We start from the raw sequence: 55915 nt of genomic DNA, 5'->3' as shown, positions 1-55915 counted from the left end.
AAACCGTGATTGGCAGTGATTGCAAATGGAGTCAGACACCGACTGGTGGCCGTCGGTGTCTGGTGATAATTAGACCTGAGCAAACAGGATATGAACGAGTTAAAGCACATCCGTCACAAAGTACTGCACCACCTCTGTCAAGTCATGCCTCAGATACTCTTGCGTGTGAGGTTGCTCAAAGTGATATTTGAAATCATCTTCGCTGTTAAACCTTTCCCACAGCAAGAAACGGCTCTTATCATCTACACATTGATGAAGTGTGAAAATAGAGCAACCAGGCTCTTTTAGAGTCTCTTCGCAAAGTTCTTTCAAATGTTGGCGAGCTTTATCGATATTTTCAGGAACTTTGACCTTTAGCTCGGCAGTAATGTAATAACCGGGATTAAACATAAATGACTCCTTTCAGTGGAATCTGTACGCTAATCCCTTGAGTTCACTCTAGGTCAAGCATTTTTTGTTCGTATGCATCTATTTTGTAAAGCACAATATTAAGTTCACCATTGAGTCTTGCTATCTCTTGTTCAAGGTTGGTTTTATGAGCGACAAGCAAAGACTTCCTTGCTGACAAGGTTGTAGAGCCGGCTTGGCGTAGCTTGGCAAATGACTTTATTTCCGCTAGCGGCATTCCGGTAGACTTTAAACGTTTAATCCAAGTTAGCCATTCAATATCTGTTTTATCGAAAATACGTTGGCCGGATTCATTTCTACGGATATTAAGTAATAGCCCTTCTTTCTCATAATATCGCAGTGTATGAATGGAAATATTTGTCATCTCTGCGACTTCAGAAATCTTCATGATATCTCCATGAAATTTTATGCAAGGTTAATCTATGGGATAATGAAAGCCTTGGGATAAACTAAAAAAATAAAAATGGAGCTGGTTATGCATTGTTTTTAAGTGCGCTGTTATTTTTTAGCCTAGCATCTATATTATTCGAGAAATCTGAAAAGCCATCCAAGTCAAAAGGGGCATAGATTTTCTTGCGACTGTTGGTGCGAATAACCAGGCAATTTACTATTAGTAACATTTCCATGCTCACGCCGACCATCTCTGCATATGGTATGGAGACTTTCCGAAAGAAGCGGTTTCTACCTACCACATCATCACTTCTTAATTCGACAGAAAACAATCTGGAGGCTTGGGCCATTGCGAACAATACAACGAAGCATGCTAGCAGGATTTTTAAATATTGGTAAAAGAGCCAATAGCCCAACTCCATGTCGAGTTGGGTTTTGTATGTACTGAGGACAACAAACCCGGCAAAAATCAATGTGATAAATATAAAGAACCGCTTACTCATGGAGAGTAATGGTTGTTGCCAATTTAATGAATATTTCATGGTTTATTCCAACTGGTTAAAAATAAAATTCACTTAATAAGCGAATGGCAGAGGATCCCCACCTCGTCAGGAACGTTTGCTATAGCGATAGTGGATTTTTCGGCCGGTTTATTCGCAATTATCCGAATACGCTTCGCTATTCTAATCTACTGGCAATATAACTCTCAATTATAAATATCTACTCTAACATTTTTACTTTACGAGCCATCAACTGCGATCTGCTTAACAAGATCTCGTAGTATTTTTCACATGGCTTAATGTCAATGAAGCGATAGAGCTCTCGTCCAGCTTTAGTTAGAAACTCAGTGCGATTTTCACGATGTCCATTCAACGTCATTGCAAACCTATAGCTACCATATTCGATTAGATAACGCTCATTCTTGGTAAAATGGAATTGTTGCTGAGGTTGTATCAAACCAAGGTCTTGAAGATGGCGAATATCAGACTCTCTTATTCCGCTGTTTTCGATATGTTTGTTAAGTGATGAGTATTTAAAACGCAATAACTCACCGTTAACATGAAAAAGAAACTGACAGTAACGATTAAATAAATTTATATCATTGTTGCTTAGAGATTGCAGGACAAGCAATGTAGCTCTACTGCACGCTTCTGGTTCCAAAACCTCACCCGCAAGTATTTTAGCCCAAAGATTTTGGACATTTTCTATAGAAACATCTTGGCATTTATCAAAATAGAACGACAACCAATCAGCATCTAATGCTACACCATCAGCAATATCATTATTATCAAGGTAGCTAATTGATTTGTCGACAATGCCTTCGATATTTTCTTGTCGACGCGTCTCTTGTGTTGAAATCCGTCGAGCAGCCCTAATAGCAAGTGCATCAGACTCTGCTTTAGCCATAATAACGAGTGAATCAGATTCAGCTATAGCTTTTCGGCGAATTCTTGTCGGCTCATATAAAACACCAATTGTGTTACTGATCGCATCAATCAACTTACATGCAGGTTCAGATAGAGCTTTTAAATCAATAAGACTTGTTTCTGTCATTATTACTACCACCAAGTATCGATTATCTAGTATTTATAATGCCATTGTTCAGCGGCGTCATTTTTTAGCTAAGTGGAGAAGAGTGTGTCCGGAGTAGGTCCTTCAAGGCCGGAACGAACTGAAATTTCTGGTTATGAGTTTTGCTGGCGGCTAAACAATTTGGCCCAAAAGCCTTTTTTCTCGTGCTTCATCGCATCTTCGATGAAATCTATGTTGGGTTTGCGTCTATCGGACTCTTCTATCAGATCCATCACCACATTGCCGGAGCTTGTATAGGTGGTGAGATGGTACTGGTCTGTTTCGTAGCACTTGCCGAATAGATCTTTGAAGATATCCTTCCAGACCGAGTAATACTTCATGCATTGCTTCTCAGTACCGAACATCACCCCGTAGTTTCCAACGACAAGCGCATGGGTTATCTGCTTACGCTTCCCATTTTCATCTTTCGCTTTGGCTATCTGCTCTGCATCCAGCGCCACTAATACGAGGTCATCTTTCATTGGAGATCCATAGATTCATAACAGTGATTAGATAGAAGGTGGTACTAACACATTAATACCACCTTCTATCTAACTCCACTCCTGCCCGATATGACACTCCACAAATTATATTTTAAATCAATTGGTTAAGTCCCTGCCTCTGAAGCTGGTCGTATTCGATGGACCTCTTCTTTTTACACAACAATTGCGACTGTATAGAAAATCAGTATGACGTTGGTCATGGCAAGCGTTGACATGGCTACCGCCCCTGAATTTCAGCCTCCAGTCTGCTGCGTTTCACCAACGGGATGGGGTTGGCATGGCTCATGGGAGACTCCGACGAGGCAAGTGTTGCCAAATGGCAATATTAACCATGGCGCTGTGGAGAGAAAGCTCAACATTGGGATTTTCTGTGCAAGATCAATAAATTAATCAAATGTCACCCGCGATTGATGACGCGCCGAGATAGCGTGAACAACCATTCTTGAACTATCTCCATAGAATATTCATGGTCATATCTGGCTTGAACCAGCATAAAACTCTTTGTTATTGTCCATATCCCCCGCTGAAGTAGCTTATTTATCTATAAATCAACAAGATAGCATTATGCGGTGGCGTCGCGGGGGCATCTGCTATCGGGAAGGAGAGTTATGAAGTCGCAGTTCAAAGTGGCGCTGGCCATGTTGGCCCTGTTCGTCGTCCAAGGCTGCACAGCCCCGGATTCATCCACCAAGCGCAATGCACCCGGCCCGGTGCTGACAGTGCATTACGAAAGTGCCCCCCTGATCCCCGTCACCATCGCCGGTGAGCAGTACCAGTTTTTGCTGGATACCGGGGCCAGTATCACCTTTATCGATCGTCGTCTGGCCAGCCGTTTCAAGGCGCTGACCTTAAGCGAATTGCCCAGGGCCTATCAGGCTGATTTTGCCAGTGTGAACAGCGTTTCGAGCCAACTGGGCAGCGAGCAGCTTGGCTTTGTTGAGCCGCAACCCTTCTCGGTGGGGTCGGTCACCATTGATGACAGCGATTTGTGGGCAACCGTTGATTTCGATCTTTTCTCCCAGTCTCTCGGCAGCCGTATCGATGGCATCCTCGGGATCGACACCATCCGCCGTTTCAACTGGGTGTTTGATCGCGACAGGCATCAGCTCACGGCTTCGCTGACGGCACCGTCGGCAGCCACCTTCGAGCGTTGCATCGGCTATGAAGACAGCTACAACCGCTCCCCGGCCGTGTATCTGACCCACGGCGAGAGCAGCGTGCGCATGTATCTGGATACCGGGGCCGATCAGAGCTATGCCGATCATGCCTTTATCGACTTTATGGCCAGCCAGAAGGCGATCTCTGGCGAAGATGCGATGCCACGCAAAGGGGTGGATGCCAGCGGTATGGTGGAGGGGCGTGAACATATCCTCACCGGCCTGCACTTTGATGAGCGCCAGCTCGGTGAGCTGCGGGTGTCGGAAAACAGCAATGAGCAGTATGGTCTTGGGCTGGATTTTGTTAACCGCTTCAATCGCTTTGCGATCATGCCCGGGCGGATGATGCTCTGCTACGACGCCGACAGCCTGGCGCGCAAAGTGCCGCCAATCCTGCGCAATATCGGGGTGCGTTTTGATGGCGAGCATTTGCAGGTCTACTACAGCGACGAACGGGATCTGGCCCCCTATGGTCTGGCCAACGGCGACATTCTGGAGCAGATCAACGGGGTGGCTTATCGTCCCCTCGATATCGACAAGGTGCGTGAACTGCTCAGCACCAGCAAGCCGGGGTCGCTCAAGTTGCGGATTGTGCGGGAAGGAAAACCGCTGGATATCGCTATCTAGTCAAGGTGGGGGGCGGCAAGACGAGCCGCCCCCATGAGCCTCAGCCCTTGGTCGGATTTTCCATGCAGGTGAGGGTTGGCTGGCCGTAACGCTCCAGCGTGGCGTCGTCCCCCTTGGTGAAGAAGGTGAGGTTTTGCCCTTCATAACGGGCGCCGCTGGCGCTGGGGGCTTCATAGGCGAGCACTTGTTGCTGCTTGTCGCCCTCGCTCAGGTTGATCACCGCGGCGGGCAGCTTGGCATCGTTATAGAAGTAGGTAGAGAGCATGACGTTCTTGCCGCACTTGTAGTTGACCGGTGCCGGCACCATCAGCTGGCCGCCGCTGATCTGCAGTTCGGTGATCCGCAGCAGGTAGTTATCCTCCACACACTGGCGCAGATCCTGCCCCTTCCAGCAGTCGTTACGCCCCTTGATCCAGCCGCGCTGCATGGTGCGCTCGGTCTTGAGCTGTTCGGGAGAGAGCGCGGCAATCGCCTTGGGGTAGAGGGCCGCCAGTTCGTTATCAAGGGCGGCCAGTCCGGCATCCTTGCAAATCAGGGTTTCGACCGATCCGGAGGCTTTGGTGCAGTCAAAGGAGGGGGTTGCGGCACTGGCCAGCAGAGGGGCAAACAGCAGGGTGGCAAGCAAGGTCTTGTTCATCGATAGATTCCAGCAATGAGGAGGGCATATCTGCCTACTACAGCACACTCTACAGGGCAATGCAGCAGGGGAGCTGAGCCCACTTGCACTGCTGAATGGCTGCCAAACGGAAAAACCCGACACTCCTGGCCGGAATGTCGGGTTTTTTGTTGCCGCGATAAAGGGGGAGGCGGGTTGCCCGGTTGATCAGGCCAGCGCCAGTTGCTGACTGCGGGCGCGCCACAGCCGCTCGTGGAAGAAGAATACCACGGTATTGATGGCCGGTTCGATCATCGCCATCACACCGCCGGTGAGCAGCTCGCCGCTCAGCAGGAAGGCCACCCCGAAGGCCACCGAAAAGTGGACCACCGCGAAGCTGCTGGTCTTGGCCTGCAGGCTGTGCTTTGGCTTGAGCTTGTGCCAGCCAAGGTCATGAAAGTAGAAGGCGACCGTGTTGACGGTGGGCTCGATCAGGGCGATCAGGCTGGCGGTCAGCAGCTCACCGGTCAGCAGGTAGGCCACGGTAAAGGCGACACCGAAGTGCAGGATGGCAAAGCTGATGGTCTTTTTCATGATGGCGGCTCCCTTGGTTGATGGTGAGAGTATCCGCCGAAATGAGATTAAATGAAAACTATTCTCATCTATTGCCAGAATAGAGAGAACCTATCAACGGGCGAGTGGCCGGTGCGGTTCAGCGGTTGCCAATCGCAACCAAGGCGATAAAGTACAGGTTCTTCACACTTGCCCATGAAAAAGGATCTTTCATGAATATCAATGCCACCCTGCTTGGCCAGTTCATTGCGTTGCTAATGGTCATCGTCGGCGTCATCGCCTGGCGACTGGCGCGCAGCAAGAGCGAGCATCCGGCGCTGATCACCCTTATCTGCTCCCTGCTCTGTCTGTTTCCGCCCTTTGGCCTGCTGGCCCTGTTGCTGGTTGCGCTGAAACAGGATCTGCCCGCCCGCTCATAGGGCGCGCTGCGGTTGACGCACAGGTTCAGGCTGCCGCGCACACCGGCCGCACCAATAGAAAAAGCCCCGTGATGGGGCTTTTGCTTTTGAACCCGGTGAGCGCCGTAGGGGCGGGGGATTAATCCTCGGCCTTGTTGAGTTGTGTTCGTGGAACACCCATCTTTTGGATTCGGGCTATGCTACGCTTTGCTCAAAAAGGTGGGTGTCCCAGATTTGCTGCAACGAAAATCTGTCGCTGTGCTTGGCCTTGTTAAATTACGGCATTTGACGCTCTCGGTCTAAATTCAATATTCAGTTTTTCTTTAAGGTAATATTTTAAGCAAAAAACCTCAATTTTGTGGGCTTTTTTCGGATTGTCTAAGAAATACCGTGTGTAGTCATTTTCGTCTTCTGGTGCAACAATTTGCATTTTTCGTTCTTCATTATTGATATCACTAAGAACGTCATCATGCTTGATGTCTGTATCCCAGCAAACAACGCTATGCAAATTTTCAAATGAATGATTGAATCCTTTGCTAAGCGTTCGCTTGAATTCTACATAAAATAATTTGGCACTCGCGATAGGCGTAGTGTTGTCTCCTTTTGCGATTACGTCTATACCGTCATGAGTATCATAATCAATAACAACAAAGGGGAATAGTTTCTTCTCTAACTGAGACAACATTATAAAGATAGAGAAAACCCCACTTTCGCGCTCCGGCTCTACCAACTGAATTCCCTTATACTCTGCGACGTTCGCTCGATTAATTTTCTTTATTCGCCACTCAAAATTCTTCTTTTCTTTCTCGGTCGTCTGATAGGATGATGCTTCTTCTTCTAACCATTCCATTGCCGTCCATTCATCACTTTTAATAACATCGTCATAAATCTTTTTAACTTCGTCTTTAATATCCTGGAGAACTTCACTCGGGGTGTTGTCTACAGAGCCTCTATTTGCAGTCAAACGCATTTCTTGGCAATTAATAAAGGCATGAAATTTTGTATACTCAGAACCTTTGTGCGTAATCCACTCATTTTTTCTTTGAATTGGCATGTAATCTTTACAGAGCCACAACCCATACCGCTCCTGTATAGTGTAAGCTCCTTCAGGGGCGCTATATCCTCTGCGTCGCAACATATCGTTGTATCTATATTTTGCGTACTTTCCTTCTATGCAGAAAATTGCTTGGTAGCTTATTTCTGGATAATTTTTCAAAAAGCCTTGTCTAATTATTTTTTTAGAGTAGAAGTCGGGTGCTTGCGTGAGGTGTTCTTCGAATAGCTTGTTAATGTCCTTGCTATCATCAGGAAAGCGATGGCCCTGATCAATTTCTTCAAAGTCTTGGCGCCCTAGTCCTTTTAGAAAAAGCGCTGCTTTTTTATATGAATCAGAGAACTGGTTTTCAATAGTGCCGTGTTTAGTAAACCAATTTATATAGTCTTTCAATATTGAATGAGTAAATCTATCTCTTCGGTTATTGTTGTAACCAAAAACTACTATTTCTGTACCTTTTTCAATATCGTCAACACTCTCTACTTCTACACTTGGAATCTGGCGGTCAAAAAGTTTCTTAAATGGCTCATCCATTACAGCTAGAAAGCCAGTTTCTCCGCAAGATGTTCTCACTTCGATTCTATTACTATTGAAGTAAACTTTGGTTCCATGACCTTTTTCGCCGATACTGCCGCTGTCTCCACGGCGCGTTGAATTACCAAGATCAAAAAAGTTTTGAAGCTGCTCTCGCGTCATTCCAGAGCCATCATCCTTAATAACTATTTTTAATATCGACTCACCGTACTTCTTTACCACTTCAAAAGAAACGTGAATTGTACTTGCGCCAGCGTCATAAGAATTGCTAATTGCCTCGCGGACTAAATCAAGAGGATTAGAGAAGTCGTTCGCTATCTCGATGAACTCTTGGGTTTCATCTACTTTTGGTGTAATTATAAAGGAGCTCATTTATTCCTCTGAGTCTGATTAACGTGAATAGTAATTTAACAGTGATTAGATGGAAGGCGGCATTAATCCGTTAGCAGAGCATTCCATATAACTCCGTAACATTTTCATTGCCGCCAAGTAAAAACAATCATTAAATCATAATGTTACTCATTTGCTTCTTATGCTGAGCGTATTTGCTTGACTTCCTCTTTTTGCGCCACCGTTCATACTGTGTGAAAAAACAGTGCTCAGCGCACTCTTGGCAAGCGCCGCCAAAGCACGCCTGCGTGAGCGGGTCAGAAATCAGCATAAGGCTGTCACCATGTTGACTGGGTAGTCGTGGGCAACGTTCGCTTATCCATTCCATCCGGCATGGCTACCGCCCCTGAATTACAGCCTCCAGTCTGCTGCGTTTAACCAACGGGATGGGGTTGGCATGGCTCATGGGGTGACTCCTACGAGGCTTTGTTGCCAATCGGGTATATTAGCGGCGGGTAGGCGGAGGGAAAGGACCAGATGGCCGATTTCTGATCTGGATCGGCTAATTAGTCAATAACGACTGATCTGGTGTGCAGATGGGGCGGGTGCTGCCATTGGTGAGGAAAATGGTGAGGAAAACAGTTAGTGAAGAAAAGAGTTAGTGGGTAAAGCGGTAGCGGGTAATAAACAAGAAGCCCCTGAACGAGGCTTCTCTTTGCTGGCCATGCCGCCAGTGTGAACGGCTTGGGTGAGCGACTTGCTGGCGCCTTGACCGGGCACCAGAGCGTGCCGGAACCGGCCTACTCTGCGACCTTGTTGAGCCACTCGACCTTGTATTGGGCGCCGGCACCCTGTGCCAGCTTGGCACACAGCGGTTTGAGGAAGGCTTCAATCTGCTCGTCTAGCATCCAGGGCGGACTGATGATCAGCATGCCTGAGCCGTTCATGCCCCAGTCGGCAGTCTGACCGGCCACTTCCAGCTCGGCCACCAGCACGTTGCCGAAGTTTTCCCGCTTGATGGCGCGCAGCATGTCGCGGGATTTGTCCGCCTCCTGCCCGAGGATCGGATACCAGAGGGCGTAGATGCCGGTCGCCCAGCGTTTCTGCGCCTTTTTCAGGGTGTCGACCACGGCGAAGTAATCTTCTTTGAGCTCATAGGGCGGGTCGATCAGCACCAGCCCGCGGCGCGGAGTGGGCGGCAGCAGGGCGATCAGCCCCTCGAAGCCGTCGCGGTGGTGTACGGCCACGCGGGGGTCATAGCCCATGTTGGCGCGCAGATCGTCCACTTCGTTGTTGTGCAGCTCCATCAGCGCCAGCTTGTCCTGCTCGCGGGTGAGGCGGCGGGAGAGCTCCGGCGAGCCGGGGTAGTAGTGCAACTGGCCATCGCTGTTCATCTCTTCGATGACGCCGAGATAGGGGGCCATGGCAGACCATTGGGCCCGCTCGTCCCACAGGCGGCCGATGCCGTCGGCATACTCGGCCTTCTTCTGGGACCAGTCGCCGCGCAGGTCATAGAGACCGCCACCAGCATGGGTGTCCAGCACGATGAAGGGTTTCTCCTTCTTCTTGAGGGACTCGATGATCAGGGCCTGAACGGCGTGTTTCAGTACGTCGGCATGGTTGCCGGCGTGAAAGGCGTGGCGGTAGCTCAGCATATTAGATCTCTGAGGGGGCCCTGCTGGGCACCCAGTAACGATAGATAGTTCAACAAATTGCGGCTGTTGCCGCGAAACAGGGAGAGGCTGCGCAGGGTCTGCAACAGGACGCCCTGTTGCAGCCGCTCCAGCTCCAGTTCGTGGGCCAGCATCGACTGATACTGCTGTTCGTCGAGTCGCGTCTTGGCGCTCTGGCGCAGGGCGCGCCACGGGGTCAGCACCGCTTCGGTCTGCACCAGCGCCGGTTGCAGGTCGGTGAGATCGACCACGATGCCGAGTTGATCGAGCCGGTGCAGCAGCAGCGCCAGATTGACGTTGCCCCCCTGCTCCTGCACGGTGAGCCAATCCTGGCTGCGCTCACCATAGACCTTGCCGCTCCAGTGCCAGAAGCCGATCGGCGTCGGCAATTCGTGGACCGCGACCCGCTCGCTGGCCATCAGCTGTTCGTCACGCAAAGAAGGCTTGCTCCATGGTTTCCAGCTCTTCGGAGAGGCTCATCCACTCAAGCTCTACCTCTTCCAGCTGCTCCTTGAGGGGGCCCTGGGATTTGAGCAGCTCGGAGAGCTTGGTTTTAGCGCTCTCTTCGTAGATGGCGGGGTCGGCCAGCTGGCTCTCGATGTCGCCAAGCTTGCCTTGCAGCTTCTCCATGCTCGCTTCGAGCTTTTCCAGCTTTTGACGCAGGGGACGGGTCGTTTGCCGGAACTCCGCCTCGCGCCGCTTCTGATCCTTGCGTGCCACCGCCGAGTTGGCAGAGACGGGACCATCGGCCGGTTTGGCGTTGGCCTCTTTCTCCTGCTCGCCGAGCCACTTGTGGTAGTCGTCCAGATCGCCGTCGAACGGCTCGACCCGGCCACCGTGCACCAGATAGAAGTCATCTGTGGTGGTGCGCAGCAGGTGACGGTCGTGGGAGACCACAACCATGGCCCCTTCGAAGCCTTGCAGCGCCATGGTGAGGGCGTGGCGCATCTCCAGATCAAGGTGGTTGGTCGGTTCATCCAGCAGCAGCAGGTTGGGCTTTTGCCAGGTGATCAGCGCCAGCACCAGCCGCGCTTTTTCGCCACCGGAGAAGGGGGCTACCTTGTCGAGTGCCTTGTCACCGTGAAAACCGAAGCTGCCCAGATAGTTGCGCAGCTCCTGCTCGGTCTTGTCCGGCGCGAGGCGGGCCAGATGATCGAGCGGGGAGTCGTCGAGACGCAGGGTCTCCAGCTGATGCTGGGCGAAGTAGCCGATGCTCACCCCGGCGCTCACTTCGAGCTTGCCGGAGAGCGGCGGGTTGGAGCCCGACAGCATCTTGATAAAGGTGGACTTACCGGCGCCGTTGCGACCGAGCAGACCGATGCGCGAACCCGGTACCAGATTGAGTTTGATCTTCTCCAGGATCACCTTGTCACCGTAACCGGCAGAGAGGTTTTCCATGGCGATGAGCGGGGTCGGCAGGGCCGACGGCTCGCGAAACTCGAAGCTGAACTCGGAGTCGGCGTGGGCGGGCAGGATCTTCTCCATCCGCTCCATCGCTTTCAGGCGGCTCTGTGCCTGGCGGGCCTTGGAGGCCTTGTAGCGGAAGCGATCCACATACGCCTGCATGTGGGACATCTCCCGCTGCTGCTTCTCGTACATGGACTGCTGCTGGGCCAGATGTTCGGCGCGCTGCAGTTCGAAGTCGGAGTAGCCGCCGGTGTATTCGTTGAGCTTGCCGTTCTCGATATGGATGATGCGGCTGATGACCGAATCGAGGAAATCGCGGTCGTGAGAGATCAGCACCAGCGTGCCCTGATAGCCCTTGAGCCACTTCTCCAGCCAGATCACCGCATCGAGATCCAGGTGGTTGGTCGGTTCATCGAGCAGCAGCAGATCGGAGCGGCAGAGCAGCGCCTGGGCGAGGTTGAGGCGCATGCGCCAGCCACCGGAGAAACTGCGTACCGGCGAGCTCAACTGCTCGTCGCTGAAACCGAGGCCGTGCAGCAGCTCGGCGGCGCGGGCGCGAATGCTGTAGGCGCCGATGGTATCGAGGCGACCGTGCAGTTCGGCCACCAGCAGACCATTGTCATCCTGCTCGGCCTGCACCAGCTGGGCTTCCAGCGAGCGGAACTCCTTGTCGCCGTCGATCACATACTCGAGCGCGGAGCAGTCGAGCGCCGGGGTCTCCTGCGCGACGCCTGCGATCTGCCAGCCTGTGGGCAGGCTGAAGGTGCCGCTGTCGATGGCCAGCTCGCCCCGTACCAGTGCAAAAAAGGTGGACTTGCCACAGCCGTTTTTGCCCACCAGACCCACTTTGTGGCCGGGATGAATGGTGGCGGAGGCGTTGTCCAGCAGCTTGCGGCCGCCGCGGATCAGTTCGATTTGACTGGCAACTATCATGGGTGGGATCTGCTTGCTCAAAATGGAGGAGAAAAACTGGCGCGGATCTTACGTGAAATGACGCTGATTTGCACTGTAGCGAAGGGCTGGCCACTGGCTGGCGCTGCAAAAACATGCCATAACAGAGAAACCAGTTTGGTTACGGGAGGTTAGCATGCATATCAGGGATATTATGACGACCCGGGTCGCCACCGTTTCAATGGATGATCGACTCCGAGTCATCAGGGATATCTTCGAGCAGGCTCACTTTCGCCACCTGCTGGTGCTGGAAGAGGAAGAGCTGGTGGGGGTCATCTCGGATCGGGATCTGTTCCGCGCCATCAGCCCCTATCTCGACTCCGAAGCCGAGATGAGCCGTGATACCGAAACCCTCAACAAGCGGGCCCACCAGATCATGAGTCGTCAGCTCGTCACCATCGCACCCCATCTCACCGTGCGCGACGGCGTCAAGCTGATGCTGGAGAAGGGGGTCTCCTGCCTGCCGGTGCTGGAGAATGGCGCCCTGGTCGGCATCATCAGCTGGAAAGATTTTCTCAAGGCGGCGCTGGAGAGTGACGCGCTGGTTTGAGCCCAACGCTCATCGTCATCAGCTGACAGAGAATCAACATAGAGAGAGGGGAGCCAAGGCTTCCCTCTCTCTATGTTGGCTTTGCCGACAATGCCGGTTTGCACGCCGCCAGCATCATCACGGCTCGGGCTGCCCTGCGACAAGGCAGGAGGGGCCGCTGCCGGAGAGGTGCGGCTGAAGATGGGTGCGGATCTCCTGCAGGGTGCGCTGGTACTGCTGGGCATGTTGATCGAGAAACGCGGGGCTGTGCTTGAGGCGCCGCTCCAGGGTATCGACCAGCAGCGCCACCCTGGGGGCGGCCATACCCGCTGGCCAGCAGTGTTGCAGCAGCTCCAGCAGTTGCCAGGCATCTCCCGGCAGGGCGGGGAACTCCTCCAGCAGCTGCAAGCCCGCTTGCAGGGCTGTCTGATACTGGCTGGCCTGCATCGCCTTGTGGCGCAGCTGGCGCAGTTCGCTCAGCCGTTGTTCTCTCGCCGTCAGACGCTGGCCCAGCTCGGCCACCAGATGGTGGAACAGCTGGCGGGTGAGCGGGTGGGGCGCCACCCTGACGCGGTATTGGGTCAGCTGGGTCAGGTAGCGCTGGGCGTGGTGGGGCAAACCGCAGAACTGGCTGACCGCAAAGCCGAGCAGCAGGGTGAGGTGGTTGTCGCTCCCCTCATCCGGCTGGTGGTGGGCAATCAGGATCAGCGCCTCGTCGAAGCGGTAATCCAGCCCCAGCATCAACGCCTGCAGCAGCTCATATTCGTGGGGTTGCAGGTGGACGGTGCGCTTGAGGTGCGCCCACTCCTGTTGCAGGGAGCGGATCCGGTTGCTGGAGGGGGCGTGCCACAGCACCGCCAGACTGGCATTGAGCATGAAGCTGTCGATGGCGAGCCGGACGCGCTGTTCGCTGAAGTGGCGCAGGGTCAGGCTGTTGGCCTGCTCCAGCACCTTCTCCTCATCTTGCAGGACCAGCCCGAGCAACATCGCCAGCTGATGCCAGCGCGGCTGATGGGGGCGGATCTGCAGCAGCTCTCCCATGGTCTCCCATGCCGCCAGCCAGTGATGCTGATGCAGCTGGCTGGCGAGTTGCAGCTCCAGCCGGGTGGCCATCGAGACGCTGGCTTGATGGCGCTGCAAGTCGGTCCGGGCGCTCTGCAATTTGCCGAGCCCCAGCATGGCGTAGAAGAGCCCGGCCCTTGGCCAGCTCGCCTGATACTCGTTGGCACAGAGGGCATAGTGCTGGGCGGCGGTGATCCGTTCGGCTGATTGCAGCAGAAGGTAGCCCTTGAGTCGATCCAGCCAGGGGGTCAGCGAGCGATTCTCCCGTTGAAACAGCAGGTCTTCACAGAGGGCGGTAGCCAGTTGCCACTCCCGCAGCAGAATGGGGGCGGCCAGCGTACGGGTCAGGTTGCTTAACTTCACCAGCTGGCCGAGCACCGCGGTGAGCTGCTGGGTCATGAAGGGGAGGGGCAGATAGAGGGAGAAGTAGAGATCCGAGGGGAGAAACTCCTGCTCGCTCTGGTCGGCATCGAGCAGCAGCAATACGCAACCGGGTTGCAGCAGGCCGAGATAGTGCGCTTCGTGCAGCAGCCGGGCTCCGTCAAGATCCTGCTGCTTGTCCTGCTGACAGATGATGGCGTCGAAGGCGTGCTGTTGCAGCAGGGCCAGCAGGCCACTGCGCTCGTGGTTTGGATGGCTGTGGTAGTGGATCCGGTCAGCGGGCACCCCCTGTTCGGTCAGTTCCCGGGTGATGGCGCTACGGAGCAGGGGATCCTCTTCGAGCAGCAGTATCGTCATGCAGGTACTTCCTGTGAGCAAACCATTAGGTTGATTATGGTAGACCCAAGAGGAACATAGGCACAGCACTCGCTGAGTGAAAAGCTGACAGTAGCCAGCAGGGTGCTGGAGGCGCACTATGGGCTGTTATTTCAATCGGTTATGCCATCTATCAGGGCTGCAACCTGTTATTGCCGAGGGCGGGCCTGTGCCCCGAAGGGGCAGTCGCTCTGGCGGATCAGCCGTGACCCCTTGCCCTGTTCCCCCAGCCAGCTTAATTCCAGTTTGCCGAGGCGGCCCAGATGGCGCAGCTCGAACTCGTAGCGCTGGCAGAGGTTGTCCTGGGGCAGGCTCGCCATCCCCGCTGGCAGTCGGTATTGATAGCGCAGGAGTGGCCCATCCTCCAGCGTGCTGGTCACTGGCACCAGCCCCTCTGGGGTGGGCTGCGGCGCCCCGAGTGCACGGCGCAAACTGAGCGGCGCATCGATCGCCTTTTGATAGTGCAGGCCATTCATCGCCGCCAGCTCCTCTTCCAGTCGTTGCAACTCCCCTTCCAATCCATTGAGCGCGGCCCCCAGCTGCTGGTGGGTCGTTGACGAGGCGCAGCCACCCAGCAACAGGGTGGCAAACAGCAGGGCGGCTCTGATGGGGGGCACGGCATCTCCTTGGCTATGACGATGAAGCGTGAAGGTCAGGTCGGCTGGCCCTGACTATAGCAGGGGATTGCTGGGGGGCGTCCCCTGCAGCAGTTGGGCCAGACGGGCCAGCCCCTCGCCGACCCGGGCGTCGGTGGCGGGTTGGCTCAGGCTCAGGCGCACCCCTTGCGGAGCGGCAAACTGGCCGGCGGCGAAGTGTTCCCCGCTCGCCACGCCAACGTCAAGGGCATCGGCGGCGGCAGCAAACTGCTGGCTGCGCCAGGGCTCCGGCAGCGGTAGCCAGGCGTGCATGCTGCCCGGCTGCCAGCGGGCGGCAGGCAGCAGGTGGCGCAGCAGTTCGCCACGGCGTTTGAGGATCTCCCGCTGCTGCTCGACCAGCGGCATGATCTGGCGCTGACTGACCATTTTGCAGGCCAGCTCGATCAGCAGCGGGCTCACCATCCAGCTCGACAGCCGCATGGTCTGGGCGAAGGCGCTGCGCAGGGCGGGGGGCGTCAGCACGAAGCCCACCCGCAGACCGCCGCAGGCGATCTTGGCCAGACTGCCCAGATAGATGACCCGCTCCGGCGCCAGATTGACCAGAGGGATCACAGGTTGCTGGGGCAACAGGCCGTTGACGTCATCCTCGATGATCAGCAGATCGTGGCGACGAGCGATGGCGACGATGGCCTCCCGCCGCGCCAGACTCATGATGGCGGTGGTGGGGTTTTGCAGGGTCGGGGTGAGGTAGAGCAGCTTGGCCCGGCGGGTACGGCAGGCGGCGTCCAGTGCCTCGGGCAGCAGCCCCTCCTCATCCATCGCCAGCCCCACCACCTGATTCTTCAGCTGGCGAGCGTTACCCAGCATGCCGGGGTAGCTCAGCCCCTCGCACAGGATGGTCTCCCCCACGCAATTGGTAGCCAGCAGCGCCAGCATGATGCCGTGCTGGGCGCCGTGGCTGAATAGCAGGCGATCCTCACTGCAGGCCACCCCTTGCTCCGCCAGCCAGTTGACGAACTGCTGGCGCTGATCCGGTCGTCCCGCCTCCTTGTCATAGCCGAGCAGGGCGTTGAGATCCCCGTCCGCCACTTCCCCCAACATGGGGCGAATGATGGCCGCCCGATCCAGCTGCACCGGCAGGTTCTGCCACAGCTCGATGCGATGCCCCTCCTCCTGGCGGATCACCCACTCATTGGCGGGATCCGTGTTCGCTCCCTTGACCCAGGTGCCGTGGCCCACCCGGGCGGCAAGCAGGCCGCGCCGCTCCGCCTCGCTGTAGGCGCGGGTGACGGTGCCGACGGTGACACCCAGACGATCCGCCAGGGATCGGTGGGTAGGCAATCGGGTCTGCAGTGGCAGCTCGCCATTCGCGATCCCCTGTTCGATCGCTTTGACCAGCTTGAGGTAGAGGGGGCCATCGAAGGCCGTAAGGTCGGGCGTCCAGATTGTCATGGTGACAATAAATCCATTGATCAAAACTTGTTGTCAATATAGCGTGAATTTCAACCTGATAACAACTAAATAGCACACATTGTATCGATACAATGTGGCGAGCAAGGAGTCACAATATGACGATGGAGTGGTATGTCACCCTGTTCGGTTTTGCCGTACTCACCTGCGGTACGCCGGGGCCCAACAACCTGATGCTGACGGCTTCCGGTGCCAACTTCGGGGTGCGTCGCACCCTGCCACATCTGCTCGGGGTAGGGTTGGGGCAGCCGGTGTTGCAACTGGTGCTGGCGCTGGGGCTCTATCCCCTGTTCGAGCGCTGGCCCTTATTACGCCTCGGTTTGCAGATCTTCGGCAGCCTCTATCTGTTGTGGCTGGCGTGGCGTATCGCGGTGGCCGGGGCGCCGGGGGATCCGGCCCGGAGGGCCCGTCCGCTGACCATGCTGGAGGGGCTGGGCTTTCAGTTCCTCAATCCCAAGGCGTGGATGATGGGGATCTCTGCCATCAGTCTGTTCAGCCTGCCCGGCGCCAGTTACTGGCCGAGTCAGCTGGCGGTGATGGTCATGTTTGTGCTGGTGGCCCTGCCGGTCTGCTTTGTCTGGGTACTGTTCGGCCATCAGCTGAGCAACTGGATCAGCTCGGATCGGGGCTGGCGGCGACTCAACGGTTCTCTCGGTCTGCTGACGGCGCTCTGCGTGGTGATGCTCTGGTATTGAGCCGTGCTGCGCTGATGGGGGAGGTGGCCGAGAAAGAGGCATTTCTGACTTGTCGCCACGGGGTTGGCTCTGCATATTAGAAGGCTTTCCCCATAACGGGGGCGTTGTATCGACAAGAGGTTGAGATGGATCTGAACTGGTTACTGCCCCTGGCGGGGTTTGCCCTGGTTACCTGCGGCACGCCGGGGCCCAACAATATGTTGCTCACCAGCGCCGGGGCGGCGCAGGGTTTTCGCCGCACGATTCCCCTGCTGGTGGGGGTGGTCGGGGGGATCAATCTGATGATCCTCGCTACCGCGCTGGGGCTTGGCGTGGTGTTCGAGAAGGTGCCGCTGCTGCACGACGGCCTCAAGCTTATCGGTTCGGCGTATCTGCTCTGGCTGGCGTGGAAGGTGGCGACGGCCAGCGGCCCGGCCGAGGGCAACCGGCCGCTTATTCCCGCTCATCAGGGGGCCATGCTGCAACTGCTCAATCCCAAGGCATGGATGATGGCGCTCTCCGCCATCAGCGGTTTCACCCTGGCGGGGGAGGCTTACTGGCCCTCCGCGCTCTGGGTGTTGGTGATCTTCTTTATTACCGGCCTCTATACTGGGGCGTTCTGGGTGCTTTTTGGTGCCCAGGTGCGGCAAATCATCCGCACTGCCCGGGGCTGGCGGCGTTTCAACCTTGGCATGGGGCTGGCGACGGCCGCCTGTGTCGGGATGATCTGGATTTAGCCCGAGGTTGACCCGGGCCTTTACCGGCTGTCTTGTTGGCCCTGCGGGGCCTTTTTTATCTCGCCCGCGTGACCTTGCCTGCAAGGTGGCGTGGTTCTGCCCTCCCTTGGAATGAAGGAGTTCCTATGAAATGTATCGGTCTGTTGGGTGGCATGAGCTGGGAGTCCACCGTCAGTTATTATCAGGCGCTCAACCGCGGGGTGCGCGCACAGCTCGGTGGCTTGCACTCGGCGCGGGTGCTGCTCAACAGCGTCGACTTTGCCGCTATCGAGCGGCTGCAGCATGCCGGTGACTGGCCCGCCACTGCCCGCCTGTTGGCGGCCGAGGCGCGCAAGTTGCAGGATGGCGGCGCCGATTTCTTGCTGATCGGCACCAACACCATGCACAAGGTGGCCCCCGAGATTGAGGCAGCCATCGATATCCCGCTGCTCCATATCGCCGATGCTACCGCGGCCAAATTGCAGGCGGACGGGATAACCCGGGTCGGCCTGCTCGGCACCCGCTTCACCATGGAGCAGGATTTTTACAAGGGTCGCTTGCAGGAGCGCTTCGGGTTGGCGGTGCTGGTACCCGATGAGGCCGGACGGGAGCGGGTACACAGGATCATTTATGACGAGCTCTGTCTGGGGGAGATCCGCGAATCATCGCGAGCCGAGTATCTGGCGATTATCGAGGGGCTGGCAGCCGCTGGCGCCGAGGCGGTGATCCTTGGCTGTACCGAGATTGCCCTGCTGGTGGGGGATGCCCGGGCGGCGGTGCCGCTCTACGACACCACTGCCATCCATGCCGAAGCGGCGGTCGCGCTGGCACTGGCAGCTGATTAATAAACTGGTCAGATCTCACTATTCATGCTTGTCTCATACCCCTTGCCATAAAAGCGTGTAAAATTGCGCCCTGAATTTTCCCCGGCCAACGCGGGTTGGCTGCGGTTTCCTAGCATGCAAGGCTGACATTGTGACTGAAGTAGATAGATTCGCGGATATTCGCCCCTACCGCGATGAAGAAGTGCCGGCAGCCATCGAACGGCTGATCCAGGATGATGAATTTATCGGCGCCATCGCCAAGTATCGTTTCGGTTCCCTGATGAGCTGGCTGGGTTGGGCCATCCGCCCGATGATCCGCCTGTTCCTGCGCCGCAAATGGTCAAAAGTGACCACTGTGCATCAGGTTCAGATGGGGGTCACCCGGTACATGTCCCGCATGATCGCCACCTCCACCAAGGGGGTGACCTTCTCCGGGATCGAGCATCTTAAGAAAGAGCAGGGCTATCTGTTTGTCTCCAACCACAGAGACATCGCCATGGATCCGGCGTTCGTCAACTGGGGGCTGCACACCCACGGTTTCGATACCGTGCGCATCGCCATCGGTGACAACCTGCTGCGCAAACCCTGCGCCACCGAGCTGATGAAGCTCAACAAGAGCTTTATCGTCAAACGCTCCGCCAAGGGGCCGCGAGAGATGATGAAGGCGCTCGGCGAGCTGTCTGCCTATATTGGCAACTCGGTCCACGAAGGTCACTCCATCTGGATTGCCCAGAAGGAAGGACGCGCCAAGAATGGCGATGACAAGACAGATCCCGCCATCCTCAAGATGTTTTACGTCGACGGCAAGAAGCAGAAGATCGACTTCGTCGACTACATGCGCAGCCTCAATATCGTGCCGGTCAGCATCAGCTACGAGCTGGATCCGACCGACAAGGCGAAGGCGCGCGAGCTCTACGAGAAGTCGGTCAACGGCAGCTATGAGAAGGGCGAGTTCGAGGATATCGAGAGTATCGTCGCCGGTATCGTCGGCATGAAGGGGCGGGTACACGTCTCCTTCGGCGCGCCGATCACCGAGGGCTTCAGCGATCCGGACGAACTGGCCGCGCTGATCGACAAGGCGATCTGGAGCAGCTACCACCTGTTCCCCAGCAACTATCTGGCGGCCGATGTCTCCGGCAAGGCCAATACCATCGAGCAGGCGGCCTTCCTGACCCGTCAGTCAGAGGTGCCGGAAGAGCACAAGGCGATCTGGCGTGCCATGTACGCCAAACCGGTGGAAAACGCCAAAAAGGCTTGAATGAAACCGGTTGTTAAACGGTTTTGCGAAAAAAACGGGCGCTGATGCGCCCGTTTTTGCGTCTGGTCAAAGTCGAGGGGGAAAGGGTGGTGAATAATATGGTTTCAGCTGGTACGATCACTATGAAAATGGGATTATGTCTCTTGGCAAGGTGCTGACGAGTGTGTAACAGTGCCCATATAGCTGAACATGAGCAAAAGCTCTAAACCGGTTTGCACGGATTGCAGACGGCATTATTGAAGGACCTGTCACAGGTCCTTTTTCATTGGCTGGCAAAGATGCCGCCCAGATATACCTAACAGGAAACAGACGCCATGATCACCGGTAGCCTGAACACCCTGCAGCGGACGCCGCTGCCCGCCCCGCTGGCCCGCATCATGGCCGAGGTGGTGAAGAGCGTGGCTTACTGGGGTGACGCTCCGCTCGGCAAGACCGAGATTGATGGCCTCAACCTGTTCTGTCTGGTGAGCGAGGATCTGACCGAGCCAGCCGCGGATCGCCGTGGCGAATTCCATCAGCAGTATCTCGATATCCAGTTGCTGCTGCGCGGTGAAGAGTGGATAGGTGTGGGCCCCCACGACTACGTGAGCGACGGCGCCGACCATCCCCATCCCGACCTCTGGTTTGTCGATGACGAGCAGACCAGCTATCTGGCGCTGCAACCGGGCGATTTCGCCATCTTCTGGCCGGGCGAGCTGCACCGCCCGCTCTGTACCATCAACCAGCCCGCCAAGGTGAAGAAGCTGGTGGTCAAGGTACACAAGGATCTGCTGGCTATCGCCTGAGCACTCCCATTGAGGCGAGCCCTGTGCTGCTGATGCGTTGAGGCTCGCAAGCATTGAAACCAGTGATACGCACCACAAGTTGCGATCACTCTTTCAAGAGCAAGAATTGAAAAATTGGACGCACCCTCCTGCGACCATAAGCCCCCGGCAGGGGAATCCCATCCTCTTTTGGATGACACGACACTGTCGGCATAAAGCCGAAGCACAGGAAGATGTAGAAAATGAGCAAGTTGGTATTGATCCTTAACTGCGGTAGCTCTTCCCTGAAATTTGCCGTAATGGACGCCGAAACAGGTGAGGACATGCTGTCCGGCCTGGCCGAATGCTTCAATCTGGATGATGCACGTATCAAATGGAAACTCCACGGGGTCAAGGGCGAAGCCATGCTGGGAGCGGGTGCCGCTCACCAGGAGGCCCTCGACCATATCGTGGGTCACATCCTGCCGCAGGATCCGACTCTTGCCGAGCAACTGGTGGCCATCGGTCACCGAATCGTACACGGTGGCGAGCAGTTCTCCCGCTCTGTGCGTATCGATGACGGCGTGATCGCCGGTATCGAAGCCGCCATTCCGTTCGCCCCGCTGCACAACCCGGCGCACCTCATCGGTATTCGCGCCGCGCTGAAAGTGTTCCCGCAGCTGTCCGAGAAGAACGTGGCCGTCTTCGACACCGCCTTCCACCAGACTCTGCCGCAAGAGGCCTACCTCTATGCGCTGCCGCACAAGCTCTACCGCGAACACGGCATCCGTCGTTACGGTGCCCACGGTACTTCTCACCGCTACATTGCGGAAGAAGCCGCAAAAGAGCTGGGCAAGCCGTTGAATGAACTGAACATCATCAACTGCCACCTGGGTAACGGTGCCTCTGTCTGCGCCATCAAGAACGGCGAATCCGTAGACACCTCCATGGGTCTGACTCCGCTGGAAGGTCTGGCGATGGGTACCCGCTCCGGTGATATCGATCCGGCCGTGGTCTTCTTCATGCACGACCAGCTCGGTTACAGCGTTGAGCAGATCAACCACACCCTGACCCGTGAGTCCGGTCTGCTGGGGATGACCGAAGTGAGCAGCGATTGCCGCTACGTCACCACCAACTACGCCACCGACGCCGGTGCCAAGCGTGCGCTGGATGTCTTCACCTACCGTGTGGCCAAGTATGTCGGCGCCTATGCCGCTGCGATGGACGGTCGTCTGGACGCCGTGGTCTTCACCGGTGGTATCGGTGAGAACGCCGCCATGGTGCGCGAGATGGTGCTGAACCGTCTGGCCCTGTTCGGCTTCAAGGTGGACAAAGAGGCCAACAACGCCGCGGTACTGGGTGGCGAAGGCCGCATCACCACCGCCGACAGCCGTTGCGCCATGGTGATCCCGACCAACGAAGAGCTGGTCATCGCCCGCGATGCCCTGAGCCTGGTCTGCTAAGTCAGCCTCGCTTTGAAACAACGCCCGGCCTGTGCCGGGCGTTGTCATTTCTGGCGTACGCCGATTTGACATGGGGGAGGGGAGCGGTACCCTGACCACCACTGTTTTGCAGCCAGCGGGCTGCCAGGTTCGGGAGAGAGCAATGAAAGAGGCGTTTTTTAACTGGTTGTCGGGCCTTGGGGTGGAAGTGACCAGCATGATGGCGCTGGTGATCGCGCTGGGCTTTATCGTCATCACCTCGTTGCTGTTGCACATGGCGCTGCACCGGGTGCTGCTGGTCCGGCTGGTGGGGATCCTCGGCAAGGCCAAGCAGGTATGGTTGCCGCCCCAGCTGCAACAGCGCCTCTTCAACCGGCTCGCTTTCGTGTTGCAGGGGGCCGTGCTGCTCGGTCAGGCGGAGATCTGGCTGCCCCGTCAATCGGATAGCCTCAAACTTATCGAAATGGTGGCCCAGCTCTGGATCTTGCTGTTCCTGCTGCTGGCCTTCTTCGCCCTGCTCGACTGCCTCTTGTCGGTGAGCCGTTACACCCGCTTTGGTCGGGATTTGCCCCTGCGCGGCATCTTCCAGGGGGCCAAGCTGGTAGGCAGCATTCTGGTGGGCATCCTGATGATCGCCCTGCTGCTCGGCAAGTCGCCGCTGTTCCTGTTCAGCGGTCTGGGTGCCATGACCGCAGTGCTGATGCTGGTGTTCAAGGACCCAATCCTCGGGCTGGTGGCGGGGATCCAGCTCTCCGCCAACCGGATGCTGAGCGTCGGTGACTGGCTGCAGATGGACAAGTACGGCGCCGATGGCGAGGTGACCGACATCGGGCTTACCACGGTCAAGGTGTCGAACTGGGACAAGACCATCACCACCATTCCCACCTATGCCCTGATCTCCGACTCTTTCAAGAACTGGCAGGGGATGACCGAGTCGGGGGGCCGTCGCATCAAGCGCAGCGTCAATATCGACATGACCAGCGTGCGTTTTCTGACGGCCGATGAGCAGTTGCAGCTCAAGCAGGCGCAGCTGCTGGCACCCTATCTGAGCCGCAAGGAGCAGGAGCTGAGTGCCTACAACCAGCAGCTGAGCGATGCCCTGAGCTGCCCCATCAACGGTCGTCACCTCACCAACCTCGGCACCCTGCGCGCCTATCTGGATGCCTACCTGCGTGCCCACCCCGGCATTCGCAAGGACATGACCCTGATGGTGCGCCAGCTGGCACCCACGTCAGACGGTTTGCCGCTGGAAATTTACTGCTTTACCGCGACCACCGCATGGGCCGATTACGAAGGGATCCAGGCCGATATTTTCGACCATATCTTCGCCATCATTGAGCAATTTCATCTGCGGTTGCATCAATCTCCCACAGGTTACGATATGCGTGCCTGGCAACGGGGATAAACAGGTAAATAGGGCGGGTCGAGGACGCGGAAAAAACCGCATATTAATCATCGACCCGTCGCCACTTGTCAGTTGAAATTTGCCGTGCAGAGGAGAAAAATGGCGGCCTTCTCTTCGCGCCCCTGATCCCCTCTTGATCAGCTGCCAGCCCAGAGACGTCACTTCAAGTCATCATCATGGGAAAGTTATGAAGCTCCTTCGCAATAGTGTGGCAACACTCTGCTACAGCCTGCTGCTGACCGCTGCGCCGGTTTTCGCTGTTGAATATGCTCTGCCTGCGGCCAACAGCCGTTTGGTAGGGGAAAATCTGGAATACGTGGTTCCGGCCGAAGAGAACGGCCAGCCGCTGGAGGTCATTGCGGCCAAATTCCAGCTGGGGCTCACCAACATGACCGAAGCCAACCCCGATGCGGATCCCCTGCTGGTACAGACCGGCGAGAAGCTGGTGATCCCCCAGCAACTGATCCTGCCGGATGCACCCCGTGAAGGGATCGTGCTGAACGTGGCCGAGATGCGCCTCTACTACTACCCCAAGGGTAAAAAAGTGGTGGAAGTGCTGCCCATCGGCATCGGCCAGCTCGGTACCGATACTCCGGAAAACTGGGTGACCAGCGTGCAGCGCAAGAAAGCGGGCCCGACCTGGACCCCGACCGCCAAGATGCATGCCGAATATGCCGCCCGTGGCGAGAGCCTGCCTGCGGTATGGCCGGCCGGTCCGGACAACCCCATGGGTCTGTTTGCCCTCTACATCGGCAAGATGTACGCCATCCACGGTACCAACGCCAACTTCGGCATCGGCCTGCGGGTGAGCCACGGTTGCGTGCGTCTGCGCAACGACGACATCGCCTATCTGTTCAAGCAGGTACCGGTCGGTACCCGCGTCCAGTTCGTCAACCAGCCGATCAAGGCCTCTCTCGAGCCCAACGGTGTCCGCTATCTGGAAGTGCATCAGCCGCTGTCGCGCAGCGAAGAAGAGTTCAACTCCAAGCTGCCGGCACCGCTGCCGATGACTCCGGCGGTGACCCGCTTCATTGCCCACGCCGACAGCGACTCCCAACTGGTGAAGCAGGCGCTGGAGCAGCGCAACGGCATGCCGATGGCGATCAACCGCTAACGGCAAATCCCCGTCATGACAAAGGGCGAACAGCATGCTGTTCGCCCTTTTTGTTTCTGCTAGGTTGACTCAGCTTCGCAGCAGATTTGTCTGCAGCTCGCTGCCGAGCTGATCGAGCAGCTGATAACGCGTCTTGTAGCTGGCCCGCTTGCGGGAGGGGATCTCCTCCAGCGTCTTGCGGGGCACCTCCAGCGGCAGGCTCATCCAGAGTTCATCCTGCACACAGCCCTGATGCTCCTGCCACAAGCCGTCGAGGTCGAACTTGACCCGATCGGCGGTGCGTTTGCTGCTCTGATAGACGTGGCTTTGGGTGCGGATCCCGAGCAGGCTCTTGCACGCCAACCCCCGGGCCAGCTCGGCGGCCATATAGACCAGCAGGGACATGGGGCGCAGCCCGCCGCACGCCTTGGTGACCAGCTTGATCTCCTCGCTCTGCCCCTTGCCGCCCTGCAGCGAGCAGATTTCGAGGGTCGGGTTCGGCGCGGGGCGCAGATTGAGGGCCATGTAATAGAGCACCGCGTCACCCAGCTTGAGGGTCAGGCTCATCTCCCCCTCTTTGCCCATGTGGGTTTGGTAATCCAGTTGCAGGGTGAGGGGGGCCGTCAGCTTGTCGCTCTGCCACTGGGCCAGCAGCAGGCCGCACCCGCTGTAGATTGCCAGTTGTTGCGCCTTGGGCAGCTGACGTGCCAGCTGCTGGTAGTGGCCGCTGATAAGCCCGGCTCGCAGGCGCTTGCGGAGCCCCTTGTGGCGATAGGGGTGGATCGGCTTTTCCAGAATATCGGGGAAGCGGCTGATCGCCTGCGCCAGCAGCGGTTGCTCCTGCTGCTGGCGATAGAGGGCGCGGGCGCCGGGATTGAGCCAGAGACGCCCCACATACTTGGCCCGTCGGATGAGATGACCCGACTCCTCCACCGGATGAAGGCGGCGGGCGAGGGTGCGCAGGTGTGACAGATGAGATGACATGGTGCCGACCTCTGACTGGTGTGATGAGACAGGGCGGGGAGTGTAGGAGCGGGGCGCTGGCTTGTAAAAAATGGATAGTAACAAAATGTGAAAACATAACGCTCAGTAGCGGCTGGCGCGGCGAGATGACCGCCACGGCCACGGCAGGAAATCTGGCGCCATCCTCTTGATGCGGCAGATGATTTGATGCGCAAAGGTTTTTATTGTGTTTTGTGTTTGTTAAAAGTGGTTGAGCTGGCGCGAACGGCTGATTAAGCTAGGCCGGTTTTTTAGGGATGAGCCCGTCACCAGAGCGGGCAGAAAATGACACAAAACGGAGTTTTGCATGACAGCTAGCACACCCATGTTAATCACCTTCCTGGTGTATATCCTCGGAATGGTGTTGATCGGCTTCGTCGCCTATCGCGCCACCCGCAACTTTGATGACTACATTCTGGGCGGTCGCCGGATGGGGAGCTGGGTCACAGCCCTCTCTGCCGGCGCCTCCGACATGAGCGGCTGGCTGCTGATGGGGCTGCCCGGCGCCGTCTTCGTCAGCGGCATCTCCGAGAGCTGGATCGCCATCGGTCTGGTGATCGGCGCCTACCTCAACTGGCGCTGGGTAGCGGGTCGCCTGCGGGTACATACCGAGAAGAACCGCAATGCCCTGACCCTGCCGGACTATTTTACCTATCGCTTTGAAGATCACAGCAAGGTGCTGCGCATTCTCTCGGCGCTGGTGATCCTGCTGTTCTTCACCATCTATTGCGCCTCCGGCGTGGTAGCCGGTGCCCGCCTGTTCGAGAGCACCTTCGGCATGGATTACAACACCGCCCTCTGGGTCGGTGCCGCCGCCACCATCACCTACACCTTCTTCGGCGGCTTCCTCGCGGTGAGCTGGACCGATACGGTGCAGGCAACCCTGATGATCTTCGCCCTGATCCTGACCCCGGTCTTCGTCATCATCGCCGTCGGCGGGGTGGACAGCGCCATGATCGAGGTGGCAGCCAAGAGCGCCACCAACCTCGACATGTTCAAGAATCTGGATGTGATCGCTATTGTCTCGCTGATGGCCTGGGGCCTTGGTTACTTCGGTCAGCCCCACATTCTGGCCCGTTTCATGGCGGCGGATTCCCACCACTCCATGGCCAATGCCCGCCGTATCAGCATGACATGGATGGTGTTCTGCCTCGCTGGTGCGGTGGCCATCGGCTTCTTCGGTCTGGCCTATTTTGCCCGCTTCCCAGAAGTGGCGGCTGGAGTGACCGGCAACCCGGAGCGGGTCTTTATCGAGCTCTCCAAAATCCTGTTCAACCCCTGGATCGCCGGTGTGCTGCTCTCCGCCATTCTGGCGGCGGTGATGAGCACTCTAAGTTGTCAATTACTGGTCTGCTCCAGCGCCATCACAGAGGATCTCTACAAGCCGTTCCTGCGCAAGAACGCCTCCCAGCGTGAGCTGGTGTGGGTGGGTCGCCTGATGGTGCTGCTGATCGCGGTGATTGCCATCGCCGTTGCCATGAATCCGGAAAACCGGGTGCTGGGGCTGGTGAGCTACGCCTGGGCCGGTTTCGGTGCCGCCTTTGGCCCCGTGGTGCTGCTCTCGGTGCTGTGGCCGCGAATGACTCGCAACGGCGCGCTGGCGGGCATGCTGGTCGGTGCCATCACCGTCATCGTCTGGAAGCAGTTCGGCTGGCTGGGGCTGTATGAGATCATTCCGGGCTTCCTGTTCGCGCTGCTGGCCATCGTGGGGGGCAGTCTGCTGGGCGAAGCGCCCTCTAAAGCGATGCTGGAGCGTTTCCGCGATGCCGAGGAGGAGTACAACACTCCGGCCGAGAGCGCGGGAGAGCCGGTCGCGGTGAACTGATCCCCCTTACCGCTTTCTGATTGAGAGCCCCGCCCCCGGACAAGGAGCGCCCTGGTTGGCCATCCTTGCACCGGTTTGGCGGGGCTTTGTGCTATCTGATTCACTCTTGGGCACTTTTTTATGTTCGGCCGGTGGCTCCCGGGTGCTCGCTTTCTTTTGTCTTGGCACCGAATATGGGACACTAGGCCGCCTGAAGGAGACCTAGTGCATGCGGCTATTCACCCTGATCCTGATCCTCCTGCTGGGGGGACTGCAATATGACCTCTGGCTGGGGAAGAACGGGCTATCCGATTATCAGAACCTGTCGGAGGCCATCTCGCAGCAACAGCGGGACAACCAGACTCTCAAGGATCGTAACGACCTCATTTACCGCGAGATAGATGATCTCACCTCTGGCCTCGAGGCCATCGAGGAGTTGTCGCGCAACGATCTGGGTTACATCAAGCAGGGGGAGACCTTCTACCGGATCATCCCCAAAGAGAAAGACAAAGAGACAGCGCCGGACGATGAGCCCTACGATGACTGATGCCAGCCGGGTATCCGGCCTGACGGCGATCGTCCCTGCCGCCGGTATCGGCAGCCGGATGGGGGCCGATTGCCCCAAGCAGTACCTGCAACTGGCGGGTAAAACCATTCTCGAACATACCCTGGAGCGGCTGCTCTCCCACCCGGCCATCGCCCAGGTGATCGTGGCGCTGGCGCCCCATGATCGCTGGTTCGAGGCCCTGCCCGTGGCGGCCGACCCGCGCATTGTGCGGGTAGAGGGAGGCGCCGAGCGCGCCTTTTCCGTCCTCAATGGTCTCCATGTGGCGCAAGGGGAGTGGGTGCTGGTGCACGATGCGGCCCGCCCCTGCCTGACTCACGGCGATCTTGATGCGCTGATTGCCACGGCCATGAACTGTGGCGGTGCCATTCTCGGCAGTCGGGTGCGCGATACCATGAAACGCTCCGATGGCGAGGGCAATATCATCGCCACCGTCGAGCGCGAGCAGCTCTGGCATGCCCTGACGCCGCAGATGTTCCCGACCCGTGCCCTGAAGCGGGCGCTGGAAGAGGGGCTGCTGCTGGGCGCCACCATCACCGACGAGGCCTCCGCCATGGAGCGGGCCGGATTCACGGTGCGGATGGTGGAGGGGCGCGCCGACAATATCAAAGTGACCCGGCCGGAAGACTTGTCGCTGGCGGGGCTGTTTTTAAGCCAGCAGGCATAAGCCCCTCAGTCAGAACAGACCGTTCAGAGCAGAGTGTCTCGAACAAACAGGCCCGAACAAGGAGTTAGCATGATCCGGATTGGACATGGTGTGGACGTACACAAAATTGATGGGGTTGGTTTCAGCATGTTGGGAGGTTGCCGCTGATGATGCGCATTGGTCATGGTTTTGATGTTCATAAATTTGGTGGTGTTGGTCCCTGCATGCTGGGTGGCGTGCCGGTTCCCTACGAGCAGGGGCTGGTTGCCCACTCCGACGGCGATGTGGTGCTGCACGCGGTAAGCGATGCCCTGCTGGGGGCTATCGGTGCCGGTGACATCGGTCGCCACTTCCCCGATACCGCTGCCGAGTTCAAGGGGATCGACAGTCGCATTCTGCTGCGCGATGTCTTTGCCCGGGTACAGAAGGCGGGTTATGCCATCGGCAACCTGGATGTGACCATCATCGCCCAGGCCCCCAAAATGGCCCCCCATATCGACGCCATGTGCGCCGTGCTGGCCGCCGATCTGCAATGTGATTTGAACCGGGTGAACGTCAAGGCGACCACCACCGAACAGCTTGGGTTTACGGGGCGCAAGGAAGGGATCGCCACCGAAGCCGTCGTCCTACTGGTGAAACAATAATGCTGGAACAACTTGCCTATCTGCACGGGGCGCCCACCGCCCGCGGTATCCTCAAGGCCGAGGCCGCCGATTTCGTGGTCAATGAAGATCTCGGGTTTGAGCCTTGCGGTGAAGGGGAGCATATCTTCGTCCGGGTGCGCAAAACCGGCGAGAACACAGCCTGGGTGGCGGGTTTGCTGGCCGATGCCGCCGGGGTCAACCGCAATGCGGTGACCTGGGCGGGCCTGAAAGATCGTCACGCGGTGACCGAGCAGTGGTTTGGTGTTCACCTGCCAGGCAAGGCCGAGCCGGACTTGTCGGTTATCGAGAGCGACAGCATCCAGATCCTGCAAGCCAGGCGTCACAACCGCAAATTGCGGGTCGGCTACCTCAAGGGCAACCACTTCACCCTGCGTCTCACCGGTCTGGAACAGGCCGACGGGCTGGAAGCGCGCCTGCAGGCTATCGCCACTCAGGGCGTACCCAATTACTATGGTGAACAGCGTTTTGGCCGCGATGGCAACAACCTAGAAGCGGCCAAGGCGATGTTTGCCGGCAAGCGGATCAAGGATCGCAACAAGCGTTCCCTCTACCTCTCTGCCGCCCGCAGCATGCTGTTCAACGCCATTGTCAGCGCCCGTATCGAGCAGGGGCTGGCTCATCAGCTGCTGGCCGGTGATTGCGTGATGCTCAAGGGCAGCCACTCCATCTTCAGCGAAGAGAGCGTGACTCCCGAGCTGGAAGCGCGTCTTGCCTCCGGCGACGTGCAGCTTACCGCGCCCCAGTGGGGCCGTGGCCGCCTGGCCAGTCAGGGCGCCGCTGCCGAGTTCGAACAGGGCGTGCTGGCTCCTTACAGCGATTGGTGTGACGGGCTGGAGAAGGCCGGGCTGGAGCAGGACAGGCGCCCCCTGTTACTCAAGCCGGAGCAGATGAGCTGGCAGCTGGACGGCGAGGCGCTGACCCTCTCCTTCTTCCTGCCGGCGGGCGCGTTTGCCACCAGCGTGGTGCGCGAGTTAATGCAGGCCGAAGAGGCCGATCACGGTTTCAGGAATCAGACCGATGCGAATTCTGGTCAGTAATGATGATGGTGTGCATGCCGAGGGCATTCGTGCCCTCAGCGAGGCGCTGCGCGCCTGTGGCGAGGTCATTGTGGTGGCACCGGATCGCAACCGCAGCGGCGCGAGTCACTCCCTGACGCTGGAAGTACCGCTGCGGGTTACCCGCATTGCAGAAAACGGCTTTAATGGGTGCGAGAGCTATGCGGTGAAGGGGACGCCGACCGACTGCGTGCATCTGGCGGTCAACGAGCTGGTGCGCCCTGAACCCGACATGGTGGTGGCCGGTATCAACCACGGTGCCAACCTGGGGGATGATGTCATCTATTCGGGCACGGTCGCCGCGGCCACCGAGGGGCGCCATCTTGGCTACCCTTCCATCGCCATCTCGCTGGTGGGCAAGACCCACTTCGCCACTGCGGCCCACTATGCGGCCCTGCTGGTGAAAGGGTTGATGAAGCACCCCCTGCCTGCCGATCAGATCCTCAACGTCAACGTGCCGGACTTGCCCCTCGAGCAGATCAAGGGGATCAAGACCACCCGCCTTGGCAATCGCCACCGGGCGGAGTCGGTGATCTGCACCGAGGATCCCCGTGGCCAGCCCATCTACTGGATCGGCCCCCCCGGTAGCCAGCAGGATGCCGGTGAAGGCACCGATTTTGCTGCCATCGAGCAGGGCTATGTCTCGATTACCCCCCTGACCATCGATATGACTGCCTATGACAGTCTCGCCGGTCTGGGGGCCTGGTTAGATCTGCAGGGATGAGGGTGGTGTGATAGTACAGCGCCTGTTAAATCAGCTCATTGCGCAGGATATTCGCGATTTTCGCGTGCTGGCGACCATCGCGAAAGTGCCGCGCCAGCTGTTCGTGGACGAGGCCATGGCGCACAAGGCGTGGGACAACACCGCCCTGCCCATTGGCCACGGCCAGACCATTTCGCAGCCCTATATGGTGGCGCGAATGACCGAGTTGCTGATGCAAAACAATCCGGCCCATGTGCTGGAGATTGGCACTGGCTCGGGCTACCAGACGGCGATCCTCGCCCATCTGGTGGAGCATGTGTATACCGTGGAGCGGATCAAGTCGCTGCAGTTCCAGGCCAGACGCCGACTGCGCCAGCTCGATCTGCACAATGTCTCGGCCAAGCACGGCAACGGCTGGCTGGGGTGGCCCAACAAGGGGCCTTATGACGCCATTCTGGTGACGGCCGCGGCGAGCGAGATCCCGACGGCGCTCACCGATCAGCTGGCCGAAGGGGGTCGACTGGTGTTGCCCGTGGGTGACAGCCAGCAGACCCTGCAGCTGATCGAACGATCCGGATCCCAGCTGACCAGCCGTATTCTGGAGCCGGTACGTTTTGTTCCCCTGATTGACGGAGATGTTGAGTGAAGTTGTTTTCCCGTTTGTACGTACTGGTGATGCAGTGGGCCCGCCACAAGCATGCCCCCTGGTATCTCTCCATCACCGCTTTCATCGAGTCGGTATTCTGGCCGATCCCGGTGGACGTGATGCTGGCACCGATGGCGCTCGCCAAGCCCCACAAGGCGTGGCACTACGCCACGCTGGCTACTGTCTTCTCTGTGCTGGGGGCCCTGTTTGGCTATGCCCTTGGCTATGCGCTGTGGGAGCCGGTCGTGCTGCCACTGGTGGAGTCTGTGGGCTATCAGGACAAGATCGAGATTGCTCGCAACTGGTTTGAGCAGTGGGGGATCTGGGTCATTTTCATTGCCAGCTTCACCCCTATCCCCTACAAGGTGTTTACCGTGACGGCAGGGTTGTTGCAAATGGCTCTGCTGCCCTTCATCATCACCTCCCTCATCGGTCGTGGCATGCGCTTTTTCCTGGTTGCGGGCCTGATGCGCTGGGGTGGCGAGAAGATGGAACGCAAACTGATGCACTACGTAGATGTGCTCGGTTGGCTCTGTATTGGTCTGGCCGTGGTGGCCTATTTCTGGTTTAGTCGTTAAGGATCCATTATGCGTTCGCGTATTTGGCAAGGAAGCAGTGTCGTGGTGTTGTCATGGCTGCTGCTTGCCTGCTCCTCCAGTAAAAATGCAGCTCCGGTAGATGGTGTTGATGAGGGGCAGTTTGTCTCGACCATTCCGGCTCGCCAAAGCGGTGCCCAGGTCAGCGCCCCCATTCAGGGCGGCAGCTATGTGGTGAAACGGGGTGATACCCTCTACTCCATCGCCTTCAACTCCGGCAACGACGTGCCGTCGCTGGCCAGCCTCAACAATATCAGCCCGCCCTACAACATCTATCCGGGGCAGCGTCTGCGACTCGATGGCTCCAGCGCCAGCATGAGCAGCAGCCGCAGTGCCGGTACCTATGAGGTGCGCCGCGGCGATACCCTGAGCAGCATTGGCCGCCAGTTCGGCATGACACCGCAGGCGCTGGCCCAGAGCAACAACCTGAGCGCCCCCTATGCGCTGCAACCGGGTCAGGTGCTCAATGTCCAGACCGCAGGCGGCGGTTCGACCCAGATGGTGGCTGCGACTCGTCCGGCAACCGTGACACCGGTGGCCGTGAGCCGTCCGAGCAGCGGTCCACGTCCGTTGGCCGAGCCGAGCGGATCTGGTCAGACCACGCCGTTCATCTCTCAGAAATCCGTTGCTCCGGCAGCACCGAAGGAATACGCTCAGTCCAAAGAACAAAAAATAAACAACTCCCAGTCGAGACTTGCTTGGCACTGGCCCGCAAAAGGCCGGATTGTCGAGGGGTTCTCTGTTGCAGAACAGGGTAACAAGGGGATCGACATAGCCGGCCAGAAGGGGCAACCCGTCTACGCCGCCAGCAGCGGTAAAGTGGTATACGCTGGCAGTGCTTTAAGGGGGTACGGCAAGCTGATTATCCTCAAGCATGATGATGACTATCTCTCCGCTTACGCACACAACGACGAGTTGCGGGTGAAGGAAGGGGACAGCGTCAAGGGGGGCTCGGTCATTGCCAACATGGGTAGCACGGACGCGCCGGATGTGCGATTGCATTTCGAGATCCGGTACAGAGGCAAGTCGATCAATCCGATGAGCTATTTGCCAAAGCGTTAACCCCAGAGAGACCGTCTTACTCTGGTAACGTCAGGGAGACACACCATGAGCCAAGAACAACTGGTAATGCAGGATGCAGAGTTAGAGTTTGACGCTGAACCCGAATCTCACGAAGTAGAAGAGTTGCAGGAGGTAGCCGCCGAGGCGGACGAGACTATCTCTGATGAGTTGCTGGCACCTGAGCTGAACAAGGTGATGGATGCCACGCAACTCTATCTGGGGGAGATAGGTTTCTCCCCGCTGCTCACTGCCGAAGAGGAAGTCTACTACGCCCGTCGTGCCTTGCGAGGTGACAAAGCCGCCCGCAAGCGCATGATCGAGTCCAACCTGCGACTGGTGGTGAAAATCGCCCGCCGTTACAACAACCGTGGCCTGGTGCTGCTGGATCTCATCGAAGAGGGCAACCTCGGTCTTATCCGCGCGGTCGAGAAGTTTGACCCCGAGCGCGGCTTCCGTTTCTCTACCTATGCTACCTGGTGGATCCGCCAGACCATAGAGCGGGCCATCATGAACCAGACCCGTACCATCCGTCTGCCCATTCATGTGGTCAAGGAGTTAAACGTTTACCTGCGCACCGCGCGCGAACTCTCTCACCGTCTCGATCATGAACCGACCGCCGAGGATATCGCCTTCGCGCTGGATCGTTCGGTGGATGACGTGAACCGCATGCTCAAACTCAACGAGAAGATCACCTCGGTGGACACCCCCATCGGTGGCGATCGCGACAAGGCGTTGCTGGATGTGCTCTCCGACGAGCGCGGCATGGGGCCTGAGCTGGAGTCACAGGAAGATGATATGCGTAGCAGCATCGTGCACTGGCTGGAGGAGCTCAATCCCAAGCAGCGGGAAGTGCTGGCTCGTCGTTTCGGTCTGCTGGGTTACGAGCCCGCCACCCTCGAGGATGTGGGGGCCGAGATTGGCCTGACCCGCGAGCGGGTACGCCAGATCCAGGTCGAGGGGCTGCGCCGTCTGCGGGAGATCCTGCTTAGCCAGGGGCTCTCCATTGAGGCCCTCTTCCGCACCAATTAAGTCCGCACCAACTGATCAGCGCATCAGCCAGATAGCACGAGGGGAGCAACAGCTCCCCTCGTTTTTTATTGCCTGTCGTCTGGCGATGGCTTCGCGGTTATACCAGCTCGGCCAGCATGGTGTCGGCGTAGGGCACCAGCGCTTCTCCCTTCTTCACCTTGGTGAGGTAGTCCGGGTTGGCGATAAGCGGACGGCCGATAGCCACCAGATCGAAGCGGTTAGCCTCGATGGCCGTAGCGGCGCGCTCGGCGTCGTAGTTGCCCACACCGACCAGATTGCCCTTGTAGTGGGTGCGCAGATAGTCGGAGGCACGGCCACCCAGATAATCGAAGGTGAGGTTGTCATCAAAGATGCCGAGGTGGATATAGGCCAGCGGGCGATCGTTGAGCTTACCCAGCAGATGGTCGAACACGGCGCGATCTTCCGGGCTGCCCGCCAGATGGACATAGGCACCCGGGGAGAGGCGAATACCTACCCGATCACCACCGATACGGGCGCTGATGGCATCGACCACTTCCAGCGCGAAGCGGCTCATCTTTTCCGGGCTGCCACCGTAGTTGTCAGTACGCAGGTTGGTGGAGTGGTGCAGGAACTGGTCGATCAGGTAGCCGTTGGCACCGTGGATCTCCACCCCGTCAAAGCCCGCCTCGATGGCGTTGGCTGCGGCTTGGGCGTAATCCTGTACCAGTTGGGCTATTTCGGCCTCGGTCAGGGCGCGCGGCACCTGATAGGTCAGTTCGCGCATGCGGGGCACAGTGCCCTCGTGCGCCACGGCAGAGGGGGCCAACACTTCAGCCTGATGGAAGAAGGGGTGGGAGAGGCGGCCGACGTGCCACAGCTGGGCGAAGATCTTGCCGCCCTTGGCATGTACGGCGCTGGTCACTTTCTTCCAGCCATCGATCTGCGCCTGGGTGAAGAGGCCCGGTGTATTGGGGTAGCCCTGCGCATCGGGGCGGATGATGACGGCCTCGGAAACAATCAGGCCGATGTCGGCGCGGCGGCCGTAATAGGCTGCCATCTGCTCGGTCGGCACCAGACCTGGGCCTGCCATGCAGCGCGTGAGCGGGGCCATCATGAAACGGTTGGCCAGGGTCAGAGTGTCATTGAGTCGATACGGCTGAAACAGGGTATTCATGATAGGTTGTCCTGAACGGGTTATTCTTGAACGTGCATTCAAGACGTTTTTTGCGTCGGGCGCAAGCTTTTTTTGAATGCGCGTTCAAGAAGGTTGGCCCGAGCGGGCGGCTGGGGTAAACTTGCCGCCCTTTCCAGTCACTCTTTATCGGCGGGCCCTGTTGCTCCTTGCCGGTGAACCATTTCCCACGGGAGGAACCATGCGCATAGCCGAGTTTGATCGGGACGAGGTACTGCGAAATGCCATGGAAGCGTTTCGCGCCAAGGGATATGCCAAGACCACCATGCAGGAGCTGGTGGCTGCCACCGGCCTGCACCCGGGCAGCATTTATGGCGCCTTTGGTAACAAGCGAGGCCTGCTGCTGGCGGCGGTGGATCACTATGTCGAGGGCAAACGCACCCTGCGCCGCTCCCTGCTCGACAACCCGAGCCCGCTGGCGGGCCTTGCGGCCTATCTCGACCGGATTGTGGGTGAGGCGCTCTGCGGCTCCTGTCTGGTGACCCGCACCATGATGGAGCTGAGCGAGCAGGATGAGGAGCTGACCCAGCGGGTCAAGGGGATCTATGGCGAGCTGGAGCAGGATCTGGCCGAGTTGCTGACGCAGGCGCAGGCCAAGGGCGAGCTGGCCCCGGATAGCAATATCCACACCCTCACCGCCCTGCTGCTGATCAACCTGCAAGGGCTGGTCACCTTCGCCCAGTGCCGCCCCGATCGCCCTCTGCTCGACGACGTAGTCGCCCAGCTGATGCGTGCCCTGCGGGCGTAAGTTAGGTTTCCCCTTCTCCGTTTTTGCTTTTTGAATTGAGGGGAAGGGGTCAATCGGATTGACGTAATGAGAACAGGATAAAATCCAGCACGGAGTTGAGCCTGCCCAGTACATCGTTATTCCACACTCGTATCACCCGAAATCCCTGCTGATTGAGATAGGCTGTCCGAGCCTCATCATGCATCTGGTTCGCTAGTGTTCCATGTTGCGAACCATCCACTTCAATGATCAATCCCTGTTCAAGGCTGATGAAATCCACCACATAGGGGCCGATGGGCATTTGGCGGCGAAATTTCACTCCCGCCAGACGGCGATTGCGCAAGTGTTGCCACAGTTTCTGCTCTGCCAGCGTGGCATCACGTCTCAGTCGTTTGGCAAAGCGGTTGCTTTCCATAAAGGGCTCCAGTTCTGTTTGGTCCTATAGATATAGCCAGCTTCCTTTGTGTTTACCGGTTGGATATTGAGTCCCCTCACCCTAGCCCTCTCCCAAAGGGAGAGGGAACAGATCTAGGTGCTGTCAGGATTTGTTGACCCCAACCGAGCTATCGTTGTGTTTGGTAATGATGAGCTGATGAGCTGATGAGCTGATGAGCTGATGAGCTGATGAGTGGATGGGCATTGCCCTGCTAGTTGGTTACCCGTGATGTTGCCGATTGTACTGGATCAGCTCCCTTCTCCCCTTGCGGGAGAAGGGCTGGGGATGAGGGGGGAGGGAGCAGGAGCAGCCCTCACCCTAACCCTCTCCCAAAGGGAGAGGGAATTGATCGAGGTTCGGTTTGGGCATCATGGTCGGCCAACAAGCTCCTTCATCAAATCCTTGAGCCACACCTGCGCCGGTTGTTGCGTATGCGCCGATGGGGTATGCCAGACGCCGCGGTCTTACCTCGGTCCCACCAGCTCTTTCATCAAATCTTTTAGCCATACCAGCGCCGGTTGCTGCGCGTGCACGGGATGCCAGACGCAGTTGAGGTGGTAGTCGGGCACGTCTTCGGGCAGCGGCAGGCTTTTCAGCGGCCAGTGGGTGGCGAGCAGCTCGGCCACCATGCTGGGCAGCACCAGCAGGTGATCGCTCTGACTGACGATGGCGGCGGCGGACATATAACTCTGGCTGTTGACCGAGATGGTGCGGCTAAAGCCCTGACTCTTCAGATAGCGGTCTAGGCTTGCCTCCGAGGTACCGAGCGGTGAGTGGAACACATGGGGCATGGCGATGAGCTGCGGCAGGGTGATGCGCTCCTGCCACTGGGAGGGGTCATCCTCGGCGCCGGCGGGGGCCGATTTGGCAATCGGCAGATCGGCGCGCACCAGCCCGGCCAGCGGCTCGGTGAGCCAGGTCTCTTTGCCCAGATACCCCGGCACCTGCATGTACTCGTCAAAGCCCAGCACCAGATCGATCTCGCCGCTCGCCAGCTCGGCTTCGGGCAGGGTGTCGCGCAGGATGCGGATCTCGATGGTGACCCCCGGCGCCAGCCGTCTGAGCCGCTGAATAAGCGGCGGGATCAGCACGCACTCCACGTAATCTGTGGTGCAGAGCACGAAGCGCCGCTTCGACTGGCTCGGCTCGAACTCTTCTTCCTCGGTGAGCTGCTGCTCCAGCAGCCGCAGCGCCTGCTGCACCCCGAGATGAAGCCTCTGGGCGCGCGGGGTCGGCAGCATCCCCTGCGGGGTGCGCACCAAGAGCGGGTCGCCGAGAAAGGTGCGCAACCGGTTAAGGGAGTGGCTCATGGCAGGCTGGCTGATAAAGAGCGCCTCGGCGGCGCGGGTAACGCTCCCTTGCGTCATCAGGGCGTCAAACGCGAGCAGCAGATTGAGGTCGAGCTGGTGCAGTTTCATGGGGGGGATTATTCGCCGTGTTTATGGGACAATCCATCCTATTCATTTGATGGATGGGGGCGCAACGTCTTACTCTGCGACCCACTGTTATTTTTCCGGGTTCCCGCGCCGCATCGGGCGTAAACGGGGGCCTCAATCCATGCAAGGAGCCTTGCGATGAGCATCAAGACCATTAACTCCACGCCGGCCGCCGACGGCTTCACCATGCCCGCCGAGTGGGCACACCAGCAGGCCGTCTGGATGATCTGGCCGTTTCGCCCGGACAACTGGCGCGTAGCCGGTCGCTTCGCGCAAGAGACCTTCGCCAAGGTGGCCGATGCCATCGGTAGTGCTACCCCGGTCTTTATGGGGGTGCCAGCCCAGTTTATGGAGCAGGCTCGCGCCATCATGCCCGCCCACGTCACTCTGGTTGAAATGAACAGCGATGACTGCTGGGCCCGCGATACCGGCCCGACCATCGTCACCAACGCGGCCGGCGAGTGCCGTGGGGTGGATTGGGGCTTCAACGCCTGGGGCGGCCACAAGGGCGGTCTCTACTACCCGTGGAATCAGGATGAAGAGGTCGCAGCCCAGATGCTGGCCCAGCACGGCATGGCTCGCTACGATGCGCCGCTGATTCTGGAAGGGGGCTCCATCCATGTCGATGGCGAAGGCACCTGTCTGACCACCGCCGAGTGCCTGCTCAACGAAAACCGCAACCCGCACCTGACCAAAGAGCAGATCGAAGCGTACCTGCGCGACTATCTGGGCGTTACCAGCTTTATCTGGCTGGACGAAGGCGTCTACATGGATGAAACCGACGGCCACATCGACAACATGTGCTGCTTCGTGCGTCCGGGTGAAGTGGCCCTGCACTGGACTGACGACCAGAACGATCCCCAGTACGCCCGCTCCGTGGCCGCCCTCAAGGTGCTGGAAGCGGCGGTCGATGCCAAGGGTCGCAAGCTGAAAGTGTGGAAGCTGCCCCAGCCGGGCCCGCTGTTCTGCACTGAAGAGGAGTCTGCCGGCGTCGAGAGCGGTACCGGTGTGCCGCGCGAGGCCGAGGGCCGTCTGGCCGGTTCCTATGTGAACTTCCTCATCACCAACGATCGCATCGTCTATCCGCTGCTGGATGCCGCCACCGATGGCGAAGCCCAGCGCATTCTGGAAGAGATCTTCCCCGACCACACCGTGATCGGCGTACCGGCCCGCGAGATCCTGCTGGGCGGTGGCAATATTCACTGCATTACTCAGCAAATCCCCTCAGGGAAATAAGAACCGGTTCCTGCTGGTATTCAAAACCCCACGCCGTGGGGTTTTATCCCTTGATAGTGTGATGGTCGCAGGTGCTGATGCGGCGATCATCATGACAAACAGTCACCCTTTTACAGGAGATCCCCATGATCGAAGTGACCGAGGTTTCCATTGCCGAGCTGCGTGCCGCGCTCGAATCAGGCCGCACTACTGCGGTCGAACTGGTCAAGGCCTATCTGGCCCGTATCGAGGCCTACAATGGCCCCGAGACTGCCACCCAACTCAATGCCGTGGTGGTCGCTAATCCCGATGCGCTGAAAGAGGCCGAGGCTTCCGATGCCCGCCGCGCTCGTGGTGAAACCCTGGGGCCGCTCGACGGCATCCCCTACACCGCCAAAGACAGCTATCTGGTCAAGGGGCTGACCGCTGCCTCCGGCAGCCCGGCCTTCAAGGATCTGGTGGCCCAGCGCGATGCCTTTACCGTTGAGCGGCTGCGCGCCGCCGGTGCCATCTGCCTTGGCAAAACCAATATGCCGCCGATGGCCAATGGCGGTATGCAGCGCGGCGTCTATGGCCGTGCCGAGAGCCCCTACAACGCCGACTACCTGACCGCGCCGTTTGCTTCCGGCTCCTCCAACGGGGCCGGTACCGCCACCGCCGCCAGCTTCTCCGCCTTCGGTCTGGCGGAAGAGACCTGGTCGAGCGGCCGTGGCCCTGCCTCCAACAACGGCCTGTGTGCCTACACCCCGTCCCGTGGCGTCATCTCGGTGCGTGGCAACTGGCCGCTGACTCCGACCATGGATGTGGTGGTGCCCTATGCCCGCACCATGAATGATCTGCTGGAAGTGCTCGACGTAGTGGTGGCTGACGATGCCGACACCCGTGGCGATCTGTGGCGCATGCAGCCCTGGGTGAAGCTGCCCAAGGCCTCCGAAGTGCGTCCGGCTTCCTATCTGGAACTGGCAGCCAAGGCCGATGCCCTCAAGGGTAAGCGCCTCGGCGTGCCGCAAATGTTTATCAACAAGGATGAACTGGCTGGCACCAGCGAAAACCCCGGTATCGGCGGCCCGACCGGTCAGCGCATCCATACCCGCGACTCCGTGATTGCCCTGTGGGAAGAAGCGCGCAAGGCGCTGGAAGCCGCTGGCGCGGAAGTCATCGAAGTGGACTTCCCGCTGGTCTCCAACTGCGAAGGGGACCGACCCGGCGCGCCGACCGTGTTCAATCGCGGCATCGTGAGCCCGGAGTTTCTCAACGACGAGCTGTGGGAGCTCTCCGGCTGGGCGTTCGACGACTTCCTGCGCGCTAACGGCGATCCCAAGTTGAACAAGCTTGAGGATGTCGATGGGCCGAAGATCTTCCCCCACGATCCGGGCACTCTGCCGAACCGCGAGGGCGATCTGGCGGCGGGCATGGACGAGTACGTCAATATGGCCAAGCGTGGCCTGAAATCCTGGGACGAGATCGCCACAGTGCCGGATGGCCTGCGTGGTCTGGAGAAGACCCGCAAGCTGGATCTGGAGGACTGGATGGACGGGCTCAAGCTCGACGCCGTGCTGTTCCCGACCGTTGCCGACGTCGCCCCGGCTGATGCGGATGTGAATCCGGCCTCCGCCGATATCGCCTGGAGCAACGGCATCTGGGTTGCCAACGGCAACCTCGCCATTCGCCATCTCGGCGTGCCGACCGTCACCGTCCCCATGGGGGTGATGGCCGATATCGGTATGCCGGTGGGCCTGACCTTCGCCGGTCGCGCCTATGACGACAACAACCTGCTGCGCTTCGCCTCGGCCTTCGAGTCCACCGGCAGCAAGCGTATGGTGCCGCCGCGGACGCCGCCGTTGGTGTGATTGCTGTCCAGAGTTAAATCTCTCTGGATCATTCTGAAATAATGAAAAAACCACCCTTTATGCGGGTGGTTTTTTATTTTTAGTGCAGGGATAATTAAAAGCTGACAGTGATTGACTAATTGGCTCAATTTCGGGATGTTTAACGTCCGACAATATTCATATAAACAACGATGAAATACTAATTTCATCCAGCTTTTAGGATAATTGAACTCTCGATGTTTGTATGGTGTTTCACTTTCTATTATAAATGCGAAAATCTTTATACGAAAGCCAAGGTGTAGAGTTAGAATAACTGATTTGCTCAAATTGAATCCCATCTTTATATGTGGCCTGGAATACTGAACGTTGATCTTCCTCAGTGGTATCAGTGCCAAAAACGATGCCACTTAAAGCGTTGCCAAATTTAAGGAATTGGTTTTCTGTAGAGTCAATATACATTAAATAGCGGAATTCATTTTCATCTCGCCAATCCAAAGATTTTTCAAAAATCAGTTCGTTGTTGTATTCGTCAATGTGTTGACGAACATACTCTGTGAGTCCAATCTCTTTTAGAAGTGGATAGTTCAAAGTGTAAGGGCTCTTAAATATATCCCCTTTCAATAAAGTGTTTTTGTATTTAATGTCACTTGCATATAAATCTGCTATAGAGCTATATTGTTCTTTTAACAGAGTTTCAATGCGTTGCCTATCAAATATTAGACAGACCCCCTTATGATTATCCCCATATTGAGCCCACATTCTTGGTTTTGCAAAGCCTCTAAGGTATATATCATTCAGGAAATCTTTTCCTAAATGTGGCATGTCTTTTGTAAAGCAAAGAACCTTACATTTTGTTTTTATTTCGTTTGATATCTCTTGCCATAACTCTATTGATTCATCATGAGAAGGCGAGATGTTTTCTAAAACATGGAAATCAAATTTCCAATTTTTTGACTCCTTGGGATCATTGGTTCCTCGTAGGGAGTTAAACATTAGTGTTTTATTTTTCAGAATGTAATTTATAGCTGTGTGAGTGCTAGTGTAGTGATACAAGTACTTATTATGCTCTCTCAAATGTTGAAACATATACAGCCTTTCGAGTTACAAAAATTGTTTAATGAAGGGGATTATAATGCAGGAATGATGCAGGGCAGTAGATTAGAGATGCAGATTCTGACGATCGCGAACAGGTCGTGGCCGAGAGGCTGCTGATATCTGGAATTTATTAGCGGTCTTGCCATTACTCGGTGCGTGGCGGTATGCGAACGATTACGCTGCGCTAATCGACCCTACATGATGTGGCTTATTGTTACCTCCCCCTCATCCCCAGCCCTTCTCCCGCAGGGGGAGAAGGGGGCAAATATGCTCCGCTGATTGTGCGTTGGCTCTGTGGTGCGGGTGAATATGAGTGGCTTGGAATTGGCACGAACCATCCCCTCTCCCTCGGGAGAGGGTTAGGGTGAGGGGCTGCTATCTGTGTTGTAGGTTCGAATAGCGAAGCGTATTCGGACGTTCGCGAACAGGTCGTGGCCGAGAAGCAGGTGATATTCAGAGTTTCCGGTTGGCCTTGCCATGACTCGATGCGTGGCGATAAACGGACGATTACGCTGCGCTAATCGACCCTACATTATGTGGCTTATTGTTACCTCCCCCTTATCCCCAGCCCTTCTCCCCTTGTTTGTGATCAAGAGAGGGAGAAGGGGGCAAATATGCGCCTCTGATGTGGTCTGGCAACCGGGCTTGGAATTGGCACGGGCCATCCCCTCTCCCTCGGGAGAGGGCTAGGGTGAGGGGCAGCTATCTGTGTTGCAGATTCGAATGGCGCAGCGTATTCGGATGTTCGCGAAAAGGAGGTCGTTGCCGATTTTTCCGTACGTTCCCCAGACTTCACCTTCTCTTCACACAGCCTCATTTTCCCCTCACAAATCCCCCGTATCTTCTGCCCACTGCTTAAAAGGCCCGGCTTGCCACAGGGGTGGCGAGGGGGCGGTTGGTTCGAGGGAGCAAGATGATGAAAGGTTGGATGAAGTGCACATTGGCTGGGGCCGTGGTGCTGATGGCGAGTTTCTGGGGGGGCAGCGTGCGGGCGGCGGGGATCTCCCTTAAGCAGGTGAGCGGCCCTGTTTACGTGGTTGAAGATAACTACTACGTAAAGGAAAACTCCATGGTCTATTTCGGGGCCAAGGGGGTGACGGTGGTGGGGGCGACCTGGACGCCGGATACCGCCCGCGAGCTTCACAAGCTGATCAAACGGGTCAGCAGCAAGCCGGTGCTGGAGGTGATCAACACCAACTACCATACCGATCGGGCGGGCGGTAACGCCTACTGGAAGTCCATCGGGGCCAAGGTGGTGGCGACGCGCCAGACCCGGGATCTGATGAAGAGCGACTGGGCCGATATTGTCGCCTTTACCCGCAAGGGGCTGCCGGAGTACCCGGATCTGCCGCTGGTGCTGCCAAACGTGGTGCACGATGGCGACTTCACCCTGCAAGAGGGCAAGCTGCGCGCCTTCTACGCGGGCCCGGCCCATACGCCGGACGGCATCTTTGTCTACTTCCCCGACGAGCAGGTGCTCTATGGCAACTGCATCCTCAAGGAGAAGCTGGGCAACCTGAGCTTTGCCAATGTGAAGGAGTATCCGCAGACCATCGAGCGACTCAAAGCGATGAAGCTGCCGATCAAGACGGTGATTGGCGGTCACGACTCGCCGCTGCACGGCCCCGAGCTGATTGATCACTATGAAGAGCTGATCAAGGCGGTGCCGCAGTCATAAGGGTTGTGCGACAGACTGGCAGCAAGCCGTGCCATCGCTGCAATCAGCAGCCATAACGGCACACCACAAAACGCCCGCTTTCAGGAAATAAGCGGGCGTTTTGCGTTTGCGGTTTTTTTGGTGGCTGTGAGTGCGTGGCATTAACACTGTTCAAGGGAGGGAGGCTTTCATAAGATGGCCCTCTCTCTTTTCCCTGAAAGTTATCCATTTTCGTTATGCAATACGCCTCTCTCGCGCGCCTCAAGCAGGCCTTTATCACCGGGATGTGGGCCTCGCTGGTCAGCATCGTTATCGGCTTCGCCTTCAAGGTGTGGCTGGCGCAGTGGGTCGCCAAGGGGGAGCTGGCGCTGTTTAATAGCGTGGTGGATTTGGTCTCCCTCTCCTTTATCCTGATGACAGGTTTTCGCTCCTCCATGGTGGTGAGCTACTCCCAGACCAAAAACGATCGGGACATCATCAATATCTTTCGCTACTTCCTCATCGGCATCGTGCTGCTCACCTGGGGGGTGGTGATCCCTTATATCAAGCACGGGCTCCATATCCGGGTGGAGTATCTGCAACTGGTGGGGGTCATCTTCGGGCTGGGGCTCAAGGTCTATTTCACCAATCTGGTGGCCATGTACCGGATGTATGCGCTCTCCAACCGGGTCACCTGGCTGGAGCCGCTGGCCAACGGTCTGCTGTTTATGGCCTGCTACTTTGGGCTCGGGATGGATGCGCTCGCTTCGCTCTTCTACGGGCTGACCTTCTCGTCGCTCGCCATCGCAGGTTATATGTATGTTTCGCGGCGCCGGGCCATCGCCACCAAGCCGCTCGCCAAGGTGGCGCTCGGCCCCGAGATGGTGAGCTATGTGAAGAAGAGCTTTACCGCATCCCTGGAGGCGGGGGCCAGCATCCTGATGATCTACATCACTGTGCTGCTCACCATCCGCCACTTCAGCATCGACGAGCTGGGGGATTTTCAGGTAGTGGTGCGCCCCATCTTCACCTATATGACCACCTTGTTTGTCTTCCCCATCTACCGTTTTGTGCTGCCTGAGCTGGCGGTCAATCTGCGCAATGGCGACCACCGCCAGATCCGGATGATCCGGCGCTGGATATTCCGTCTCTCCGCCGTCGTCAGTCTGGCCTTCTTTGGTTTGATGCTGCTGGCGGGCAAACCGCTGGTGTTGCTGTTCTTCCCCGCCGACTACGTGGGGGCGGTGCCTGTGCTGTTCCACTTCTCGATCTTCTTCATTTTTATGATGCTCAACGGCTATCAGCTCGCCTATATCAAGGCTCACGGCCACTTTACCCAGAGTCTGCTGATCCGGCTGGCAGGCATAGTGGCGCTGGTCGCCGCCTACTATCTGGTGGCCGAGTTCACCGCCAATGTGGTGGCGATTATCGTGGCGCTGGGCCTCGGTTATATGGTGATGTTTATCCTCTCGACCCTGGCGGAGCGACAGATCTTGCGATCCCTGCCACTGGTGCTGGCGACCCGTTAGGGTGTGACTCGCCAAGAGCTGGCCCCTGCCAGATAACAAAAAACGCCCGTGCGGGCGTTTTTTTATTGGCGGTGCTGGGCGGCTTAGCGTTTGCCCTTGCCACCCTTGTTTCCAGCGAGGGCCTGCTTTCTGGCGCGCTGCTTCTGGGCCGCCTTGCTGTTGCGGCGCTGCTCGGGCTCGAAGCGGGTGAGATCCGGCTCAAAGCCCGGGAACCACTGCTGGGGCAAACGGGTGTCGAGCACAGCTTCCACCTTCTCCAGCAGCGGTGCATCTTCCGGGCTGAACAGGGTAATGGCGAGCCCCTTGTTGCTGGCGCGACCGGTGCGACCGATACGGTGGACGTAATCCTCGGCCACAAACGGGAACTCGAGGTTAATCACATAGTTGAGATCGCTGATATCGAGGCCGCGGGCTGCCACGTCGGTGGCGACCAGTGCCTGCAGGGTGCCGGCGCGAAACTCCAGCAGCACTTTTTCTCGCGCGCTCTGCGATAGATCGCCGTGGAAGGCGAGGGCATTGATGCCCGCTTTGCCAAGCTGCTGGGCCAGCTTGTCAGCCCCTTGGCGGGTGCGGCTGAAGATGAGTGCCGGTGCCCACCCTTTCACTTTCAGCATGTGTTCGACCAGCGCCAGCTTGCGATCGCTGTCCACCGTGTAGACCCGTTGTTCCACCTCGGCCGCCGTGGTGTTGCGCGGTGCCACTTCAATCAGCTCGGGGTCGCGTAGCAGCACCTTGCAGAGGGCAAACAGGTTGTCGTCGCAGGTGGCGGAGAAGAGCAGGGTTTGGCGGTCCGCCGGGATCTGTTTGAGCAGCGCCTTGATCTCGTCCATAAAGCCCATGTCGAGCATGCGGTCCGCCTCGTCAAACACCAGATGGCGGAGGCTATCCAGGCTCAATGCCCCCTGACGCAGATGGTCGAGCAGGCGGCCCGGGGTGGCGATCAGGATATCCACCCCGGCTTGAAGCGCCTCGACCTGCGCCGCGATACTCACCCCGCCGTAGACCAGCGTGCTGGTGAGACCTGTGCCCTGGCCGTAGCGCACCACGCTCTCGGCGACCTGCACCGCCAGCTCGCGGGTCGGCACCAGCACCAGCGCGCGGATCGGGCGTTGGGACGCCATTTGCGGCTGCGCCAGCAACTGCTCCAGCAGCGGCAGCACAAAGGCGGCGGTCTTGCCGGTGCCGGTCTGGGCGCCCGCCATCAGATCCCGCCCCGCCAGAATGACCGGGATGGCGCGAGCCTGAATGGGGGTCGGTGCGGCATAGCCGAGCTCGGTCAGGATCTGCTGCAAGCGGGAGGAGAGGGCCAGTTCGGCAAAGGAGGGTGTGGACATAGGGGCACCAGTCGGGGTTATCGCGGCCTGCGGCCACGATGCAATGAGTGATCGTGGCCGCGATGGTAACAGAAGCTGGGGGAGCGGCAGAAGGCGGCTATGCCTCTGTGTCGTCCGGCAACGGGCGGATCAGCCGGATCTTTTTGCCCTCGTAGCAGGCGATGTTGTGCTTGCCGTGCTGTTTGACGTGGTAGAGCAGCTCATCGGCCAGATGCACCGCCTCGGTGACGGTGAGGTAGTCGCGAATGCGGATCACCCCGGCGGAGAAGGTGATGGGGGTGGGCAGCTCGGGGATCCCCAATGGTCGATCCAGCAGGCGGCCAGCGGAGTGGATCATCATCTCGTCATCCTCCATCCCCTTGAACAGCACGATAAACTCCTCGCCGCCCCAACGGATGGCGCTGTCCACCTTGCGGATATTGCTTCTGAGATGGCGGGCAAAGGCGACCAGTGCCAGATCCCCGACGCCATGGCCATAGGTGTCGTTGATCGATTTGAAGTTGTCGATATCGAGGATCATCAGGTAGTCGTGCTCGTGGAGCAGACTCTGGCAGAGCACATCCCGGCGTGGCAGTCGGGTCAGGTGGTCGGTGTGCGCCAGGGTGCGCAGCCGCAGGTAGATCTGCTTCCAGGCCACCATGCCCAGCAACAACACGATGAGATAGACCTTGAAGGCCGCACTTTGCAGGGCCAGCTTGACGAAATCGAACCAGCTGTAGGACCACTTCAAATAGAGATCATCCCCCGCCTTGGTGCGCATAAAGGGTTTGCTCAGGCAGAGATGCCTCGGGCGGCAGGGCTCGGCGGCTTCAAACGATATGTTGGTGCGGGTCGGGTTGATGGTATCGAAGGGTCGCAGCACATCGTTAAATGCTTCATCGACGGCGATATCGATACCGAGCAGTCCGTATTTGTAACCGCCGCGCCCCGACTGATGGATGAAGGGGAAGTACATCACTATGGTGTTGCGCATGCTGAAGCTGTCGATCTCGATATCGGAGACAAAGGCCTCATCGGCGCTGCACAAGGGGCGGCCGGGGGCAAAGCTGGCGCAACCGAAGTAGTGATACCAAGCGGGCAGGGTCATCAGATCCACCTTGATCGGCGCCAGTCTGGCGGGCAGCACATTGTTGTCGGCCACCATGCCGATCAGCCGGTAGTCATTCCAGATGGTGTAGATATTGATCACCTCCGAATAAGAGAGGGCATAGCGGAAGGTGTTGAGGATATTGGCTGCCGGGTATTGCAGCGGAATATCGGCAAAGCGGTATTTGCTTTTGAGGTCATACCCGTAGAGATAGTCGCTGCCAATGCTATTCGGGGGCGGTGGCTGATCGAGCAGATGGTGTTGTGCCAGATAGCTGGTGATGTTCTCCACCTTGAGGATCTTGGCTCGCTGGTAGAAGACCTCGAACACGTTCTTCTGTCTGGCGGTGATGAGATCCATGTCGTGCTGGATAGTGAGATAGGTGTAGTAGAAGACAATGCCCAGCCCGGTCAGGGCGAGCAGGGCCAATCCGGCCACTTTGACGATGAACTGGCGAGCAAACGCCGATGGCCAGCGCAAGGCTGGGGGATTACCTGAAAATAAGGTCATAGATGTCTGGTTAGAGTACCGATAGGGGCGCGGGCGCCATACGGGCAAAGTATATGCGAAGGAAATCCCGACAGGATCCACCGACAAACCTTGCCAGAAGCTGAAGCCCTCACCACTTATTTATCCCTACTCCACGATCAGCACGCTCTCGCTGGTCAGATGGTGCAGCCACTCCCTGACGATCAGCAGCACGGCGGCAAAGTGCTCGTCGCGCGGCAGCAAGCTGGCGGCGAGGGGATCCCCTTCCGCCATCGCGGCCAGCTGGCCAAAGGCTTGTTCCACCAGATCCCGGTCGAGCTGGTTGTCCCCCAGCGCTTCGGCCAGCGATGGTTGGCTGCGCAGGGTCAACAGCAAGCCGGGCGGGATCTGCGGGGCGATGCGCATCAGCTCATCCTCCACCACCATGATGGCCCGCTCCAGTTCGAGCGGGGTGGGTGGCGCATTGCGAAACGGCCCGGGCTGGATGGCGTGGGTGCCAAAGGCCAGCGGGTAGTGTGACGGGGCCGCATCTGGCTGGCTCAGCCAGAGCTGACTGCTCTGTTCACCAATCTCCAGCAGCAGGGTCATCATCTCCGGTACGGGTTGTGTCATGGTGCTGAGCTCCTGTATTGCAAACGTTTTCCCATTCTGCCTTTGATACCCCCGCTATCGCCGTTTGGCGAGCACAATTTCTGCGAGTCGTCCCTCACTTTGTGGCAAACCCCTTGCAAAAAAATCCATTTGTGGCAGTCTGGATGTCTAAATGGCTGTTGCCGTTTCGTTATCCTCGGATGATTCAGGAGTTCAGATATGGATATTCGCACCGCTCCCCGCGCCATCGCGCTCGCCCTCATGCTGGCAAGCGGCATCGCCGCCGCCAACGAAGCGCTGGTGATCCAGACCGATTTCGGCCTCAAAGATGGCGCCGTGTCGGCCATGAAGGGGGTTGCCTTCGGGGTGGATCGCACCCTGCCGCTCTATGACCTGACCCACGAAATCCCGGTTTACAACATCTGGGAAGCCTCCTACCGCCTCTACCAGACCCTGCAGTATTGGCCCAAGGGCACTGTGTTTGTCAGCGTGGTGGATCCCGGTGTCGGCACCGAGCGCAAGTCAGTAGTGCTCAAGACCAGGAGCGGCCACTACATCGTGACTCCGGACAACGGCACCCTGACCCTGGTGGCCGAACACTTCGGTATCGAGGCTGTACGCCAGATTGACGAGAAGCTCAACCGCCTCAAGGGCTCCGAGAAGTCCTACACCTTCCATGGCCGCGATGTGTACGCCTATACCGGCGCACGGCTCGCCTCCGGCGCCATCAGCTATGAGCAGGTCGGCCCGCTGCTGCCTGCCGAAGTGGTGAAGATCCCCTATCAGCCTGCGGTAGCCGAGAAGGATGGCACCCTCAAGGGCACCATCCCGATCCTCGATGTGCAGTACGGCAACGTCTGGACCAATATCGACGATGCCCTGCTGACCAAGGCGGGGATCAACAAGGGGGATAACGCCTGCATCAAGATCCGCGAAGGGGATGTGGTCAAATATGACGGCAAGGCCCCTTACGTCAGCAGCTTCGGCGATGTGCCGGAAGGTCAGCCGCTGGTCTACCTCAACAGCCTGCTGCAGGTGTCGGTGGCGCTGAACATGGACAGCTTTGCCGCCAAACATCAGGTGCAATCCGGCGCCAACTGGCATATCAGCCTGAAGAAGTGCTCCTGAAGATTGTCGGGCTTTCGACAAGCGGGTTTGAAGCAAGAGAGGGCAGCCAAAGAGGCAGCCCTCTCTCATTGGGTGGTAAGGCGTTGCGGATAAGGAGTTGTTGTCAAAAAGCATATTAATTGAATGCAATTGATAATGATTGGTATTTGGTTGGATAATCGCGCACTTGTCTGACCACTCAACCATACCGAATGAAAACCAGCCTCTTACTGCTCAGCCTGCTGGCTCTGACCGCATGCAATGACAATCACAGCAATACGTCGGTGGCCCCCTCACCCGAGGTGACCCCGCCGGTCGTCAAGCCGACCGAACCGCCCATCACTCCGCCAATAGTACCGCCGGAAACTCATACCCGGGTTCCTCTGACCATTGAGGTCAATGTGGCTGATCGACTGGGGGCGGGAGCACAGCTCGAGGTGAGACAGGTCGCCACCGGGATCCGCGTGCAACAGGCCATCGAACCGGGCCAGCTTGTCAGCATCACTTTGCCAGCAGGTCTGCAACTGGATCAGCCACTGGAGCTGCTCGGTAGCGACGAGGGCTATCTGCTGCGCGCGGTATCGGTGCGGGTGGCGGATCTCTCGGCCGGGATCACGCTGGCGCGCCGCAACAGCGTGCCGCGGCTGGGATTGAACGAGGAGGAGACGGCGCTCTTCCTGCTGGCGGATCAGAGCGGGGATGGTTCCCTCAGTCAGGCCGAGTGGGGCAGGACAGAGGAGATCCGCCTGCAACAACAGGCGGCTCTTCAGGATTATGCAGCTTTCCTGCTGGCCCAGCGTCAGCCGGGCGCCGTGCTCGACTATGCCGACAGCTGGCAGATGCTGTTGGCCCTGCGCGATGACAAGCAGGCGCGCAGCTGGTATCAGCGCAGCAACAGTGCCCAGATCCAGTCCGCCCGCACCCGGCTCTATCCCGCCAACCCCAGCCAGCCGGACGAGCCGGAGACGGCAGATCTGCTGCGCCTCGATGAGCATGGGCTGCTGGTGGTGCGTGGCCTCTGGCAGTGCCTGCACGATGTGCGCACGGTCAGCGGGGTCAAGGGTAGCCAGTACTGGCTGTATGGCAGTGACACCAGTGCGTTGAAGGTTGCCAGCCAGCCACAACTGGCTGCGGGGCTGACCGCTTGCGGCCGCAGCGACTGGCGCCTGCCGACCCTCACCGAGTTCGAGAGATTGCTGAGCAGTGACAAGTCGGCATGGCGCTATCCCAATACCTTTGCTGTTGGCCTGCCTGCCCAGATCTGGCTGCAGGATGGTGCGGGTCAACCCCGTCTCTATCAACTTGCGACCCGAATCTGGCTGGATGAGGGGGAGGGGAGTCTGCTTTGGTATGCGCTGGCTCCCTATCCGGTGCGCCCCTCTGTGGTGCGCGACAGCAGCAAGCCAGACATGGCGGCCCTGCGCGCCCAATATAGCGGTTCATCGGCCCAATGGCCTGCCGCCCGGGTGGATGAAGGGGTGGAATGGCAGGAGCTGGGGCCGCTGCCGGCGGTTCCCTTCCCGGCCGACAACCCCTATAGCCGGGCCAAGGTGGTGCTGGGTCAGCAGCTCTTTTTCGACAAGCAGCTCTCCAAGGGGCGGGACATCAGCTGTGCCAGTTGCCACGATCCGCAAAAGGGGTGGAGCGACGGCCTGAGCGTCTCGGTCGGTCATCTGGGCCAGAAGGGCAATCGCAACGCTCCTTCCATCCTCAACAGTGCCTTCAGCTCGACCCAGTTCTGGGACGGGCGGGTCGCCACGCTGGAGGAGCAGTCGCTTCACCCGATCCAGAACCCCATCGAAATGGCGCTGAGTCATGACGAGCTGCTGGCTCGCTTGCAGGCCAGCCCCGACTATCAGGCTGCTTTTGCCACCGCCTTTGGCGATCAGGGGATCACGCTGGAGCGGACCGCCAAGGCGATCGCCACCTTCGAGCGCACCATCATCAGCCGCGACAGCGATTTTGAGCGCTTCGTCAAAGGGGATAGTCAGGCGCTCAGTGACAAGGCGCTGTGGGGGATGCATCTTTACCGCACCGATGGCCGCTGCATGAACTGCCATTCCGGCCCGCTGCTGAGTCAGCACGGGTTCGAGAGTGTGGGGCTCACCTATTACGGTCGTGGCAAGCTGGAAGATCGCGGGCGCTTCCTGCAGACCCGCAACAAGGCTGATATCGGTCGCTTCAAGACCCCCAGCTTGCGGGACGTCGCCTTTACCGGCCCCTATATGCACAACGGCATCTTCCCGATCCTGGCCCAGCGTATCGGCGGCTCGGTGCAGGGGGTGGTGGCCATGTACAACTTTGGAGTGACCAAGTGGAGCAGCGGGGTCGGCTTCCCGACCGGTGCGGATCAATATGATCCCTTCTTCCCCAAAGCCTCCGATCACCTGCATGCCCTTGGCCTCAGCAATGACGAGCTCGATGCCATCGGTGAGTTTTTGCGCAGTGCCTCGGCCGAGCCGCGCCGCACACCGGCCACGGTTGCTGAGCTGGGGGTAAGTGAGGTGGATGACCCTACTCCGGTGGGAGCCGTGATCACTGGCTTGGCCGTGCTGCCTGCCCAGCCTCATCTGGAAGTGGGGCGCTCACTCAATCTGCAACTGCAGTGGCAACTGAGCGATGGCTCTCTCGGCCCGCTCGATGCGCCTGTTGAGTGGCGCAGCGAACAGCCGGAGTACGCTACCGTGAGTCCGCAGGGCGAGGTGCGCGGTGTGGCGGTCGGTACGGCACGACTGGTGGCGACCACGGCTCGTCACACGTTGAACGTGACGGTGCAGGTGGTCGATGCCCAGCCTGATTTTGCCCGGGGCTGCCGTCAACCCGAGCTGGTGGCGGGCAAGCTGGCCTTTGTCTGCCAGCTGACCAGGGACGAGGCGGATCGTCTGTCCATCTCCTATGACGGTGTGAGCAGTGACAGTGATGGTGACTACAATCCCTTCCCGCTGGAGTATGTGACCATGGGTCAGGCGCGGGCGCGGGATTACTGCCAGCAGCTGGTGGCGCGCGGCCACGATGACTGGCGTCTGCCGACCCGGGCCGAGCTGGAGGTGCTGTTTGCCGCTTACAACAAGGATGGTGCGACGGATCAGTTGCTTCAGCAGCAGGGGTGGCCGCTCTACAACCGCTACTGGAGTAGCGATGCAACTGTCAATGACGATGGTGAGTTGCCGCTGCTCGACCTGAGCACTGGTGATCCGCTGTGGGATCTGGCGGACGAGGCTCATGCAGCCACCTGCGTCAGGGCCATCTAGCCTTCATAGATAGTCAGATGAAAAACGGGCGCCTCGGTGCCCGTTTTGTTCTCTGGTAATAAAGAAAGGATCAGAACTCGTTGGAGAGCGCCTTGTACCCTTTGACCAGATCGATATTGGTGTGGGCCACGTCCTCGGAGAACTCGGCGGCATCTACCGAAACCCGCGGGATATGGGTCAGATCGCTCTGCTGGTTGATGCGGGTGGTGGAGGGGACGTAGAACTCCGGCGGCAGATCGCAGCCATCGATCACCGAGTTGTGACGCACCACGGCACCGTCACCGATATGGCAGTTGAACAGCACGCTGTTGAAGCCGATAAAGACCCGGTTTCCCACTTCGCATGGTCCGTGGACGATGGAGCGGTGAGCGATGGAGGTGTACTCGCCGATGGTGACGGCAGCGCCGGATTTGGAGTGGATCACCACGCCATCCTGGATATTGGAGTTGGCGCCGATGACGATGGGTTCCATATCTCCACTCTCATCCACCTCGTCGGCACGGATCACCGCATAGGGGCCGACAAAGACATTCTCTTTGATGATCACCTTGCCGCAGATGATGGCGGTCTTGTCGATATAGGCGGATTCGTCGATGACAGGCAGATGGCCGGAGGGATTCTTGCGGATCATGTTACATCCTGTGGTTGCTTGAAATGATGCGGTGGCGCACCCGGCGCCAGGATGCCAGCTTACGCCTCGTTATTATCCGGTGAAACCCCGAAGTGGTCTGACCCTTGTCGCAAGCCTTGGCGGGAGCACTGTTTCCGCGCGCTGGAATATGGGAGCATTGCAGCCATTCCCGAGTTGGTTGAAATGGATATATATAGATGAAGAAGATGATTGCCCTGCTGGCGGGTGGTTTGTTGCTCTCCTCGGCCGCACAGGCCAAAGGGGAGGCGGGGGAGTTTGATTATTACGCCATGGCGCTCTCCTGGTCGCCCGAGCACTGCGCCGTCAAACCGGCGGATCGGGACCAGTGTTCCCGCAAGCTGGGGTTCGTGCTACACGGGCTCTGGCCCCAGTACGATCGCGGTTACCCCAGCCACTGCACCCGCGAACGGCTCAATCCCGATATGGAGAGCGAGTTTGCCGACCTCTACCCCAGTCGTTTCCTCTATCGCCATGAGTGGGAGAAGCACGGTACCTGCTCCGGCTTGAGCCAGCAGGCCTTCCATCAGCTGGCGAGCGATTTGCGCCAGAAGGTGAAGATCCCGGCGGCTTATCAATCCCCGGAAGAGCCGCTGCGCAAAACCAGCTTCCAGCTCAAGGCCGATCTGGCGAGCGCCAACCAGTGGCTGGCCCCCGACAACATCACGGTGGCCTGCGCCGATGGTGGCCGCTTTCTGCGGGAGATCTACATCTGCGTCAATAAAGAGGGGACAGATGCGGTCACCTGCTCCGCCGAGATGCAAAAGCGCGAGCGCCGCTCCTGCGGTCAGCCGGACTTCCTGCTGCGCAGCGTGCGTTAAGCCTCCACTCTCTTCATCGGGCCCCTTGCGGGCCTGATGTTTAACCACAGCTATCGGAAAGGAGTCTGAAAGATGGATGGCAACAACCGGTTTGGCCCGCAAGAGCGGGCAATGCTGCTCGGGGTGAAAGGAGTGGGGCCGACGGTTATCGGGCGGCTCGAACAGCTTGGCTACCATACCCTGGCCGGATTGGCCGAGGCCGACACCACCCATATCGTCCAGATGGTGGCCAGCATGCTGGGCTCGACCTGTTGGCAGAACAGCCCGCAGGCCCGCAGTGCCATCGACGGTGCCATTGCGCTGGCCCGCGCGCATCTGGTGGCGGACGCTGCAAAAGGGGTGAATGGATGAGCCTCTTTAGCGAACTTGGGATGCGTTATCCCATTATTCAGGCACCGATGGCCGGTGTGCAGGGTAGCGAGCTGGCGCTTGCCGTGACCCGTGCGGGCGGCTTGGGCTCCTTGCCTGCCGCCATGCTCACATCAGCGGAGCTGCGCAGCGAACTGGGACGACTTACCCAAAGCGGCCTTGGGCCATTTAACATCAACTTCTTCTGCTATCGGCAACGGGAACCGGATCCCGTTGCATTGGCCCGCTGGCAGCAGCGCCTTGCTCCCTACTATGCCGAGTTCGGCATACTTCCCCCAGCGGTCACGATGGCGCCAAGCCGTGCACCTTTCAATGAGGAGCATGCCGCCATGGTGACCGAGTTCAGACCTGCGGTGGTCAGCTTCCACTTCGGCCTGCCCGCTCCCGAGCTGCTTGCTCAAGTGAAGGCTGCGGGGGCCAAGGTCTTGGCCAGCGCCACCACGGTGGCGGAGGCTATTTGGCTTGCTCAGCACGGTGCCGACGCCATCATCGCCCAGGGATTGGAGGCGGGTGGTCATCGCGGTCATTTCCTCTCTGATGATCTCGCCCTGCAGCAGGGCACCTTGACCTTGCTGGCACAGATCCTCGCGGCGACTGATCTGCCGGTGATTGCCGCGGGCGGTATCGTCGATGGCAAGGGGATCGCCA

54 protein-coding genes (1 of these 54 only partly in view) are annotated in these 55915 nt (G+C 58.4%); 31 read left to right on the top strand and 23 right to left on the bottom strand.

Going from position 1 to position 55915, the window contains the following annotated elements; all coding sequences use genetic code 11:
* Positions 1–99: 99 nt before the first annotated feature.
* The 5 genes from AB5Y99_RS09330 to AB5Y99_RS09310 form a co-directional block, all read right to left on the bottom strand.
* Entirely contained in the window at positions 100–390 is a 291-nt protein-coding gene (locus tag AB5Y99_RS09330; protein ID WP_164536118.1) for a putative quinol monooxygenase, read from the bottom strand.
* 43 nt (positions 391–433) lie between these two features.
* On the bottom strand, positions 434–796 hold the full coding sequence (locus AB5Y99_RS09325) for a MerR family transcriptional regulator (RefSeq protein WP_164536119.1): 363 nt from the start codon (positions 794–796) through the stop codon (positions 434–436).
* A gap of 85 nt (positions 797–881) precedes the next feature.
* Positions 882–1340 carry a hypothetical protein gene (locus tag AB5Y99_RS09320; RefSeq protein ID WP_227274285.1) on the bottom strand — a complete coding sequence of 153 codons (459 nt, stop codon included), beginning with the start codon at positions 1338–1340 and terminating at the stop codon, positions 882–884.
* Between the two features lie 178 nt (positions 1341–1518).
* Complete coding sequence (locus AB5Y99_RS09315) at positions 1519–2352, bottom strand: DUF2806 domain-containing protein (protein WP_201907631.1); 834 nt, start codon at positions 2350–2352, stop codon at positions 1519–1521.
* A 131-nt stretch (positions 2353–2483) separates the two neighbouring features.
* Entirely contained in the window at positions 2484–2852 is a 369-nt protein-coding gene (locus AB5Y99_RS09310; RefSeq protein WP_164536121.1) for a hypothetical protein, read from the bottom strand.
* A 629-nt stretch (positions 2853–3481) separates the two neighbouring features.
* Between AB5Y99_RS09310 and AB5Y99_RS09305 the strand changes: the two genes are divergently transcribed.
* Positions 3482–4657: an aspartyl protease family protein gene (locus AB5Y99_RS09305; protein ID WP_368209526.1), complete on the top strand. Its 1176-nt coding sequence runs from the start codon at positions 3482–3484 to the stop codon at positions 4655–4657.
* A gap of 40 nt (positions 4658–4697) precedes the next feature.
* On the opposite strand, the gene AB5Y99_RS09300 is transcribed toward AB5Y99_RS09305, so the two are convergent.
* Both AB5Y99_RS09300 and AB5Y99_RS09295 read right to left on the bottom strand, forming a co-directional pair.
* A complete protein-coding gene (locus AB5Y99_RS09300) occupies positions 4698–5294 on the bottom strand; it encodes an MliC family protein (RefSeq protein WP_368209524.1) in 597 nt (198 codons plus the stop codon).
* Positions 5295–5480: 186 nt separating this feature from the next.
* Complete coding sequence (locus tag AB5Y99_RS09295) at positions 5481–5846, bottom strand: DUF2061 domain-containing protein (RefSeq protein WP_164536124.1); 366 nt, start codon at positions 5844–5846, stop codon at positions 5481–5483.
* A gap of 191 nt (positions 5847–6037) precedes the next feature.
* Here AB5Y99_RS09295 and AB5Y99_RS09290 point away from each other — a divergent pair, with 191 nt between their 5' ends.
* On the top strand, positions 6038–6244 hold the full coding sequence (locus AB5Y99_RS09290) for a hypothetical protein (protein ID WP_368209522.1): 207 nt from the start codon (positions 6038–6040) through the stop codon (positions 6242–6244).
* Positions 6245–6494: 250 nt separating this feature from the next.
* Here AB5Y99_RS09290 and AB5Y99_RS09285 read toward each other — a convergent pair whose 3' ends face one another.
* The 4 genes from AB5Y99_RS09285 to AB5Y99_RS09270 form a co-directional block, all read right to left on the bottom strand.
* Positions 6495–8183 carry an ATP-binding protein gene (locus AB5Y99_RS09285; RefSeq protein WP_368209520.1) on the bottom strand — a complete coding sequence of 563 codons (1689 nt, stop codon included), beginning with the start codon at positions 8181–8183 and terminating at the stop codon, positions 6495–6497.
* A gap of 758 nt (positions 8184–8941) precedes the next feature.
* Entirely contained in the window at positions 8942–9796 is an 855-nt protein-coding gene (locus tag AB5Y99_RS09280; protein WP_206875820.1) for a 23S rRNA (adenine(2030)-N(6))-methyltransferase RlmJ, read from the bottom strand.
* The gene (locus tag AB5Y99_RS09275) at positions 9790–10251 is read right to left on the bottom strand and encodes a DUF2390 domain-containing protein (RefSeq protein ID WP_005343337.1); all 462 of its coding nucleotides are present in this window, start codon (positions 10249–10251) and stop codon (positions 9790–9792) included. The genes AB5Y99_RS09280 and AB5Y99_RS09275 overlap by 7 nt, the downstream gene beginning before the upstream one ends.
* The gene (locus AB5Y99_RS09270) at positions 10244–12154 is read right to left on the bottom strand and encodes an ABC transporter ATP-binding protein (protein WP_368209518.1); all 1911 of its coding nucleotides are present in this window, start codon (positions 12152–12154) and stop codon (positions 10244–10246) included. The genes AB5Y99_RS09275 and AB5Y99_RS09270 overlap by 8 nt, the downstream gene beginning before the upstream one ends.
* Before the next feature lie 154 nt (positions 12155–12308).
* Between AB5Y99_RS09270 and AB5Y99_RS09265 the strand changes: the two genes are divergently transcribed.
* Positions 12309–12722: a CBS domain-containing protein gene (locus AB5Y99_RS09265; protein ID WP_040068349.1), complete on the top strand. Its 414-nt coding sequence runs from the start codon at positions 12309–12311 to the stop codon at positions 12720–12722.
* Positions 12723–12839: 117 nt separating this feature from the next.
* On the opposite strand, the gene AB5Y99_RS09260 is transcribed toward AB5Y99_RS09265, so the two are convergent.
* The 3 genes from AB5Y99_RS09260 to AB5Y99_RS09250 form a co-directional block, all read right to left on the bottom strand.
* The gene (locus tag AB5Y99_RS09260; RefSeq protein WP_368209516.1) at positions 12840–14501 is read right to left on the bottom strand and encodes a hypothetical protein; all 1662 of its coding nucleotides are present in this window, start codon (positions 14499–14501) and stop codon (positions 12840–12842) included.
* A 167-nt stretch (positions 14502–14668) separates the two neighbouring features.
* A complete protein-coding gene (locus AB5Y99_RS09255) occupies positions 14669–15136 on the bottom strand; it encodes a hypothetical protein (RefSeq protein WP_368209514.1) in 468 nt (155 codons plus the stop codon).
* Between the two features lie 54 nt (positions 15137–15190).
* Entirely contained in the window at positions 15191–16567 is a 1377-nt protein-coding gene (locus AB5Y99_RS09250) for a PLP-dependent aminotransferase family protein (RefSeq protein ID WP_106844361.1), read from the bottom strand.
* 116 nt (positions 16568–16683) lie between these two features.
* Here AB5Y99_RS09250 and AB5Y99_RS09245 point away from each other — a divergent pair, with 116 nt between their 5' ends.
* From AB5Y99_RS09245 to AB5Y99_RS09210, 8 genes are all read left to right on the top strand, one after another.
* Entirely contained in the window at positions 16684–17280 is a 597-nt protein-coding gene (locus AB5Y99_RS09245) for a LysE family translocator (protein WP_100645168.1), read from the top strand.
* A 125-nt stretch (positions 17281–17405) separates the two neighbouring features.
* Entirely contained in the window at positions 17406–17996 is a 591-nt protein-coding gene (locus tag AB5Y99_RS09240; RefSeq protein ID WP_005335534.1) for a LysE family translocator, read from the top strand.
* Positions 17997–18121: 125 nt separating this feature from the next.
* Positions 18122–18820, top strand: coding sequence for an aspartate/glutamate racemase family protein (locus AB5Y99_RS09235; RefSeq protein ID WP_128834092.1), 699 nt, complete (start codon positions 18122–18124; stop codon positions 18818–18820).
* Between the two features lie 130 nt (positions 18821–18950).
* Complete coding sequence (locus tag AB5Y99_RS09230) at positions 18951–20057, top strand: 1-acyl-sn-glycerol-3-phosphate acyltransferase (protein ID WP_005362790.1); 1107 nt, start codon at positions 18951–18953, stop codon at positions 20055–20057.
* Between the two features lie 314 nt (positions 20058–20371).
* Positions 20372–20842 carry a YhcH/YjgK/YiaL family protein gene (locus AB5Y99_RS09225; RefSeq protein ID WP_279459688.1) on the top strand — a complete coding sequence of 157 codons (471 nt, stop codon included), beginning with the start codon at positions 20372–20374 and terminating at the stop codon, positions 20840–20842.
* A gap of 221 nt (positions 20843–21063) precedes the next feature.
* Positions 21064–22263 (top strand): acetate kinase, encoded by a 1200-nt coding sequence (locus AB5Y99_RS09220; protein WP_120415468.1) that lies wholly within the window; start codon positions 21064–21066, stop codon positions 22261–22263.
* Positions 22264–22405: 142 nt separating this feature from the next.
* Positions 22406–23647 carry a mechanosensitive ion channel family protein gene (locus AB5Y99_RS09215; protein ID WP_368209511.1) on the top strand — a complete coding sequence of 414 codons (1242 nt, stop codon included), beginning with the start codon at positions 22406–22408 and terminating at the stop codon, positions 23645–23647.
* Positions 23648–23834: 187 nt separating this feature from the next.
* On the top strand, positions 23835–24761 hold the full coding sequence (locus tag AB5Y99_RS09210) for a L,D-transpeptidase family protein (protein ID WP_265773414.1): 927 nt from the start codon (positions 23835–23837) through the stop codon (positions 24759–24761).
* A gap of 69 nt (positions 24762–24830) precedes the next feature.
* Here AB5Y99_RS09210 and AB5Y99_RS09205 read toward each other — a convergent pair whose 3' ends face one another.
* Entirely contained in the window at positions 24831–25724 is an 894-nt protein-coding gene (locus AB5Y99_RS09205; protein WP_368209509.1) for a VirK/YbjX family protein, read from the bottom strand.
* A gap of 325 nt (positions 25725–26049) precedes the next feature.
* On the opposite strand from AB5Y99_RS09205, the gene putP reads away from it, so the two are divergent.
* The 10 genes from putP (at position 26050) to rpoS (ending at position 34513) form a co-directional block, all read left to right on the top strand.
* Positions 26050–27567, top strand: a complete 1518-nt coding sequence (gene putP / locus AB5Y99_RS09200; RefSeq protein ID WP_362784948.1) for a sodium/proline symporter PutP — start codon at positions 26050–26052, stop codon at positions 27565–27567.
* 208 nt (positions 27568–27775) lie between these two features.
* Positions 27776–28093 (top strand): cell division protein FtsB, encoded by a 318-nt coding sequence (ftsB, locus tag AB5Y99_RS09195; protein WP_005335520.1) that lies wholly within the window; start codon positions 27776–27778, stop codon positions 28091–28093.
* The gene (gene ispD, locus AB5Y99_RS09190) at positions 28086–28778 is read left to right on the top strand and encodes a 2-C-methyl-D-erythritol 4-phosphate cytidylyltransferase (RefSeq protein WP_100652904.1); all 693 of its coding nucleotides are present in this window, start codon (positions 28086–28088) and stop codon (positions 28776–28778) included. The genes ftsB and ispD overlap by 8 nt, the downstream gene beginning before the upstream one ends.
* Before the next feature lie 146 nt (positions 28779–28924).
* Entirely contained in the window at positions 28925–29401 is a 477-nt protein-coding gene (gene ispF / locus AB5Y99_RS09185) for a 2-C-methyl-D-erythritol 2,4-cyclodiphosphate synthase (RefSeq protein WP_005335518.1), read from the top strand.
* On the top strand, positions 29401–30459 hold the full coding sequence (gene truD, locus AB5Y99_RS09180; RefSeq protein WP_368209507.1) for a tRNA pseudouridine(13) synthase TruD: 1059 nt from the start codon (positions 29401–29403) through the stop codon (positions 30457–30459). Before ispF ends, truD begins: the two co-directional genes overlap by 1 nt.
* Positions 30440–31201, top strand: coding sequence for a 5'/3'-nucleotidase SurE (gene surE, locus AB5Y99_RS09175; RefSeq protein ID WP_005335515.1), 762 nt, complete (start codon positions 30440–30442; stop codon positions 31199–31201). Before truD ends, surE begins: the two co-directional genes overlap by 20 nt.
* Positions 31202–31208: 7 nt before the next feature.
* Positions 31209–31826 (top strand): protein-L-isoaspartate(D-aspartate) O-methyltransferase, encoded by a 618-nt coding sequence (locus AB5Y99_RS09170; RefSeq protein WP_005335507.1) that lies wholly within the window; start codon positions 31209–31211, stop codon positions 31824–31826.
* Complete coding sequence (locus AB5Y99_RS09165; RefSeq protein WP_368209505.1) at positions 31823–32404, top strand: YqaA family protein; 582 nt, start codon at positions 31823–31825, stop codon at positions 32402–32404. Before AB5Y99_RS09170 ends, AB5Y99_RS09165 begins: the two co-directional genes overlap by 4 nt.
* Positions 32405–32413: 9 nt before the next feature.
* Positions 32414–33484, top strand: a complete 1071-nt coding sequence (locus tag AB5Y99_RS09160; protein ID WP_108542329.1) for a LysM peptidoglycan-binding domain-containing protein — start codon at positions 32414–32416, stop codon at positions 33482–33484.
* Positions 33485–33529: 45 nt separating this feature from the next.
* Positions 33530–34513, top strand: a complete 984-nt coding sequence (gene rpoS, locus AB5Y99_RS09155; protein WP_005335504.1) for an RNA polymerase sigma factor RpoS — start codon at positions 33530–33532, stop codon at positions 34511–34513.
* Positions 34514–34610: 97 nt separating this feature from the next.
* Here the strand turns inward: rpoS and AB5Y99_RS09150 are convergent, their stop codons facing one another.
* Complete coding sequence (locus tag AB5Y99_RS09150; protein WP_368209503.1) at positions 34611–35648, bottom strand: alkene reductase; 1038 nt, start codon at positions 35646–35648, stop codon at positions 34611–34613.
* A gap of 199 nt (positions 35649–35847) precedes the next feature.
* On the opposite strand from AB5Y99_RS09150, the gene AB5Y99_RS09145 reads away from it, so the two are divergent.
* Positions 35848–36414: a TetR/AcrR family transcriptional regulator gene (locus tag AB5Y99_RS09145; RefSeq protein ID WP_005335495.1), complete on the top strand. Its 567-nt coding sequence runs from the start codon at positions 35848–35850 to the stop codon at positions 36412–36414.
* Positions 36415–36463: 49 nt separating this feature from the next.
* On the opposite strand, the gene AB5Y99_RS09140 is transcribed toward AB5Y99_RS09145, so the two are convergent.
* Both AB5Y99_RS09140 and AB5Y99_RS09135 read right to left on the bottom strand, forming a co-directional pair.
* A complete protein-coding gene (locus tag AB5Y99_RS09140; RefSeq protein ID WP_139406923.1) occupies positions 36464–36808 on the bottom strand; it encodes an endonuclease domain-containing protein in 345 nt (114 codons plus the stop codon).
* A 485-nt stretch (positions 36809–37293) separates the two neighbouring features.
* Positions 37294–38247 (bottom strand): LysR family transcriptional regulator, encoded by a 954-nt coding sequence (locus AB5Y99_RS09135; RefSeq protein WP_179902488.1) that lies wholly within the window; start codon positions 38245–38247, stop codon positions 37294–37296.
* Between the two features lie 156 nt (positions 38248–38403).
* On the opposite strand from AB5Y99_RS09135, the gene aguA reads away from it, so the two are divergent.
* Entirely contained in the window at positions 38404–39501 is a 1098-nt protein-coding gene (gene aguA / locus AB5Y99_RS09130; RefSeq protein WP_368209501.1) for an agmatine deiminase, read from the top strand.
* A 125-nt stretch (positions 39502–39626) separates the two neighbouring features.
* Positions 39627–41330: an amidase gene (locus tag AB5Y99_RS09125; RefSeq protein ID WP_368209500.1), complete on the top strand. Its 1704-nt coding sequence runs from the start codon at positions 39627–39629 to the stop codon at positions 41328–41330.
* Between the two features lie 231 nt (positions 41331–41561).
* Here the strand turns inward: AB5Y99_RS09125 and AB5Y99_RS09120 are convergent, their stop codons facing one another.
* A complete protein-coding gene (locus AB5Y99_RS09120; protein WP_323893524.1) occupies positions 41562–42395 on the bottom strand; it encodes a DUF2971 domain-containing protein in 834 nt (277 codons plus the stop codon).
* Between the two features lie 922 nt (positions 42396–43317).
* Here AB5Y99_RS09120 and AB5Y99_RS09115 point away from each other — a divergent pair.
* Both AB5Y99_RS09115 and AB5Y99_RS09110 read left to right on the top strand, forming a co-directional pair.
* Complete coding sequence (locus tag AB5Y99_RS09115; RefSeq protein WP_368209498.1) at positions 43318–44082, top strand: CphA family subclass B2 metallo-beta-lactamase; 765 nt, start codon at positions 43318–43320, stop codon at positions 44080–44082.
* Between the two features lie 215 nt (positions 44083–44297).
* Positions 44298–45569, top strand: coding sequence for a hypothetical protein (locus AB5Y99_RS09110; RefSeq protein WP_368209497.1), 1272 nt, complete (start codon positions 44298–44300; stop codon positions 45567–45569).
* A gap of 83 nt (positions 45570–45652) precedes the next feature.
* On the opposite strand, the gene AB5Y99_RS09105 is transcribed toward AB5Y99_RS09110, so the two are convergent.
* The 3 genes from AB5Y99_RS09105 to AB5Y99_RS09095 form a co-directional block, all read right to left on the bottom strand.
* A complete protein-coding gene (locus AB5Y99_RS09105; RefSeq protein WP_368209495.1) occupies positions 45653–46903 on the bottom strand; it encodes a DEAD/DEAH box helicase in 1251 nt (416 codons plus the stop codon).
* A 97-nt stretch (positions 46904–47000) separates the two neighbouring features.
* Positions 47001–48470 carry a GGDEF domain-containing protein gene (locus AB5Y99_RS09100; RefSeq protein WP_368209597.1) on the bottom strand — a complete coding sequence of 490 codons (1470 nt, stop codon included), beginning with the start codon at positions 48468–48470 and terminating at the stop codon, positions 47001–47003.
* A gap of 156 nt (positions 48471–48626) precedes the next feature.
* The gene (locus AB5Y99_RS09095) at positions 48627–49091 is read right to left on the bottom strand and encodes a hypothetical protein (protein WP_368209494.1); all 465 of its coding nucleotides are present in this window, start codon (positions 49089–49091) and stop codon (positions 48627–48629) included.
* A 198-nt stretch (positions 49092–49289) separates the two neighbouring features.
* On the opposite strand from AB5Y99_RS09095, the gene AB5Y99_RS09090 reads away from it, so the two are divergent.
* Complete coding sequence (locus tag AB5Y99_RS09090) at positions 49290–50198, top strand: S-adenosyl-l-methionine hydroxide adenosyltransferase family protein (protein WP_368209492.1); 909 nt, start codon at positions 49290–49292, stop codon at positions 50196–50198.
* 191 nt (positions 50199–50389) lie between these two features.
* Positions 50390–53428: a cytochrome c peroxidase gene (locus AB5Y99_RS09085; RefSeq protein WP_368209491.1), complete on the top strand. Its 3039-nt coding sequence runs from the start codon at positions 50390–50392 to the stop codon at positions 53426–53428.
* A 70-nt stretch (positions 53429–53498) separates the two neighbouring features.
* On the opposite strand, the gene AB5Y99_RS09080 is transcribed toward AB5Y99_RS09085, so the two are convergent.
* Complete coding sequence (locus tag AB5Y99_RS09080) at positions 53499–54059, bottom strand: carbonate dehydratase (protein ID WP_005335471.1); 561 nt, start codon at positions 54057–54059, stop codon at positions 53499–53501.
* Positions 54060–54256: 197 nt separating this feature from the next.
* Between AB5Y99_RS09080 and AB5Y99_RS09075 the strand changes: the two genes are divergently transcribed.
* The 3 genes from AB5Y99_RS09075 to AB5Y99_RS09065 form a co-directional block, all read left to right on the top strand.
* On the top strand, positions 54257–54898 hold the full coding sequence (locus tag AB5Y99_RS09075) for a ribonuclease (protein WP_368209490.1): 642 nt from the start codon (positions 54257–54259) through the stop codon (positions 54896–54898).
* Between the two features lie 72 nt (positions 54899–54970).
* Positions 54971–55249: a helix-hairpin-helix domain-containing protein gene (locus AB5Y99_RS09070; RefSeq protein ID WP_368209489.1), complete on the top strand. Its 279-nt coding sequence runs from the start codon at positions 54971–54973 to the stop codon at positions 55247–55249.
* Positions 55246–55915, top strand: the 5' portion of a protein-coding gene (locus AB5Y99_RS09065; RefSeq protein WP_368209488.1) for an NAD(P)H-dependent flavin oxidoreductase. It continues 377 nt past the right edge of the window; only the first 670 of its 1047 coding nucleotides appear in the window; it begins with the start codon at positions 55246–55248; its stop codon lies off the right edge, out of view. The genes AB5Y99_RS09070 and AB5Y99_RS09065 overlap by 4 nt, the downstream gene beginning before the upstream one ends.

The sequence above is a fragment of the Aeromonas sp. R4-2 genome (assembly GCF_040908295.1).
Classification (GTDB): domain Bacteria; phylum Pseudomonadota; class Gammaproteobacteria; order Enterobacterales; family Aeromonadaceae; genus Aeromonas; species Aeromonas veronii.
Note: the sequence above shows the minus strand (reverse complement) of the source record. Positions and strands in the feature narration are given on the sequence as shown.

Excerpts from the sequence above, each read along its gene's own strand:
- AB5Y99_RS09330 (WP_164536118.1), bottom strand. The coding sequence starts at position 390 with ATGTTTAATCCCGGTTATTACATTACTGCCGAGCTAAAGGTCAAAGTT.
- AB5Y99_RS09325 (WP_164536119.1), bottom strand. The coding sequence starts at position 796 with ATGAAGATTTCTGAAGTCGCAGAGATGACAAATATTTCCATTCATACA.
- AB5Y99_RS09320 (WP_227274285.1), bottom strand. The coding sequence starts at position 1,340 with ATGAAATATTCATTAAATTGGCAACAACCATTACTCTCCATGAGTAAG.
- AB5Y99_RS09315 (WP_201907631.1), bottom strand. The coding sequence starts at position 2,352 with ATGACAGAAACAAGTCTTATTGATTTAAAAGCTCTATCTGAACCTGCA.
- AB5Y99_RS09310 (WP_164536121.1), bottom strand. The coding sequence starts at position 2,852 with ATGAAAGATGACCTCGTATTAGTGGCGCTGGATGCAGAGCAGATAGCC.
- AB5Y99_RS09305 (WP_368209526.1), top strand. The coding sequence starts at position 3,482 with ATGAAGTCGCAGTTCAAAGTGGCGCTGGCCATGTTGGCCCTGTTCGTC.
- AB5Y99_RS09300 (WP_368209524.1), bottom strand. The coding sequence starts at position 5,294 with ATGAACAAGACCTTGCTTGCCACCCTGCTGTTTGCCCCTCTGCTGGCC.
- AB5Y99_RS09295 (WP_164536124.1), bottom strand. The coding sequence starts at position 5,846 with ATGAAAAAGACCATCAGCTTTGCCATCCTGCACTTCGGTGTCGCCTTT.
- AB5Y99_RS09290 (WP_368209522.1), top strand. The coding sequence starts at position 6,038 with ATGAATATCAATGCCACCCTGCTTGGCCAGTTCATTGCGTTGCTAATG.
- AB5Y99_RS09285 (WP_368209520.1), bottom strand. The coding sequence starts at position 8,183 with ATGAGCTCCTTTATAATTACACCAAAAGTAGATGAAACCCAAGAGTTC.
- AB5Y99_RS09280 (WP_206875820.1), bottom strand. The coding sequence starts at position 9,796 with ATGCTGAGCTACCGCCACGCCTTTCACGCCGGCAACCATGCCGACGTA.
- AB5Y99_RS09270 (WP_368209518.1), bottom strand. The coding sequence starts at position 12,154 with ATGATAGTTGCCAGTCAAATCGAACTGATCCGCGGCGGCCGCAAGCTG.
- AB5Y99_RS09265 (WP_040068349.1), top strand. The coding sequence starts at position 12,309 with ATGCATATCAGGGATATTATGACGACCCGGGTCGCCACCGTTTCAATG.
- AB5Y99_RS09260 (WP_368209516.1), bottom strand. The coding sequence starts at position 14,501 with ATGACGATACTGCTGCTCGAAGAGGATCCCCTGCTCCGTAGCGCCATC.
- AB5Y99_RS09250 (WP_106844361.1), bottom strand. The coding sequence starts at position 16,567 with ATGACAATCTGGACGCCCGACCTTACGGCCTTCGATGGCCCCCTCTAC.
- AB5Y99_RS09245 (WP_100645168.1), top strand. The coding sequence starts at position 16,684 with ATGACGATGGAGTGGTATGTCACCCTGTTCGGTTTTGCCGTACTCACC.
- AB5Y99_RS09240 (WP_005335534.1), top strand. The coding sequence starts at position 17,406 with ATGGATCTGAACTGGTTACTGCCCCTGGCGGGGTTTGCCCTGGTTACC.
- AB5Y99_RS09235 (WP_128834092.1), top strand. The coding sequence starts at position 18,122 with ATGAAATGTATCGGTCTGTTGGGTGGCATGAGCTGGGAGTCCACCGTC.
- AB5Y99_RS09225 (WP_279459688.1), top strand. The coding sequence starts at position 20,372 with ATGATCACCGGTAGCCTGAACACCCTGCAGCGGACGCCGCTGCCCGCC.
- AB5Y99_RS09220 (WP_120415468.1), top strand. The coding sequence starts at position 21,064 with ATGAGCAAGTTGGTATTGATCCTTAACTGCGGTAGCTCTTCCCTGAAA.
- AB5Y99_RS09215 (WP_368209511.1), top strand. The coding sequence starts at position 22,406 with ATGAAAGAGGCGTTTTTTAACTGGTTGTCGGGCCTTGGGGTGGAAGTG.
- AB5Y99_RS09210 (WP_265773414.1), top strand. The coding sequence starts at position 23,835 with ATGAAGCTCCTTCGCAATAGTGTGGCAACACTCTGCTACAGCCTGCTG.
- AB5Y99_RS09205 (WP_368209509.1), bottom strand. The coding sequence starts at position 25,724 with ATGTCATCTCATCTGTCACACCTGCGCACCCTCGCCCGCCGCCTTCAT.
- putP (WP_362784948.1), top strand. The coding sequence starts at position 26,050 with ATGACAGCTAGCACACCCATGTTAATCACCTTCCTGGTGTATATCCTC.
- ftsB (WP_005335520.1), top strand. The coding sequence starts at position 27,776 with ATGCGGCTATTCACCCTGATCCTGATCCTCCTGCTGGGGGGACTGCAA.
- ispD (WP_100652904.1), top strand. The coding sequence starts at position 28,086 with ATGACTGATGCCAGCCGGGTATCCGGCCTGACGGCGATCGTCCCTGCC.
- ispF (WP_005335518.1), top strand. The coding sequence starts at position 28,925 with ATGATGCGCATTGGTCATGGTTTTGATGTTCATAAATTTGGTGGTGTT.
- truD (WP_368209507.1), top strand. The coding sequence starts at position 29,401 with ATGCTGGAACAACTTGCCTATCTGCACGGGGCGCCCACCGCCCGCGGT.
- surE (WP_005335515.1), top strand. The coding sequence starts at position 30,440 with ATGCGAATTCTGGTCAGTAATGATGATGGTGTGCATGCCGAGGGCATT.
- AB5Y99_RS09160 (WP_108542329.1), top strand. The coding sequence starts at position 32,414 with ATGCGTTCGCGTATTTGGCAAGGAAGCAGTGTCGTGGTGTTGTCATGG.
- rpoS (WP_005335504.1), top strand. The coding sequence starts at position 33,530 with ATGAGCCAAGAACAACTGGTAATGCAGGATGCAGAGTTAGAGTTTGAC.
- AB5Y99_RS09150 (WP_368209503.1), bottom strand. The coding sequence starts at position 35,648 with ATGAATACCCTGTTTCAGCCGTATCGACTCAATGACACTCTGACCCTG.
- AB5Y99_RS09145 (WP_005335495.1), top strand. The coding sequence starts at position 35,848 with ATGCGCATAGCCGAGTTTGATCGGGACGAGGTACTGCGAAATGCCATG.
- AB5Y99_RS09140 (WP_139406923.1), bottom strand. The coding sequence starts at position 36,808 with ATGGAAAGCAACCGCTTTGCCAAACGACTGAGACGTGATGCCACGCTG.
- AB5Y99_RS09135 (WP_179902488.1), bottom strand. The coding sequence starts at position 38,247 with ATGAAACTGCACCAGCTCGACCTCAATCTGCTGCTCGCGTTTGACGCC.
- aguA (WP_368209501.1), top strand. The coding sequence starts at position 38,404 with ATGAGCATCAAGACCATTAACTCCACGCCGGCCGCCGACGGCTTCACC.
- AB5Y99_RS09125 (WP_368209500.1), top strand. The coding sequence starts at position 39,627 with ATGATCGAAGTGACCGAGGTTTCCATTGCCGAGCTGCGTGCCGCGCTC.
- AB5Y99_RS09120 (WP_323893524.1), bottom strand. The coding sequence starts at position 42,395 with ATGTTTCAACATTTGAGAGAGCATAATAAGTACTTGTATCACTACACT.
- AB5Y99_RS09115 (WP_368209498.1), top strand. The coding sequence starts at position 43,318 with ATGATGAAAGGTTGGATGAAGTGCACATTGGCTGGGGCCGTGGTGCTG.
- AB5Y99_RS09110 (WP_368209497.1), top strand. The coding sequence starts at position 44,298 with ATGCAATACGCCTCTCTCGCGCGCCTCAAGCAGGCCTTTATCACCGGG.
- AB5Y99_RS09105 (WP_368209495.1), bottom strand. The coding sequence starts at position 46,903 with ATGTCCACACCCTCCTTTGCCGAACTGGCCCTCTCCTCCCGCTTGCAG.
- AB5Y99_RS09095 (WP_368209494.1), bottom strand. The coding sequence starts at position 49,091 with ATGACACAACCCGTACCGGAGATGATGACCCTGCTGCTGGAGATTGGT.
- AB5Y99_RS09090 (WP_368209492.1), top strand. The coding sequence starts at position 49,290 with ATGGATATTCGCACCGCTCCCCGCGCCATCGCGCTCGCCCTCATGCTG.
- AB5Y99_RS09085 (WP_368209491.1), top strand. The coding sequence starts at position 50,390 with ATGAAAACCAGCCTCTTACTGCTCAGCCTGCTGGCTCTGACCGCATGC.
- AB5Y99_RS09080 (WP_005335471.1), bottom strand. The coding sequence starts at position 54,059 with ATGATCCGCAAGAATCCCTCCGGCCATCTGCCTGTCATCGACGAATCC.
- AB5Y99_RS09075 (WP_368209490.1), top strand. The coding sequence starts at position 54,257 with ATGAAGAAGATGATTGCCCTGCTGGCGGGTGGTTTGTTGCTCTCCTCG.
- AB5Y99_RS09070 (WP_368209489.1), top strand. The coding sequence starts at position 54,971 with ATGGATGGCAACAACCGGTTTGGCCCGCAAGAGCGGGCAATGCTGCTC.